The sequence below is a fragment of the Leifsonia sp. NPDC058230 genome, from assembly GCF_042882245.1.
Classification (GTDB): Bacteria; Actinomycetota; Actinomycetes; order Actinomycetales; family Microbacteriaceae; genus Leifsonia.
In genome coordinates, this window is record NZ_JBHVWM010000002.1 from 342,003 (window position 1) to 399,673 (window position 57,671).

Sequence of the window (57,671 nt, forward strand, 5' to 3'; positions counted from 1 at the left end):
CATCACCTTTATTCTGTCTGCGAGCTTTCCCGCGCGCCCCGGATCACCCATCAACTTACTCCCCTTTCGGGCCGGGCCGCCGGCGCAACAGCCCCCGGCGACCACTCGACCTACGCGCGGGGCTTCTCCCGCATCTCGGTCGTCTCGATCTCGTCGCCGATCTGGATGTCGTTGAACTTGCCGAGGCCGATACCGGCTTCGAAGTCCGTGCGCACCTCAGTGACGTCGTCCTTGAATCGACGCAGCGACTCGATGGTGAGGTTGTCCCCCACCACGACGCCGTCGCGGATGACGCGAGCCTTCGCGTTTCGCGTGATCGTTCCCGACCGCACGATGACACCGGCGATGTTGCCGAACTTGGAGGAACGGAACACCTCGCGGATCTCGGCGACACCCGACTGGATCTCCTCGAACTCCGGCTTGAGCATTCCCTTGAGGGAGTTCTCGATGTCGTCGATCGCGTTGTAGATGACCGAGTAGAACCGCACATCCACACCCTCGCGGGCTGCGCGCTCACGGGCCTTGACGTCGGGGCGGACGTTGAAGCCGATGACGATCGCATTGTCGATGGTCGCCAGGTCGATGTCCGACTCGGTGATCGCACCGACACCGCGGTGAAGGATGCGCAACTGCACCGAGTCGTCGACCTCGATCTTCATGAGCGACTCCTCCAGCGCCTCGACGGCACCGGACACGTCGCCCTTGATGATGAGGTTGAGCGCCTCGACCTTGCCCTCTTCCAGAGCACGCGTGAAGTCCTCGAGCGAAATGCGCTTGCGGGACTTGGCCAGCATGGCGTTGCGCTCCGCAGCCTCGCGCTTCTCGGCGATCTGACGGGCCGTGCGGTCCTCCTCGGTGACGAGGAAGGTGTCGCCGGCTCGCGGGACACTCGACAGACCCTGCACCTGCACCGGGCGCGAGGGGTATGCCTCGTGCACGGTTTCGCCGTTCTCGTCGACCATCGCACGAACGCGGCCGTAGGCCGTTCCAGCGACGATCGGGTCTCCGACGCGGAGCGTTCCCGACTGGATGAGCACGGTCGCCACGGCGCCGCGTCCCTTGTCGAGCTTGGCCTCGATCGCAATACCGCGGGCGTCCTTGTTGGGGTTCGAGCGCAGGTCGAGACCGGCGTCGGCGGTGAGCAGCACTGCATCCAGAAGATCCTGGATGCCGATGTCGTTGCGCGCCGACACGTCGACGAACATGACGTCTCCACCGTATTCCTCGGCCACGAGGCCGAACTCGGTGAGCTGCTGACGCACCTTGGCGGGGTTCGCCTCCGGCTTGTCGATCTTGTTCACTGCGACCACGATCGGCACGTTGGCGGCCTGCGCGTGGTTCAGCGCCTCGATGGTCTGCGGCATGATGCCGTCATCGGCCGCGACCACGAGGATCGCGATGTCGGTGACCTGCGCGCCGCGGGCACGCATGGCGGTGAACGCCTCGTGGCCCGGGGTGTCGATGAAGGTGATGGCGCGCTCGATGTTCTCGTGCTCGGTCCACACCTGGTACGCACCGATGTGCTGGGTGATGCCACCGGCTTCGCCCTCGACCACATTGGCCTTGCGGATGGCGTCGAGCAGGCGCGTCTTACCGTGGTCGACGTGACCCATGACTGTGACCACCGGCGGGCGGATCTCCAGGTCTTCGTCGGTCTCGTCCTCGAGCTCCTGGTCGAGGTCGATGTCGAAGCCTTCGAGCAGCTCGCGGTCCTCGTCCTCCGGAGACACGATCTGGACCTTGTAGCCCAGCTCGTCGCCGAGGATTCCGAAGGTCGCCTCGTCGAGGGACTCCGTGGCCGTCGCCATCTCACCGAGGTGGAAGAGCACGGTCACGAGGTTTCCGGGGCTGGCGTCGATCTTGTCGGCGAAGTCCGAGATGGATGCGCCGCGGCGCAGCCGCACGATGGTGTTGCCATCGCCGCGGGGAACGCTCACACCGCCCAGCGACGGAGCTTCCCTCAGCTCGAATTCCTGCCTCTTGGCGCGCTTCGACTTGCGGGCCTTGCTCTTGCCGCCACCGCGGCCGAAGGCGCCAGCGGTTCCACCGCCGGGACCGCGACCACGACCGCCACCACCGGCAGGACGGGGACCGCCGAAGCCGCCACCGGGGCGCTGGAAGCCACCGCCGGCACCGGCACCTGCTCCGGCACCGCCGCCGCTACCGGGGCGCTGCTGGAAGCCGGGACGGCTGCCGCCACCCTGACCCGGACGGGCCGGGCGGTTTCCGGCGCCACCCTGACCCGGAGTGCCGGGACGCGGCGAACCGGGACGCGGCGGGGTCGGACGCGGGATGTTGCCCGGCGTGGGCCGCTGGCCCATGCCCTGCGAGCTCGCGAACGGGTTGTTGCCGGGGCGCGGGGTGCTCGGGCGCTGGCCCATACCCTGGTTCGACGCGAACGGGTTGTTACCCGGACGCGGCGCACCCGGGCGCGGGATGCTGCTGTTGGTGCCAGCCGGACGCGGCGTCGACGGCTTGACCGCGTCGGTCGCGGTCTCCGTGCCGGGCGCCGACTCTGCCGGCTTGGTCTGCGCTGACTTGGCAGCGGCGGCCTCAGCAGCCTCGGCGGCCGCCTTTTGCTCGGCGAGCGCCTGGCGCTCGGCGACGGAGAGCGGTGCCGCCGGAACGGGAGCCGACGCCTTCGCGGGCTCCGGGGTCTCGGATGCGGCCGGTGCCGGGGCAGGCGCCGCGGGGCGGGCAGCGCTCGGCGCCGCCGCCTTCGGAGCCTGGGCGGTGCTGGAAGCTGCCGCCTTGTCGGCCGTGAAGCCTTCCGCCTCGAGGGCAGCGCGAAGCTTGCGCGCCACCGGCGGTTCGATGCTGGAGGACGGTCCCTTGACGAACTCGCCCATTTCCTTCAATTTCGCAAGAGCTATCTTGCTGTCGACTCCGAGTTCGCTAGCGACCTCGTGTACGCGTGGTTTTGCAGCCACAATTCTCCTGTCTAGGGGGCCTACCCCTAGCAGGGCAGACCGTTAGTTACGGACGGGTCTCATTTCGAGCCGCTCATTAGTTGTCACTCATTTGAGTTCACTGTGCCGTTCAGCCTGTTCTCTCGTAGTGCGTCCTGGATGGCCTGGGTCGAGAGCATCCCGTCGACCCGCAACGCCCGCCCGAAGGCGTGCCTTTGCAAGGCTTTGTCGAGACACTCGCCAGTCGGATGAAGCCACGCGCCCCGCCCGGGAAGAGTGGCAGACGGGTCCACCACGATTTCCGAATTCTGGGCGACGACCCTCAGAAGCGAGGACCGGGGGGCGCGAGAACGGCATCCGACGCACGTTCTAACAGCTTCCATCTTACACCCGCGCACAAGCCGGGCTCGGCGCGCCTACTCCTTGTCGAAGGGTCACTCCTTGTCGAGGATCGAATCCGGCTGGATGTCGATCTTCGCGCCGGTCAGCTTGGCGGCCAGACGGGCGTTCTGGCCCTCTTTGCCGATGGCGAGCGAAAGCTGGTAGTCGGGGACGAGCGCCCGCACGGCCTTGAGAGACTCGTCGATCACGAACGCGCTGGTCACCTTGGCGGGCGAGAGAGCGCTGGCGACAAAGGTGGCCAGGTCGGGCGAGTAGTCGACGATGTCGATCTTCTCGTTGTTCAGCTCGGCGGTGACAGCGCGAACCCGCTGCCCGAGCTCTCCGATGCAGGCGCCCTTGGCGTTGACGCCCGGCTCGGTCGCCCGCACGGCGATCTTGGTGCGGTGCCCTGCCTCGCGGGCCAGCGACACGATCTCGACGACACCGCTCGCGATCTCGGGGACCTCGAGCGCGAACAGCTTGCGGACGAGAGCGGGGTGCGTGCGTGACACCGTGATCGACGGGCCCTTGAGTCCCTTCGACACGCTCGTGACATAGACCCGGATGCGCGACCCGTGCGTGTACTCCTCGCCCGGCACCTGCTCCTCGGGCGGGAGGATCGCCTCGACACTGCCGAGGTCGACGTGGATCATGCGCGGGTTCGGACCCTGCTGGATCACGCCGGCGACGATGTCGCCCTCGCGTCCGCGGAACTCTCCGAGCACTGCATCGTCTGCGATGTCCCGGAGCCGCTGGTTGATGACCTGTTTTGCGGCGAACGCCGCGATCCGGCCGAAATCACTCGGGCTGTCCTCGGCTTCGCCGACGACGTTGCCCTCCTCGTCCTTCTCGGGCACGTAGACGGACACGTGACCGGTCTTGCGATCGAGGTGCACGCGGGCCGCGGGCGGCTCGTCGGTGTGCCCGTGACGGTGGTCGGCCTGGTTCGTGTGCTTCAGGTAGGCGGTCAGAATCGCCTGCTCGATAATCTGCACCAGCTCGTCGAAGGGAATCTCCCGCTCACGTTCCATGAGACGTAAGACGCTGAGGTCGATGTCCATGCCGGCCTCCTCTATTCAGATCTTGCCGCCGCGAAACTGCGCGACGGACTCAGCTAACTACGGTACCCGATCCTGAGCCCGCCTGGAACGGGGTACCGTGTGCGGCATGTCCACCCCGAAGGCCGTCGCCCGAACGGCGGAGCGGAACCCGCTCGTCCGTGTCCTCGCCCGCGTCGGAACAGCGACGATCGGTCTGCTCCACATCCTCATCGGAGGCATCGCGATCGCGGTCGCCTTCGGCGCAGGCGGGGACGCCGACCAGTCCGGGGCCCTGCAAGCTCTCGTGGACGTCCCGGGTGGCCTGTTCGTCGTCTGGGCCGCGATCGTCGGACTGGTCGCCCTCACGCTCTGGCAGATCCTGCAGTCGGTGGTCGCGCGCAAGGGCGGTCAGCGCATCCTCGAGATCGCCAAAGGAGTGGTCTACGCGGTGCTGGCTGTCACGGCGATCACCATCGCCGCCGGCAGCCGTCAGGACGCCTCCTCGACGGAGAAGTCGGCGAGCGCCGGCCTCCTGGCGCAGCCCGGTGGCGTCTTCGTGCTCGGCCTGATCGGTCTCGTCGTGCTGGGCATCGGCATCGGCTTCATCGTCAGCGGGGTCAGGAAGACCTTCGAGCGCGGCCTCGCGCTCCCCGCGAACCGCCTCGCCACAGTCACGGTCACGCTCGGCCGCATCGGCTACATCGCGAAAGGCATCGCCCTCGGGATCGTCGGCGCCCTCGTCGTCGCGGGCGCCCTCACCTACGACCCGGAGCTCGCCGGCGGCCTCGACGGCGCGCTCAAGGCGCTGACCCGGGTTCCGTTCGGCGTCGTTCTGCTCGTTGCGATGGGCCTCGGCCTCATCGCCTACGGCGTCTTCTGGTGCGTCCGGTCGGTCGCCATCCGGCTTTAGGGGGCGCGCCCGTCCGCACCGTTCGCACCGAGTGCTCTCCCGAGGCGACGAAGGAACTCAGGGCGATGGACGAAGAGGTCGGCACGCGTGACCCGCATCAGCCTCCACCCGGCAGCCGTGGTCTCGTCGTGACGGCGGATGTCGCGCATCCACTGGTCGGGGTCCGTGCGGTGCCCGTCGCCCTCGTACTCGAGGATCGTCCGCTGCGGCACGAACGCGAGGTCAGGATGGATGACGCGACCGGCAGGGAGCATGATCGGCGGATTCACCGACGGCTCCGGAAAGCCCGCCGCGACGAGCGCCAGCCGGAGGAGCGACTCCGGCCGCGAGTCGGCTCCCCAGCGCACGCGGTCGGCCGCCCAGCGGAGCGCGGGCGCCCCCTTCGCTACGCTCGCCCGGGCGGCTTCGCGGAGGTGGTCGACGCTCGCTAGCGGTCCGCGGCGGCGCGCACCGACGATATGGTCGCCGATGGCGACCAGTTCCCCCCGCGCGCTCGTCACCGCGAGCTGCTGCCACACCTGCACCGGCGAGCACACCGGCACGCCAGCGACCTCGTAGATGTCGAGGGCCGCGAGACTGTGCCCGGCGATACCCGGGGTCCGTGGCGGCGTGCGAGGGAACACCATGCTCACGTGAAGAGGGACGGTCGCTGGGACCGCGCGCGCGTCGACCCCGTGAAACGGATGGACGATGTCACGTGCGCGCAACCTCCGCGCCGCCACTCCGTTCGCCCGTGCCCACCCCGTCGAGAACGGTGCATCGCCGACCTGATCCGGAAGCTCTTTCGCACATACCATCGCCCCAGATTCGTGCCTGCACGCCACGCGCACGGGCACGTCCGCTCACCTGTGGACAACGCATCCTGTGTGCTCGTGCGAAAAGTGCGGTCGGGACGCGCCCGACCGCACTTTAGGCACGAGTCGAGGTCAGGCGAGCGCGGCGAGCGCTTCGGCGATGGTGAGCGAGCTGCGTTCGCCGGTGCGGCGGTCCCAGAGCTCGACGACGCCGTCGGCGGCACCGCGGCCGACGATGACGATCTTCGGAACGCCGATCAGCTCGGCGTCGCCGAACTTCACGCCGGGCGAGACCTTGGGTCGGTCGTCGATCAGCACGTCGAGACCCGCGTCCTCGAGGGACTCCGTCACCTGCTCTGCGACGTCGAACGCGACCTGGTCGCGTCCGGCTGCCACGACGTGCACGTCGAACGGTGCGACGGCCTCCGGCCAGATGAGGCCTTTGTCGTCGTTGTTGAGTTCGGCGATGATCGCGAGGATGCGCGTCACGCCGATCCCGTACGAGCCCATCGTCACCGTGACGAGCTTGCCGTTCTCGTCGAGCACCTTGAGGCCGAGCGCGTCGGCGTACTTGCGGCCGAGCTGGAAGACGTGGCCGATCTCCATGCCACGGGCGAGCTCCACCGGACCGGAGCCGTCGGGGGCGGGGTCGCCGTCGACGACGGAGGCCACCTCGACAGTGCCGTCCCAGCTGAAGTCGCGGCCTCCGACCAGGCCGAAGACGTGCTTGCCCTCGATGTTGGAGCCGGTGATCCATCCGGAGCCGTCGACGATGCGGGGGTCGACCACGTACCGGAGGTGCGTCGTGCCGTCTTCGCCGAGCACCTGGCCGTCGGGAGACCATGGTCCGATGTACCCCTTGACGAGGCCGGGGTTGCGCTGGAAGTCGGCGTCGGTGGCGGGTTCGACCTCGGCGGGCGCGAAGGCCACCTCGGCACGCTTGGTGTCGACCTCGCGGTCGCCCGGCAGTCCGACGACGACGATCTCGCGGGTGCCGTCGAGGTGGGTGAGGGCGAGCACGACGTTCTTGAGCGTGTCCGCCGCCGTCCACAGCCGGCCGTCGGGACGGGGGTGCTTCTCGTTCGCGACGTCGACCAGGGTCTGGATGGTCGGCGCATCCGGCGTGTCGAGCACCTCGGCGGGGGTCAGCTTCTCGTACGAGCGGGTGGGGGGCGCGAGCGTGGTGAACGCCTCGACATTGGCCGCGTATCCCCCGGCCGATCGCACGAACGTGTCTTCGCCGATCGGGGTGGGGTGCAGGAACTCTTCACTGCGGGACCCGCCCATGGCTCCGGCGTCCGCTTTCACGATCACGTACTCGAGCCCGAGGCGGGTGAAGATGCGCTCGTAGGCGTCGCGCTGCGACTGGTAGCTCCGATCGAGGCCTTCGTCGGTGTAGTCGAACGTGTACGCGTCTTTCATCGTGAACTCGCGGCCGCGCAGAAGGCCGGCGCGGGGGCGCGCTTCGTCGCGGTACTTGTCCTGGATCTGGTAGATCGCCAGCGGAAGATCCTTGTAGCTGGAGTACAGGTCTTTCACCAGCAGCGTGAACGCTTCCTCGTGCGTCGGCGCGAGCAGCATGTCGGCGCCCTTGCGGTCTTTCAGGCGGAACAGCCCGTCGCCGTACTCCTCCCAGCGACCCGTGACCTCGTAGGCGTCGCGGGGCAGCAGGGCGGGAAAGTGCACCTCGTGGGCGCCCGCGGCCGTCATTTCGTCCCGGATGATCGCCTCGATCTTGCCCTTCACACGCAATCCCAGCGGCAGCCAGGCGAAGATGCCCGGCGCCTGGCGCCGGATGTAGCCGGCGCGCACGAGCAGCCGGTGGCTGGTGACCTCGGCATCGGAGGGATCTTCGCGAAGAGTGCGGAGGAAGTAGTTCGTCAGGCGTGTAGGCACCGTTCCATGTTAGAGGGCACGGCACACTTGGTTCATGCGCACCAAGGACTCCACCCGCCTCCACCTCGCCCTCATGCTCGGGCTCACCTTCACGACCGGGATCATCGACGCCGTCGGCTACCTCGGTCTCGACAAGGTGTTCACCGCGAACATGACCGGCAACGTCGTCATCCTCGGCATGGCCATCACCGGCGCCGAGGGGCTTCCCGTACTCGGCCCGACCCTCGCCCTCGGCGGCTTCCTGCTCGGCGCCGCGATCGGCGGTCGGTCCCTGTCCAGGTCGCGCACCGGATGGGGACGGGCCACCACCGCGGCCCTCACCGTCTCCGCGGCGACAACGCTCTCGCTCGGGGTGATCAGCATCTTCGTTCCGCCGGTGCACGGCACGGTCTGGACGTACATCCTGACCACCATCCTCGCCGTGACCATGGGACTGCAGGCCGCGACCGCCAGGCGCCTGGCCGTCGCCGACATCACCACGGTCGTCGTCACGTCGACCCTGACCGGGTTCGCGGCCGACTCGCGGATCGCCGGAGGCACGGGAGCTCGGTGGCGGCGTCGAGCGCTCGCTGTGATCCTCGTGCTCGCCGGCGCCCTGGTCGGCGCCCTCCTCGTGCGGGTCGGCGTGCCCCTCGGTCTCTGCGTCGCCGGCGGGATCGCGCTCGTCCTGGCACTCGTCGGGCACTTGCTTCGCGAGACGCGGCACGTCGATGCTGAGGCGGCCGCGGATTAGGCTGACCGCATGCCGGATCGCCGTACCCACGTCACCGCATCCGCCGCCCAGAGTGAGCTCGCCGCCGCTCTCGCAGCACTGCGCACCGGCCTCGACCTGCCCGACGGATTCCCCGAGCCGGTCGAGCGCGAGGCAGGAGCTGCCGCGGCGGGACTCGTCCTGCCCGATGCGGATCTCACCGCCGTCGAGTTCCTGACGATCGACCCCGAGGGTTCGACCGACCTCGACCAGGCCATGCACATCGAGAGGGCCGGAGACGGCTTCCGCGTGCGTTACGCGATCGCCGACGTCCCCGCGCTCGTGCGGCCGGACGGCGCCGTCGACGCCGAGGCCCGCAGGCGCGGCCAGACGGTCTACGCGGTCGACGGCCGCATCCCGTTGCATCCGGCCGCCATCGGCGAGCACGCCGGCTCGTTGCTGGCGGGTGTCGTCCGAGGGGCGTATGTCTGGGACCTGGTATTGGATGCGCAGGGGCGCGAGACGTCCGTCTCCGTCGCGCGGGCGCGCATCCGATCCCGCCGGCAGTGGACCTACCAGGAGGCGCAGTCCGCGATCGACGACGGGAGCGCACCCGGGACACTGCTGCTCCTGGCGACGGTCGGCCTCGCACGGATCGAGCTCGAGCGCGAGCGCGGCGGCGCGAGCCTCGACGCGCCCGACGAGGAGGTCGTGCTGCGGGAGGGCGGCTACACCCTCGAACGACGCGCTCCGCTGCCGGTCGAGGGCTGGAACGCTCAGCTCTCACTGCTGACCGGGATGGCCGCTGCCCGCCTCATGCTCGATGCACGCGTGGGGATCCTGCGCACCATGCCGCCGCCCACCGACGAGGCCGTGGCGGCGTTTCGCGCCCAGTCGACGGCGTTGGGCCTCCCCTGGCCCGAGGATGTGCCGTACGGCGAGTATCTGCGCTGTCTCGACCACTCGGATCCCCGCGCCCTCGCCGTGATGCAGGCGGCCACGGGGCTCTTCCGCGGAGCGGGCTACGTCGTGATGCGCGGCGAGGCGCCGGCCGACCCGTTGCAGTCCGCCGTCGCCGCGCCGTATGCGCACACGACCGCGCCGCTGCGCCGATTGGTCGACCGCTGGGTGCTCGTGATCTGCGAGGCGCTCTCGGCGGGTGCGGAGGTTCCCGGATGGGCGCTCGAGTCGCTGGGCGAGCTCCCCTCGATCATGGGCGCGTCCTCACGCCTCGCCTCACGGCTGAACGCCGCATCCGTCGACCGGGTGGAGGCCGCCCTGCTGGTCGACCGGGTTGGCGACGAGTTCGACGCGACCGTGCTGTCGGTGCGCGGCGACAGGATGACGGTTCAGCTGGCGGAGCCGTCGGTCGTCGCTTCCTGCCCCCGAACCGATTGGGAGCTCCCCGGCGCCGTCGTGCACCTCACCCTCACCGCAGCCGACATCGCCTCGGGCAGGCTCACGTTCACGACGGCCCGCGATCGCACCGCCGAGTAGTCGGGCTAGTGGGCGCCGACCGTGACGGTGGGTTCGCCGGAGGTGACGTCGGGCATCTCGGCGGCGAGGCGGTTGGCCTCGGCGATGAGCGTCTCCACGATCTCGGACTCGGGGACCGTCTTGATGACCTCGCCCTTGACGAAGATCTGGCCCTTGCCGTTTCCGGATGCGACACCCAGGTCGGCCTCGCGGGCCTCGCCCGGACCGTTCACGACACACCCCATGACCGCGACGCGAAGCGGAACGCTCATGCCCTCGAGCCCGCTGGTCACATCGTTGGCGAGCTTGTAGACATCGACCTGCGCGCGGCCGCAGCTCGGGCACGAGACGATCTCGAGCTTGCGCTCGCGGAGGTTGAGCGACTGCAGGATCTGCAGGCCGACCTTGACCTCCTGCGCGGGCGGGGCCGAGAGGGAGACGCGGATCGTGTCGCCGATTCCCTCGGCGAGCAGGATGCCGAAGGCCGTGGCCGACTTGATCGTGCCCTGGAACTCGGGGCCGGCCTCCGTCACACCGAGATGCAGGGGCCAGTCGCCGCGCTCGGCCAGCAGCCGGTAGGCCTTCACCATCACGATGGGATCGTTGTGCTTCACCGAGATCTTGAAGTCGTGGAAGTCGTGCTCCTCGAACAGGCTCGCCTCCCACACAGCGCTCTCGACGAGCGCCTCGGGTGTCGCCTTGCCGTACTTCTGGAGCAGACTCGGCTCGAGGGACCCGGCGTTGACGCCGATGCGCAGCGAGACTCCTGCGGCTTTCGCGGCCGCGGCGATCTTGCCGACCTGGTCGTCGAACTTGCGGATGTTGCCGGGATTCACGCGAACGGCCGCGCAACCTGCGTCGATGGCCGCGAAGACGTAGTTCGGCTGGAAGTGGATGTCGGCGATCACCGGGATCTGGCTCTTCTTGGCGATGATCGGCAACGCCTCGGCGTCGTCACGGCTCGGCACCGCGACACGAACGATGTCGCATCCGGAGGCCGTCAGCTCGGCGATCTGCTGGAGCGTCGCGTTGATGTTGGTGGTGGGCGTCGTGGTCATCGACTGCACACTGATCGGGGCGTCGCCGCCGACCAGGACCTTGCCCACTTTGATTTGCCGGGACTTGCGTCGGGGGGCGAGTGTTTCGGGGACTTTGGGCATCCCCAAGTTGATTGCTGCCACGAACCCAATCCTACGCGGCTGTTTGAGAGCCGGCTGGGCGTGGGATGTGCGGATCAGCCGATCGCGACAGGCTTCACGATGTCCGCGTAGACGAGCAGCAGGCTCATGCCGCCGAGCACGACGACGACGGCCATCGTCAGCGGCATGAGCTTCGCCATGTCGACGGGTCCGGGATCGCGCCGCTTGAACAGCTTCGCGAACGTGCGACGGATGCCCTCCCACAGAGCGCCCGCGATGTGGCCGCCATCGAGAGGCAGCAGCGGGATGAGGTTGAAGACGAAGAGGGCGATGTTCAGCGAGGCGAGCAGTCCGAGGATCGAGTACACCTTGTCGACGACGGGGACGCCGTTGAGCGCCGTGACCTCGCCGGCCACCCGGCCGACTCCGACGATGCTCATCGGTCCGTTCGGATCGCGCTCCCCCGGACCGAAGGCTGCGTTCCACACGTCGACCAGACGCTGGGGCAGGTTGATGATGACTCCGGTGACCGCTCCGACCTGTGCGCCGACGGCGGGCAGAACCGACGTGACCGGCTGGGGCACCAGCTGCTGCTCGGTGCCGATCCCGAGGAAGCCGACGCTCTGCGTCTGGACGGTGCCGTCGGCATCTTTCAGCACCACCCCGTTGGCGTCGGTCTTCGCCACGGTGTTCGTCTTCGGTGTCACCGCGACGGTGCGCTTGACGCCGTCGCGCTCGATCACGATCGACAGCGTGCGATCGGCGGAGGTGCGGATGATCGAGGTCGACTGGTTCCAGCTGGCGATCGTCGTTCCGTCGATGCTGACGATCTTGTCGCCGGGCTGGATGCCCGCACCGGCGGCCGGACCGGAGGGGTCGCCCGGCTCGCACGTCTGCCGCGCACTGGTCGACGGCAGCACGCACTGGCTGACCGAGCCGACCGTGGTCGATGCCTGCGGCGTTCCGAACCCCATCAGGAGCACTCCGAACAGCAGCACACCGATCAGCAGGTTCATGAACGGCCCGCCGAACATGACGATGATGCGTTTCCAGACCGCGAGCTTGTAGAAGGAGCGCTGCTCCTCGCCGACCGCGACGGTCTCCATGCTGGCGACCCGCGCATCCTGAGCCATCGACTGCATGAACCCGGTGGTGGCGTTGCGGCCGTGCTCGTCGCCCTTGGCCGGGGGGAACATCCCGATCATCGAGATGTAGCCGCCGAGCGGGAGAGCCTTGACGCCGTACTGGGTCTCACCGCGGCGGAACGAGAAAAGTGTCTTGCCGAAGCCGATCATGTACTGCGTCACCTTGACGCCGAACAGCTTCGCCGGAACCAGGTGCCCGATCTCGTGCAAACCGATGGACAGGGCGAGACCCACCAGCACGATGAGCACGCCGAGAATGAAGAGGAGCACGGTTTCCACGGGTCAACAGTAGCTTCGCCCACCTTGGAGTGGGCCGCACGAATGCTATGCGGAGGCGCGGTCAGCGGGCGATCAGACGGTTCGCCTCGGCGCGTGCCCAGCGCTCGGCTTCGGCGAGCGTCTCGAGGCTCAGGTCGCCCGAGGGCTGATGCGCTTCCACGACCAGCTCGATCGTGTCGACGATGTCGAGATAGCCGATCTCCCCCGCGTGGAACGCCTCGACGGCCTGCTCGTTCGCGGCGTTGAAGACAGCCGGATAGGTGCCTCCGTCCATACCGACGCGCTTGGCCAGCGCGACCGCCGGGAACGCTTCGTCGTCCAGCGGCTCGAAGGTCCAACTGTGCGCCGCCGTCCAGTCGAGCGGGACGCCGACGCCGGCGACCCGGTTCGGCCAGTCCAGCCCGAGCGAGATGGGAAGGCGCATGTCGGGCGGCGATGCCTGGGCGATCGTCGAGCCGTCGACGAATTCGACCATGGAGTGCACGACCGACTGGGGATGCACGGTGACCTCGATGCGCTCGTACGGCACGTCGAACAGCAGGCTCGCCTCGATGATCTCGAGGCCCTTGTTGACGAGCGTCGCCGAGTTGGTGGTGACTACGAGGCCCATGTCCCAGGTGGGATGCGCGAGCGCCTCCTGAGGGGTCACATCCTGCAGCGATGCGCGGTTGCGGCCACGGAACGGGCCCCCGGATGCGGTCAGCACGAGCCTGCGGACCTCGCCGGCCGTCCCCGACCGCAGCGCCTGGGCGAGCGCCGAATGCTCGGAGTCGACCGGGACGATCTGGCCCGGCGCGGCCGCTCGCTTCACGAGCTCGCCGCCGACGATCAACGACTCCTTGTTCGCCAATGCGAGCGTTGTGCCCGTTTCCAGCACGGCGAGGGTCGGGCCGAGACCGACGGAGCCGGTGATGCCGTTGAGCACCACATCCGCCTCCACCGAGCGGACCAGCCGCACGGCGTCGTCGGCGCCCAGCGCCGTGTCGGCGACCCCGAACCTCTCGGCCTGCGCCGCCAACTCGTCGCTGTTTCTTCCCGCCGCCAACCCGACGACCTCGAACCGGTCGCGGTTCGCCGCGATCACGTCGAGCGCCTGGGTGCCGATCGAACCGGTGGAGCCGAGGATGACTACTCTGCGCATCCCCTCATCGTATGGGGCTTGCCGCGCAGCGTCAGCGTGTGGTCTTCAGGATGTCGATGACGAAGACCATGGTGTCGGTCGCCTTGACGTCGCCATTGCCCTTGCTTCCGTAGCCGTCGGCGGGCGGGACGATCGCGATCACCTGCGAGCCGACCTTCTGGCCTTCGAGCGCCTTCTTGAAGCCGGGGACGACGCCCGTGGTCTGGAAGCTGGCAGGAGCTCCGCTCGCCCAGCTCGAGTCGAAGGCCTTGCCGTTGCGCCACAGGACTCCCGTGTACTGCACGGTCACGGTGTCACCGGGCTGGACGACCTCGCCGTCGCCCTGCTTGAGCAGGGCGATCTTGGTCTCCGTGGGCGGGTCGGCCTTCGGGATGGTGATGGTCGGCGCGCCGTCCGATGCCAGCTTGACCGTCGGGAAGCCCGCGGTCGGAGCGACCGAGACGCCGTTCGCCTTCGTGATGGCCTTGCTCACGGTGTCCATGACGAACACGACGGTGTCGGTGTCCTTCAGCTTGAACTGGGTGAGGTCGACGTTGCCGAACATGTCCTTGGCCGGTCCCGCGATCGCGATGCGCGACTTGAGCGGGAGGCACTCGACGCCGCGCACGATGCCGGGGACGAAGGCGTTGGCGTCGACCTTGACCGTCTGAGCAGGCTGACCGTCGAACCCGGCCGAGGCAGCGATGGACTCGCCCGTCGTGCCGTTGTACGCGGCGAGAGCGATGTCGATCGAGTCGCCGCCCTTCACCTCTTCGCCGTCGCCCTTCGAGATCACGGTGCGCTCGAGTTTCGTCGACTTGAGCGGAGCGGTGAAGGTGGCCTTCGGGTCGGCGCCGAACGAGCTGGCGACCTTGACCGAGTCGGAGACCGAGCCGGGCTTGACGTTCTCGCACTTGAGCGACGCGGCAGACGTCGTCGGTGTCGGAGTGGCCGTCGGAGCGCCCGAACTGCAGGCGGCAAGCGCGGCGACGACGAGGCCGGCAGCGAGGACGGAGAGGGTTTTGCGCACAGTGGACACCTTCAGATTGCGGGCACGGGCTCACCAGTCTGCCTCATCCGCCTTTGTCCAACCTGACAGCGGCGCGGCCGGCGACCGCTACTCCCTCATCCGGGGTTTCGGGCCGGGCGCGCAGAACCCAACGTCGGAAGAAATGGACGACACTCCGACAGACCTTCCGTTGTGACGGAGATCTCACCCGCATCGGGCGAATCTTCCTTCATTGCGCGGGCTGGGCTTCGCGGCGGTATCTTCGCGGCGCGAGCGGACAGCCGGGCGACCGAACCTGACAGCCGGGCAACCTACGATGGAGGCATGACTCGCGAATTCTCCGTGCCGCAGACCCGCCAGCTCGTCACCGCCCTCCCCGGCCCCCGCTCAGTGGAACTGCAGCAGCGTCGTGTCGCATCCGTCAGCCGCGGCGCCGGAACGCTCGCGAACATCTACATGGAGCACGGATCGGGCGCCATCCTGGTCGACGTCGACGGCAACCGGCTGATCGACCTCGGCTGCGGCATCGGCGTCACCACGATCGGGCACGCGCATCCGGCGGTCGCCGCAGCCGCAGCCGAGCAGGCCTCCAAGCTGACGCACACCCTCTTCACCGTCACGCCGTACGAGAACTACGTCCGCGTCGCCGAGAAGCTGGCCGAGATCACCCCCGGCGACTTCGAGAAGCGCAGCATCCTCGTGAACTCGGGCGCCGAGGCGGTCGAGAACGCCGTGAAGATCGCCCGCAAGTACACCGGCCGTCGAGCGATCGCAGCCCTCGACCACGCCTTCCACGGCCGCACGAACCTCACCATGGCGATGACCTACCGCCCGTGGCCGGAGCGCGCCGGAATGGGACCGTTCCCCGGCGAGATCTACAGTGTGCCGATCAGCTACCCGTTCCGCGACCCCGAGGGCATGACCGGTGAAGAGGCCGCCGAGCGCACCATCGACTACATCAACACCCACATCGGCGCGACCGAGCTCGCCGCCCTGTTCGTCGAGCCGATCCAGGGCGACGGCGGCATCGTCATCCCAGCGCCCGGCTACTTCAAGCGCCTGTCGGAGTTCTGCACCGAGAACGGCATCGTGTTCGTCGCCGACGAGATCCAGGCCGGCATGGGACGCACCGGCACCTGGTACTCGATCGAGCACCACGGCGTCGTGCCCGACCTGGTCACCAGCGCCAAAGGCATCGCGGGCGGCTTCCCGCTCGCTGCCGTCACCGGGCGCGCGGAGATCATGGATGCGGTCCAGCCCGGCGGAATCGGCGGCACCTTCGGCGGAAACCCGGTCTCGACCGCGGCCGCCCTCGCCACCTTCGAGGTGATCGAGAGCGAGAACCTGCTCGCCGAGGCGCAGCGCGTCGAGAAGGCCCTCTGGGCGCGGATCGGCGACTGGGCGGAGAAGTTCGCGATCGTCGGGGAGGTGCGCGGAAAGGGCGCGATGTTCGGCGTCGAGCTCGTGCATCCGGGAACGAAGAAGCCCCACCCCGAGGCGCTCAAGGCCGTGCTCGCGCACGCGACGGCCAACGGGGTCATCCCGCTCGACGCCGGAAGCTGGGACAGCGTGCTCCGTCTCCTCCCGTCCGTGGTGATCAGCGAGGAACTGATCGACGACGCCGCCACGGTGCTCGAAGAGGCGCTCGCGCGGTTCAACTGAGCCTGAGACGTCAGCGGGATGCGGATCATGCGCTGGCGCACGCTGGCCGGGGTCGCGGCGGTCGCCGTGGCCCTGACCCTCGTGCCGGCCGTCGGTGTCGTCGCGGAGCCGAAGCAGACCTTCGACCCCGGCGACATCATCAGCGATGACAGCTTCTTCAACCCGAACGCGATGACCGCTGCGGACATCCAGGAGTTCCTGGACGACCGCACGTGCAAGCCCAAAGACGATTCGCCCTGCCTCGCGCGGTACCGCGTCGACACTCCCTCCGTCGCAGCCTCGAAAGGGCGGTGCACCGCGATGCGCGGCCAACGGGACGAATCGGCGAGCAGCATCATCGCGCGGGTGGCACAGGCGTGCACGATCAGCCCGCGGGTGCTGCTCGTGCTGCTGCAGAAGGAGCAGTCCCTGCTGACCGCGCCGAGCGCATCCGGATACCAGAAGGCGACCGGATATGCGTGCCCGGACACCGCCGCGTGCGACAGCAAGTTCTTCGGCTTCTTCAATCAGGTCTATCGCGCGGCCTGGCAGTTCCGGGAGTACACGGTGCATCCGGACGACTGGCGCTACCAGATCGGTGCGAACGACATCCAGTTCCACCCGAACATCGCCTGTGGCACCAGCAGGGTGCACATCGTGAACCAGGCGACCGCCAACCTCTACAACTACACGCCCTATCAGCCGAACGACGAGACGCTGGCGAACCCCAAGGGGCCGGCGGGCTCGTGCTCCACTTTCGGCAACCTGAACTTCTCCCGCCTGTACAACCAATGGTTCGGGTCACCCCTCACTGTGCGGTTCGTCGGCTGGATCCCCCAGTGCCTCAACTACGCCGGCGGGTTCGGCTGCGCGCCGATCCGTCCCTTCGACGGAATGTGAGCGCGCACATACGCGCCACGGAATACAGACGCGACTACGCTCATCTAAGTGACGACGACCGTGCCCGATGACGGGACAGACACTGACGGCCCCGACGCAGTGAAGCGTCCCGGGGCTCTCTACCTGTTCGGTCGCCTGGTCATGGTCCCCATCGCACGGCTGCTCTACCGGCCGAAGGTCGTCGGGCGCAAGAACGTTCCGCGCACCGGCGCGATCATCCTCGCCAGCAACCACCTGTCGTTCATCGACAGCATCGTCATCCCGCTGATGGCGCCGCGCCGCGTGCAGTTCCTGGCCAAGTCGCACTATTTCGAGGGCAAGGGCTTCAAGGGCGCACTGTCGCGGTCGTTCTTCACCTCGATCGGCGCGGTCGGGGTGAAACGCGGGGCGGGACAGGCCGCACAGGATGCGCTCGACCAGTCCAAGCGCATCCTGGACACCGGCGCCGCCTTCGCCATCTATCCCGAGGGCACGCGTTCGCTCGACGGCCGGCTCTACAAGGGCCGCACGGGCGTGGGCTGGCTCGCGCTCACCACAGGAGCCAAAGTGGTTCCGGTCGGGTTGATCGGCACCGACAAGCTGCAACCGATCGGCACCAAGATCCCCCGCATCAAGCGCATCACGATCGCATTCGGCGAGCCGCTCGACCTCAGCCACTACGGCAGTGCCGACTCGGGACGCGCCAGGCGCCAGGCGACGGACGAGATCATGGCGGCGATCCACGGCCTCACCGGGCAGGAGCTCGCCGACAAGTACAACGAGGCTCCCCCGGCCGGCGCTGTCGAGCGGGTCAAGCGCGCGCTACGCCCCGAGCGCCTCTAGTCCTCGCTGTCGCCCTGCTTCGCGCGGTAGGTGCGTGCCTTCTGCCGGTTGCCGCAGACGCCCATGCTGCACCAGGTACGCGAACCGTTGCGTGACTGGTCGTAGAAGGCCCAGCGGCAGTCGTCGGCGGAGCAGAGCTTCACGCGTTCGAACTTGCCCTGGATGCTCAGGATCACCGACGAGGCGACCGCGGCCTCCGAGGCCGTCCGGGCGGTCAGGCCGACGCTGCGGTCGCCGCACGCGGTGACGAGTTCGACCGACGGCAGGGATGCGCCCTCCCCGTCGACGACGGACCGCAGCGCATCCCGAACCCGCTTGGCCTCCGCCGGATCCCCCTCGGCGACGCCGTGACGGCTCGCCCAGGCACCGAACTCGCCCGGATCGTCGATGGCATCCGTGCCCTCTTCGACATCCAGCGTGTTGAGGAAGTCGACGAGCAGCTCGGCTCCCAGATCGGGTGCATTCGTACGCATGTAACCATTGTAACCCTATAGTGGGTTACGGTAGGCTCTAACCAGTGAAACCGATTAGCAGGTTATCGTCCGAGGGAGGACACCATGCATCCGCTGACACTCTGGTTGACGAGCATCGCCGAACTGGGTGAGAAGGAGAGGGAGCGCACGCTTCTGCGCCAGCAGCGCGAGGCGCGCGGCGAAGAGTCGCCGCTGCAGCGCGACGGCCGCTGGGCCGCGACAATGCACCGCTTGGCCGACCAGTCCCGCCGCGCGGCTGCCGCACCCACGACTGCGACGCCGACCCCATCGTCCGCCCCGTCGGCCGCTCCCGCGACGGCCCGCACGGCCGCCCTCGGCTGCGCCTAGCCGCAACGCAATCGAGTACAGCCGAAATCCCCCTCTCACCAGCGTGAGAGGGGGATTTCGGCTGTACTCGATTGCGTTTACGGGTCGTGGGGCTCAGGCGAGGGTGTAGATCTCGGGGGCGTGCTCGACCGGGAAGTTCATCGAGGCGGCGATGAAGCATTTGGCGGCCGCCGGGGCGTGCAGGGAGGCGGCGAGCTCGGCCTGGGCGGGATCGGCCAGCGTCACCCGCGGCCGCAGCATGGCGCTGGTGAAATGTCCGCCGCCGTTCGAAGTCTGCTCCATGACGCCGGTGGCCGCATCCGTGTAGCCGACGACGACCACGCCCGCCTGGGCCGCCTCGGCGAGATAGCTGAGCATGTGGCACTGGCTGAGGGCGGCGAGCAGCAGCTCCTCGGGGTTCCAGCGGTCCCGGTCGCCGAAGAACACCCTGTCGGCAGAGCCCTCGATCGGCGCCTTGCCCGGGGCCGACACGACGTGGTCGCGTCCGTAGCTCTTGTAGCCGGATGTGCCCTCACCCCGATTGCCGGTCCACTCCAGGTCGATCGCGTAGCTGTGCTCGAGGTTCATGGTTCGATTCTCGCACCGCAGCTAAACTCGTTTCATCATGACTGACACTTTGCCCACGGACGCATCCGTCCACACCGTGGCCCAAGAACGCCGCATCGTCACCGCCATCCCCGGACCGAAGTCGCAGGAACTGCACCAGCGCCGGCTCGCCGTCGTGCCGACCGGAGTGTCCTCGACGCTCCCCGTCTACATCGCGAAGGCCAATGGTGCGATCCTCGTCGACGTCGACGGCAACCAGTTCGTGGACTTCGGCGCCGGCATCGGCGTGACCACCATCGGACACACCGAGACGGCCGTCGTCGAGGCCGCTGCCGCCCAGCTTCAGGACGTCATCCACACCCTTTTCACCATCACCCCGTATGAGGAGTACGTCCGCGTCGCCGAGCTGCTCGCGGAGCACACCCCCGGCGACCACGCCAAGAAGACGGTGCTCGTCAACTCCGGCGCCGAGGCCGTCGAGAACGGCGTGAAGATCGCCCGCAAGCACACCGGGCGCCGTGCCGTCGCCGTGCTCGACCACGCCTACCACGGCCGCACCAACCTCACGATGGCCATGAACTTCAAGGCGATGCCCTACGGCACCGGATTCGGTCCGTTCGCAGGCGACGTGTACCACGCACCCAGCTCGTACCCGTACCACGACGGACTCAGCGGCGCCGAGGCGGCCGCGCGTACGATCGGCTACCTCGAGAAGATCGTCGGCGCATCCGACCTGGCCTGCCTAGTCGTCGAGCCGATCCAGGGCGAGGGCGGATTCATGGTGCCGGCCGAGGGCTACCTCGTCGCGCTCCAGGAGTGGTGCACCGCCAACGGCGTCGTCTTCATCGCCGATGAGATCCAGAGCGGCATGGCCCGCACCGGCGCCTACTACGCCAGCGAGCACTTCGGCCTGGTTCCCGACCTCGTGCTGAGTGCGAAAGGCATCGCGGGCGGCCTGCCGCTCGCCGCCGTCACCGGTCGCTCGGAAATCATGGACTCGGCTCAGCCGGGCGGGCTCGGCGGAACCTTCGGCGGCAACCCGGTCGCCGCGGCCGCCGCGATCGCGGTGTTCGAGCAGATCGAGAAGAACGACCTGCTCGCCGAGGGCAAGCGCATCGAGCTCGCGCTCAAGCCTGCCCTGTTCGAGCTCCAGAAGAAGTACGACATCATCGGGGATGTGCGGGGCATCGGCGCGATGCTGGCGATCGAACTCGTGATGCCGGGCACCGCATCCACCACCAAAGAGCCGAACGCGGCGGCCGTATCGGCGATCGCCGCCTACGCGGCCGAGCACGGCGTTCTCGTGCTCACCGCAGGAACCTACGGCAACGTGCTGCGCTTTCTGCCGAGTCTGGCCGTCTCCGACGAGCTGATCGCCGACGCCGTCTCGGTGCTCGACGACGCCTTCGCAGCCCTGTGACCCCCGCGGTCTTCACCGGCGCCGAAGCCGTCGAGCTCGCCCTCGTCGAGCGCAGCGGCTTCGTCGAGTCGCGGCATCTCGGCTCGGCCGTCGTGCTCGGCCCCGACGGAACGGTCGTGCGCTCGCTCGGCGAGCCGACCGCGCCGATCTTCCCCCGTTCGAGCATGAAGCCCTTCCAGGCCATCGCGATCATGGGTGCCGGCGTTCCTCTCGAAGGCGCCGCCGCCGCGCTGGCGACGGCCAGCCACGGGGGCACTCCCGCACATCTCTCGGTCGTGCGCGGCCTGCTCGCGCAGGCCCAGCTCTCCGAGGATGCTCTGCAGTGCCCTGCCGATTGGCCACTCGACTCATCCGCGCGGGACGACCTCATCCGAGGCGGTGCCACCAAGAAGCCCCTGTTCATGAACTGCTCGGGAAAGCACGCGGCCATGCTGCTCGCCTGCACGGTGAACGGCTGGTCGACCGAGCACTACCTGGACCCGCAGCATCCCCTGCAGCTGCTGATCCGCGACACCATCGAACGGCTCACGGGCGAGAAGGTCGTGACCACCGGGGTCGACGGATGCGGTGCTCCCGTTCACGCGATGGCCCTCACCACGCTCGCCCGCGGCATCCAGCGCATCGCGACCGCCTCGGACGGCTCTCCGTTCGCCCTGTACCGCAATGCGGCCACGCTGAAGAACGCCGTGCTCGCCAACGGCTGGGCGATCGATGGCCCGGGACGAGCGAACACCGTCGTCATCGACCGTCTTGGCGTATTCACCAAGGGCGGTGCCGAGGGCGTGATGGTCATGGCCGCTCCCGACGGCACCACCGTGACCCTCAAGGTGCTCGACGGCAGCCTGCGCGCCGCGACGATCGTGGCTCTCTCGCTGCTCGCCGACGCGGGCGCGGTCGAACGCTCTGCCGTCGAGGCGCTGGTGCCGGAGCTCGACCTGGCCGTGCTGGGCCGCGGCCTCCCGGTCGGCGAGATCCGCGCCTCCTATCCGGCCTGACCGGTACAGCCGGCGCCGGTCATCCGGAAGGTCGGCAACCGCCATACCGTAGCGGCCCGGCACCTGGGTGGTGTCGGGCCGTACGGTTTTTGGGGGTCTGGAGCGCCGGCGAGCCGGCGGGAGGGCGGTGCTACGACATCCGGGCCAGCCGTTTGGCTCGTGCCGCGGCGGTGACCTGCGAGATCAGCACCACGAGGATCGTGATGATGAACACCGCGGAGGCGATGACGTTGGCCTGGGCGGGGATGCCGCGTGAGGCCGCGATGTAGATGTACATCGGGAACGTCGTCACTGCACCGGCGTTGAAGTTGGTGATGATGAAGTCGTCGAAGCTGAGCGAGAACGACAGCAGAGCAGCCGACAGGATGCCCGGCAGCAGCAGCGGGAACGTGATACGCCAGAAGACCGCGATCGGCGACCCGTAGAGGTCGCGTCCCGCTTCCTCGAGTGCCGGATCGAGGCTCGCCACACGAGCCTTCACCGTTACGACGACGAAGCTGATGCAGAACATGACGTGAGCGATGATGATCGTTCCGAAGCCCTTGTTGACGCTGAGGCTGAGGAACTGAGCGGCGAGGCCGGCGCCGAGCACGACCTCGGGGCTCGCCATCGGCAGGAACAGCAGCAGGCTCGTCTGCGAGCGGAAGCGGAACCGGTAGCGCATGAGCGCGATGGCGATCATCGTGCCGAGCACGGTCGCGATCACGGTCGAGATCAGGCCGATGATGATGCTGGCCATGAACGCGTCGCAGATGCCGGCCGCATCGCAGACGTTCGTCCAGTTGTGCAGGGTGAAGCCGCGCCAGGCGATGTTGTTCTTGAGTGCGTCGTTGAACGAGTAGATGAACGTGTAGACGATGGGGATGAGCAGGAACGCCAACGCGAGAAAGGCGTAGACGCCGAGTCCGAGGCCTTTGAACCGGAACTTCACAGCAGGTCCTCCGTTCCGCTCCGCTTCACGTAGACGCCGACGATGACGAGGATGACCGCCATCAGCACCACGGACATCGCTGCCGCCGTCGGATAGTTCTGCAGCACCAGGAAGTTGCTCTCGATGACGTTTCCGATCATCGAGGTGTCGGCCCCGCCGAGGAAGTCCTGGGAGGCGTTGATGTAGTCACCGGCCGCGGGGATGAAGGTCAGCAGCGTTCCGGAGACGATGCCCGGCAGCGACAGCGGCAGCGTGATCTTGCGGAAGGTCGTGAAGGCGTTCGCGTACAGGTCGCTTCCCGCTTCCAGATAGCGCACATCCAGGCGCTCGAGGGTGGCGTAGAGCGGCAGGGTCATGAACGGGATGAAGTTGTAGGTGAGGCCGAACACGACCGAGAACGCCGTTCCCGTGACATGGGCGTCCGGTGGCAGGATCGACAGCGCCTTCAGCGAGGTCGTGAACCAGGAGTCGTCCGAGAGCAGCTGCTTCCAGGCGAGCGTGCGCAGCAGGAAGCTGATGAAGAACGGCGCGATGACGAGGGTCATCAGCAGGTTCTGCACCAGTGGGTACTTCCGCACCTTCACGCCGATGAAGTATGCCAGCGGGTAGCTGATGAGCAGAGCGGCCGCCGTCGCCAGGAGCGCGTAGATGAACGACCGGATGATCTGCGGCCAGTACTCGGCGATCGACTCCGTGTAGTTCTCCCAGCGGAAGGCCGCCTGGTATTGACCGATGTCGCCGTCGGGCACCGGTGCCTGGAACGAGGTGATGATCAGCGAAACCAGCGGCGTCAGGAAGAACAGCACGAGGTAGAGCACCCCGGGAAGCAGGAGCACCAACGCGATGCCGCTGCGACGGCGCTGCGCCGGCTCCTGATCCTGTTGCTGAGGCGGCGCGGCCGTGGAGAAGGCGGCGAGGGCCATTACGCCTCCTCGAGCTCCGTGAGCAGGCTCGACTTCGCCTGGGCCGCGATCATCTGCGTGTCGGTGTCGTCGTCGAAGCGGCCCGCAGCGGGCAGGTCGTCCGCGAGCACGAAGGTGTGCGCCGCGTCCCATGCCGCCCAGACCTCGTCGCCGAGCGTGATGGCGGGGCCCGCACTGAGGTTCTGGGCGAACACGATCACGGTGCCGACGCCGGGGACGTCGACCAGGTACTGCGTGCTCACCCCGCTGAACGAGACGTCGAAGACGCGGCCGGGGCCGAGCACGTTGCGGCCGGCCGGGATGGCATCCGGCGACGAGTGCAGCGTCAGCTTCTCCGGCCGTACGCCGACGGTGACGGTTCCGCTCTGACGCTGCGCGCGCGACTTCGGCACGATGAGCCGCTGACCGGCGACCTCGACGCCGAGGGTGTCGCCGCCGGCATCCTGCACCGGTCCGACGAAGAGGTTCGACTGGCCGAGGAAGTTGGCGACGAACACGGTCGAAGGCAGTTCGTAGAGCACCTCGGGAGCGCCCATCTGCTCGATCGCACCCTTGTTCATCACGGCGACGGTGTCGGCCATCGTCATGGCCTCCTCCTGGTCGTGGGTGACGTGCACGAACGTGAGTCCGACCTCGGTCTGGATCGACTTGAGCTCGAGCTGCATCTGACGGCGCAGCTTGAGGTCGAGGGCACCGAGCGGCTCATCGAGCAGCAGGAGGGCCGGTCGATTGACGATGGCCCTGGCGAGCGCGACCCGCTGCTGCTGACCACCGGAGAGGGATGCGGGGCGTCGGGCCGCGAGATGATCGAGCTCCACCAGCCGAAGCGCCTCGTGGGCTCTGCTCACCGCGTCACTGATCCGCCGCCGCCGGAGACCGAACGCGACGTTCTCGAGGATGGTCATGTGCGGGAACAGCGCATAGCTCTGGAACACGGTGTTCACCGGACGCTGGAACGGCTTGGTCGTGGTCACGTCCTTGCCGCCGATGAGGATCTGCCCCTCGGTCGGTTCCTCCAGGCCCGCGACCAGGCGCAGGGTCGTGGTCTTGCCGCATCCGGAGGGCCCGAGCAGGGCGAAGAACGACCCGGCTGGAATGGTGAGGTCCAGCTGCTCGATGGCGGTGAACCCGGGAAAGCGCTTCTTGATCCCGACCAGTTGCAGGTCGGCGCCCGACTCGGCGAAAGTCCCCTTCGGCATCAGGCGCCCAGGATGACCTTCTGGAAGGCGGCCTGATACTTCTGCTCTTCGGCCGGCGTGAGCGTGCGGAAGATCTTCGCCTTCGCCAGTGTGTCGTCGTCGGGGAAGATCAACTGGTTGTCCGCGAGCTCGGGATCGATCTTCACGGCTTCCTCCTTGGCGCCGACGACCGGGGTGATGTAGTTCACCCAGGCCGCCACCTCCGCGGCGACCTCCGGCTGGTAGTAGTAGTCGATGAGCTTCTCGGCGTTCGCCTTGCGGGGCGATCCGATCGGGATGACGAAGTTGTCGCTCCAGAGGGTTCCGCCGGCCTCGGGAAGGATGAACTCCCAGTTGTCGCCCGCCTCGGCGTTCAGCTGGGTGATGTCACCCGACCAGCAGATGGCAGCGAGGGTGTCGCCGCTCTTCAGGTCGTTGAGGTACGAGTTGCCCTTGATGTTGCGGATCTGGCCGTCGCTCACCTCCTTGGTGATCTTGTCGATGGCCTTGTTGTAGTCGTCGTCGCTGAAGTCTTTCGAGATGTCGACGCCCTGCTGCAGCATGATCAGGCCCATGGTGTCGCGCATCTCGCTGAGCACGCCGACCTTGCCCTTGAGCTCCGGCTTCCAGAGGTCGTCGACCGACTTGAGTCCACCGGGAACCTTCGACTTGTTCCAGCAGATTCCCGCGAATCCGCTCTGCCAGGGCAGCGACTTCTTGCGGCCGGGGTCGAAGTCGGCGTTCTCGAGAGCAGGCGACACGTTCTTCTTGTTCGGGATGTTCGCCTCATCGAAGCTCTGCACGTAACCGAAGCGGATGAGGCGGGCGACCATCCAGTCGGTCAGACAGACCGTGTCGGCACCGATGTCCTTGCCGAGCGCCAGCTGGTCCTTGACCTTCGCGTAGTAGGTGTTGTTGTCGTCGACGGCGACGTCGTACTTGACCTTGATGCCGCTCTGCTTCTCGAACGCCTCGAGGGTCGGATAGTTGCCGTCGTCGTCCTGGTCGAGGTAGGCCTGCCAGTTCGCCCAGGTGAGCGTCTTGTCGGTGGCCGACACGTCCTTGGCGGGAGTCGGCTTGCCGGACGCCCCGCCGGTGGAGCAGGCGGCCAATGCCAGAGCCGCCGCGCTGGCGCCGACGCCCGCGAGCACACCCCGTCTCGTCATCTGAGCCTGCCTGGAGGCCTGGATCAGCTTCTGGATCATCGGGTCTTGCGGAAGCTGTCTCGAATTCACGGGTGCTCCTTCAGGGTCATACAGGCCTACTAGGTCGCTCAACGTAGCCGCGTCTTTGCGGTGGGATGATACTGGCATAAGCCGGAGCGATGCGCACCAATTGAAGGGCAAATCGGCAATCTGGTAACACAATCTTTACGAAATCCGTTTCGATTCGGCCGATCGACGCCGGAAACCGTCGGTGCGGGGTCGACAGGTCGTTCCGCTCGAAAACGACCATTCGCATCCGCTGGCGAAATCGACCATTCCGTCACACAGAATTTACGAAATCAGCACGAATGCGATCTGAATCCGGTCGAAATCATCCGTGCTTGCGACTAGGGTGAGGGTGCTGAACCGCTCATCGCCGACGTGTTAGGAGCCTCATGAAGGTCGCGATCCCCCGCGAGATCAAGAACAACGAGTTCCGGGTGGCGATCACCCCCTCCGGCGTGCACGATCTGGTGACGAACGGTCACGAGGTCTTCGTCGAGACGGACGCGGGGACGGGGTCGTCGATTCCCGACGAGTACTACGTGTCGGCGGGCGCGACGATCATGCCCGACGCGGCCAGCACCTGGCGCATCGCGGACCTCGTGCTGAAGGTCAAGGAGCCGGTCGAGAGCGAGTACGGATACTTCCGGTCGGGTCTCGTGCTCTTCGCCTACCTGCATCTCGCCGCGGAGGAGAAGCTCACGAAGGCGCTGATCGACGCTCAGGTCACCGCGATCGCCTACGAGACCGTACAGCTGCCGAACCGTGCGCTCCCCCTCCTCGCGCCGATGAGCGAAGTCGCCGGGCGGCTCGCGCCGATCGTCGGCGCCAACACCATGCTCAAGCCGAACGGCGGACCGGGCCTGCTCATCCCCGGCGTTCCGGGAACGCATCCCGCAGTCGTCACCGTCCTGGGCGGCGGCGTGGCCGGCACCAATGCGATCGGCGTCGCCGTCGGACTGGGCGCCGAGGTCACCGTGCTCGACACGAACATCGCGCGCTTGCGCGAACTCGACGCGCTCTACGCCGGACGCATCAAGACCATCGCCTCGAACAGCTTCGAGATCGACAAGGCCGTCGTCGCGTCCGACCTCGTGATCGGTTCCGTGCTCGTTCCGGGTGCCAAGGCCCCCAAGCTGGTCAGCAACGAACTGGTCTCCCGGATGCGCCCGGGCAGCGTGCTCGTCGACATCGCTGTCGACCAGGGCGGCTGCTTCGAGGATTCGCATCCGACGACCCATGCGGACCCCACCTTCACCGTGCACCAGTCGCTGTTCTACTGTGTCGCGAACATGCCGGGCGCGGTGCCGCACACCTCGACGTACGCGCTGACGAACGCGACCCTCCCCTACGCGCGGGCCATCGCCAACCGCGGCTGGCGGGATGCGCTCCAAGCGGACCCTTCGCTGGCCCTCGGCCTCAACGTGCACGGCGGCAGCGTCACGAACTCCGCGGTCGCCGCCGCCCACGGCCTCACCGCGGTCGGCATCGATGCGGCGCTCGCCTGATCAGCTCACGTCGAACCACTGGTCGCCGATCTCGACGCGCGTTCCGGCGGTGACGCGGTAGCGACGCCCCGCCTCGCACTGCCGGGGCACGCCGCCGAGTGGATGGGCGACGGTTCCGTTGCCGGAGTAGCGGTCGCAGATCCACAGTTCGCCGGCCTCGAGGCCGAACTCGAGATGCGTCTTCGACACCGAGCGCGCGGGATCCTGGATCGCCACCAGCTGGTCGACCTGCTCCCCGGGCTGGGTGATGGGGCGGCGGCCGATGAGGCCCGAGCCGGCGACGATCACCGTCTCCCCCGTCGAGAAGCTCAGCGTGTAGCGAACGACCGGGGTCTCGACCAGTGGAGCGGCCTCGATCGGTTCGACGACCATCGCCTGGGTCTCTGCCGGGTCGTCGCCCGGAAACCGGCCGGCGACGGCGGGCTTCGGGAGGCGCTCGACGACAGTCGTGTCTGATGGTCGCACATCCGCGACCGCCGGCGGCCGAACACGGGTGGCCGTCACCGAACTCCCGCACGACCCGCAGAACAGCGTCCCGTCGGACAACTCGCTGCCACACACCCGACAGTTCATTGCCTGCTCCTCTTTCTGTTGCTTCCCCACCCACGGTAGCCGAGCGAGCGAAGCGAGATCGCCGCGACGAAGCGCCGCCAGCGTGTCTCCCGTCGGGAGAGCGCTCGGCGCAGGTCGTCGACCGCTTTCCAGACCGAGTCCGCCTCGTCCGGCGTCGGCGCGGTCGGGCTGAACACCGCCCGGTCGGCGACCGACGCGAGCGCAGCAGCCCGCGCACCACCGATGGTGGTCGCCACCTCCTTGCGGGTCGATGACGGCGCCGGCTCGTAGCCGTGGTCGATGGCTGCATCGGCGAACTCGCGCCAGCCTCCCTCGATGCGCTCCACCGAAGTGGCCGCGCTCCTGCGCAGGGCACGACGGCGCCACTTCGCGCCGACGACGGCGAGGAACGGGGCGGCGATGATCGCCAGCACGAGCAGCACCCAGCCGATCAGCGCAATGATGCCGAGGATCGCATCCAGCACCGGATTCGGCTGCGGCTGATCGGCGGTGTCGACCTGTGCCTGCGGCGGCTCGACCCGCTGCTGCTGGTTCTCGTCGACGGGCGGCTGCACATTGGTCTGCGGCCGTGAGATCTGAGTGGGCTCGTCCGGTTGCTTCGGCGGCACGGGTCGCACGGGCGGGGTGGGGTCGACGGTCACCCACCCGGCGTCGGCCGTCTGAATCTCGATCCATGCGGAGATGTCGGAGCCGGTGAGCGTGACCGCCTGCTCGCGGTTCGCGTCGTCGGGGGCGACGAATCCCACCACCACGCGCGCGGGGAAGCCCAGCTGCCCGGCCATGAGCGCCGCGGTCACCGCATACTGCTCCTGGTCGCCGAGCATCGGGATGTCGGTGAGCAGTTCTGTGATCCTGTCGGCACCGTGCCCGGAACGGCTGGCCGGCTCGTCCGGGCCGACCCCGTGGCTGATGTAGCCGTTCTCGGCGAGACCGCGGAGGGCGGCGGCGAGTTTGGCGCCCGCGCCGCTCACGCCGGCGGTGTACTTCTGCAGGGTCAGGGCCAGCTCGTCGGGGATGACGGTCGGCTTGGGAACCGGAGCGCTCCCCGGTTGCAGCCGCTCGAGCGCCGCGGCCGACACGAGCGGCTTGACCACCGAGTCCTGCGTGTAGCTGTCGCCGCTGCGGAGACCATCGGTGACGGCAGCCGTGCCGGTCACGTCGTTGTAGAAGAACGATGCGGTGAGCGCGGCGGCTTCGTCGCCTCCGAACGAGATCTCCTGCAGCTGGCCGCTTCCCGGCACCCAGGGGCCGCGGTAGCCGCGGATCGTCACGGACAGCGTCTCGCGCTGACCGGCGACACCGGTCTGGTCGAGGCGGTACGGCATCCGGGTGAAGGATCCGGAGGCGCTGGTCACCGTGTCGGTGCCAACCGAGTATGTGACTCCATCGTAGGTGTCGAGGGTGGCGATCCGGATGCGGTGGTCCGCGGGCAGTCCGGTGACCGTGAGCATCGCCTCGTCAGCGCGCGGCGGTTGCAGGTAGGAGCGGAAGCCGCTGAGCGGGCTCGGGTACGCGCGCGGGTCGAAGGGCTGCTCCACCGCTGTGCGGATCACTTGGCGTTCGGAACGGGCGGGCAGAATGACGCTGGCGGCCGTTCCTGCGACGCCCGCCACCAGCAGGATGACGGCGGCGCCCGCCACCGTGCGCACCCCGAGGAAGCGGCGTTCGCGCGGAGTCTCGACGACCATCCCGCTCTGCTCGGCCAGACCGCGGAGCGCGGCGGATCGGCGCTGCCAGCGGAAGCAGATCATCCACCCGAGCAGCACGGCCAGCAGGGTGAGAGGCAGCCACAGGGGAACGGCGGACACTCCTGAGCCGAGAAGGATGCCGGAGACCAGCAACAGCACCGGCGGCAGGGCGGCGAGCTCCCCACGCTTGGCCCGAAGCGCGATCGACAGCGCCACGACGATCGTGAGCAGCGTCAGGATGAACGCCGGAACGAGCAGCGCCTGGTACGAGCCGACCGGAAGGGAGATCGTCACGAGCTGCTTCCAGCTCAACCAGGTGGACTGGACCAGCTCCCAGAATCCTGTGGCGGTCGGAAGCAGTCCCCCGGCCGTCGCCTCGCCGGGGATGGCCAGCTGCACGCCCAGTCCGAGGAAGACGACCACGACGAGCGCCGCGATCACGATGCTCGGCCAGCGGAAGAGTGCTCCGAGGATGGCCACTGCCGCGCCGACGACGAGCGTGACCGACACCATCACGACGAAGGCGGCCGATTGGTACACGCCCCAGAAAGACCACGCTGCGAGCCCCGTCGCCGCGAGGGCGAACAGGGTGTTGAGGATGGCGAAGCCGCCGCGTCTCGTGGTCATCTCACGCGGCCATCCGCTTGGCGAGGCTCTTCTGGAGGTCTTCGAGGAAGCCGATCGTCAGAACGCTCAGGTCGGTCACCCGACGCAGCGACGGCACGGCGCCCGCGTCGCAGACGATGGCGACCACATCCACCCCCAGCGGGAAGTGCGCCGCGGCGGACCGCAGCTGAGCCGCGCCGAGCGTGGAGCCGCAGATGAGGAAGGCGATCGAGGTGCCGGCCGCCCCCTCGGACGCGATCCGGGCGAGCTCCGGCATCCGCAGTGCGGTCTCCGCGGTCTCGACACCCGAGAGGTCGTCGAGCAGCCGGCCGCGGTTGACCGTGCTGATGCGGCGCACGCTGTGAACGGCGCGCTTCGCGAAGTCGGGGGTGAGAGCGCTCGCGACGACGGCGACCGTGCGCGAGTCCTGCATCGCCCGAACGCCGAGCGAGCCGGTCGCGCTCACGGCGAGCTCGAACTCCTCGCCATTCGCGTAGTCGGCGGCTGAGAGGCTCAGAGCCACCAGGAGGTGGCTGCGCCGGGTCTGCTCGAACTGGCGCACCATGTAGCTGCCGGTCTTCGCCGTGCTCTTCCAGTGGATGTTGCGCCGCTCATCCCCCGGCACATACTCGCGCAGCGCGTGGAAGGCGACGTCGCTGGACGTCAGGTCGCGGGTCGGGGCGCCCTCGAGGTCGCGCACGAATCCGGTGCTCATGCTCGGGATGGCGATGGTGCGCGGATGCACGAACAGGTCGAGCGACTCCGCCCAGACGATCTCGCGCCGCAGCAACCCGACCGGATCGGCCCGGACGGTGCGTACGGGCCCGATCGGCACGATTCCGCGCCGGGCGGTCGGCACCACGAACACGTCGGAATGACTCTCCCCGCCCGCCAGCGACGGCGACGCGAACTCGGCGAGCCCCTGACCGACCGGAACCTCGACACGAACGCCCGCGAGCCTGCGCCGGGTGGGGTTGGTCGTCTGCACTTCGCCGGGAGCCTTGTCGCCGACGACCACCCGGTTCGCCGGCAGCGACAGGTGCACCTGGTACGCATTGCGCCCGGCCAGGTACGCGGTGGCGACGAGCAGCATCGCGAGCGCGGTCCAGCCGATGACGACCGCCTCGGTCCAGCCGAAGACGTACCCGCCGACCAGGGCGAGCGAGGCGACGGCGATCATCGACCAGCCGAGGGGCGTGATGACCGCGGTCAGCCAGCGCCAGGCGACGGCGACGGCCGACCAGACGACCCTGGTCGACCGGACGAGCCAGACGATCGCATCCGCCAGTACGCCGTCGCGGCTGCCGACGAGCTTGGCTCTGGCGTTGGTGAGCTCTACTTGGGTTCGGCTGACTGTGGTGGTCACACGGCGGGCCGATCGATCGGCGGCGGCGTCTCGATGAGGAGCTGCGCGATGACGCTCGAGGTGGTGACCCCCTCGAACTCCGCTTCGGGGTCGAGCACCAGCCGGTGGGCGAGCACGGGCTCGGCGAGGGCTTTCACATCGTCGGGCGTCACGTAGTAGCGGCCGACGGAAGCTGCGAGCGTCTTCGACGCACGCAGCAGGGCGAGGGCGCCTCGCACGCTCACTCCGAGGCGGACCTCGTCTGCGTTGCGGGTGGCGTCGACGAGCCGTGAGACGTAGTCGTTGATGGCCGCATCCACGTGCACGCTGCGCGCCATCGTGCCCATCTCGACGACGGTCGCGGCGGAGATGACCTCGGGAACGACCACCTCGTGCGCCTTGCGCTCCGAGCCCTCGAGGATGCGCAGCGTCGCCTCATGGTCGGGGTACCCGATCGAGGCCTTCATCAGGAATCGGTCGAGCTGGGCCTCGGGCAGGCGGTATGTGCCCGCCTGCTCGATCGGGTTCTGGGTCGCGATCACCATGAACGGGGTGCCGACCGGATGCCGCACACCGTCGACGGTGACCTGCACCTCCTCCATCACCTCGAGCAGGGCGGACTGGGTCTTCGGGCTCGCGCGGTTGATCTCGTCGGCGAGCACGATGTTCGCGAAGATCGGGCCGCGGTGGAACTCGAACGCGCCGCTGCGCTGGTCGAAGATGTTGACGCCGGTGATGTCCCCCGGCAGAAGGTCGGGAGTGAACTGCACCCGGTTGCTCGTGCCCCGCACGCTCTCTGCGATCGCCCGCGCCAGCGAGGTCTTCCCGGTGCCGGGATAGTCCTCGAGCAGCAGATGACCTTCGCTGAACAGCGCCGTCAGCGCCAGCCGGATGATGTGAGCCTTGCCGAGCAGCACGCTGTCGATGTTGGACACGATGCGCTCGAAGACGCCCGAGAACCAGCTCGCTTGCTCGGGGGTCATCGTCATGCTCTGGCCTCTCTGGGGCGTCGGGGTCATGGGTTCAGCCGCGGCACCGCCGAATGCGGTGCCGCCATTCAGTATGGCGTTCCCCGGGCTATCCAAAGTCGCCACTCGCATAGTTGCGGACATATGTCGTCCCGTTGGCGACGACGGTGACCCGGAGCACCGGCGAGGCCTGTGTCGCCACACAGCTGGCTGTCTGGCCGAGAGCGGGCATCGGGATCTGCGTCACTCCGTCGCAGCTGTAGGTGACGGAGGTGTATGAACCCGTCGGCCAGCTGGTCCAGGTGAAGGTGTTGCTGGGGGCGTCGTAGTGCGTGCCGCCGAGCTGCGTGCTCACCGCGACGCCGCCGATCCGTTTGCTGAACAGCGGATCGCTCGCGCTGTTGCAGATCTGAGTTCCACCCCCGTACTGCTCGCAGATGCTGAGCACGGTGAACGTCAAGCCGGTTCCGTAGTGGTTGCCCCCTGCGCCCACGAGCACGCCCGTCGTGCCGTTCAGCTGCCCGGTCTCCGACACCCCGTTGTCCCCGTCGATCCGGTAGGTGAGGACGGTGCTGCCCCCGCCGCTGCCCGGCGTGTACGCCAGGTCGGTCAGCGCGAAGTCCCACAGGCCGTTCCCGCCGTCGACGGGACCGTTGCTGAAGCTCGCACCCGTCGGGGTGCTGGGCGCCTGCCGTGGGGTGGCGGTCACGACGCCGCTGGGAGTGCATCCCTGCCCGTTGTACGCGTAGACCATGAACGAATAGTCGCGGCCCGGCGTCAGGCCGCCGAACGACACCTGGCCGTTCGCGGTCTGCCTGAACCGCGAGCTCCGGGGGTCGACGTTCAGCACCGGATTGCCGTTCTCGACGCCGGTCACGGTACAGCTCGGCGGCGTGCCGCCCTCGAATACGGCCGCGAAGTACGAGCTGATCCCCTGCCCGTTGTCGCCGAAGACGCCCGACCAGCTGAGCGTCGCCGACCGGCCGTCGGTGACGCTCGGGGTCACGATGGGAGCTGTGCCGGTCAGGATCGGCCCTCCGGCAGGCACGGCGCTCCCCTGGGTCTGGTTCCACGTCGTACGGCCGGCGTAGAAGTCGTTGCGCGACGCGATCGCGAAGCCGACCGGTGCACCGTTCGGGATGCTCCCGTCGGCCACGTTCAGCGAGTACGACGTGCCGACCGGGTCACTGCGCTGAGGGACCAGCGATGCCGTCGCGCCGCCGACGCTGACCAGGTAGGAGGTGATGGGGCTGGATCCGGCGACATCGGCCGGCTTCGTCCACGTCAGGCGCAGGCCGTGGTCGAGCGGTGTCCACGAGACGTTCGAGGGGGCGTTCGGCACCACATCCGACCACACCGGCTCGGAGTACGCGGTCGCATCGGAGAGCCCGAGTGCATTGCGCGCGGCGACCGCGACGGTGACAGCGTTCGACGGCCCGTTGCCCGGAGTCGGAACAGTGCACGAGGTCGTCGCGCAGGTCGTCGTCGAGACCACCTGTCCGTTGTCGGCGCGGTTCACGGTCACCTGGAACCCGGTGATCGGCGAATTGTTGAATGCCCCGGGAATCCAGGAGAATCCGAGAGTGCGGTCGGCGAAGGACGTGACCTGCACGTTCGAGACCGGTTCCGGTCGGTCCTGCACCGAGACCGTGACCGTTCCCCAGGTGTAGCGGTCGCTGTCGCCGGTCGCGTCCGCCACCTCGTATTGCAGGGTCGTGTCCGCGGCGGCCGCAGTATCCGAGACCTGGATGCTCAGCGTCGACTTGTCCGCGCTGGGAGTGATGAACACACCCTCGGGCAGATTGGCCGAATCCAGACCGCGCACCCCGACGACCTTCAGCGGTTTGCCGGGGAACGGGTTGGTCGCCGCGTCGTTGGCGAGCACGTCGTACGTCGTGGTCTTGCCGCGCGGGGCGATGACGCTGTCGGCCTGCGGCGAGGCGAGCGGCCGGGTCGACGGGACGACGTTGAGGTCGATGCGGCCCGCCTGACCGGTGTTCACCGCATCCTTCACCCCGATCGCGATCGACGGCTGCGCACCCTTGGGCGTTCCCTCCGCGACGTCGATCGTCAGTTTCTGCCCCTTGAGCGACAGGCCGACCCCCTGCGGTCTCGGATCCTGGATGGAGTACTCGAGTTCGCCCTGGTCTTTCGCGTACGGGTAGCTCGTGAGCTTGGTGAGGTCGACGGTCTTCGACTGCCCCGGCTCGAAGTCGATCAGCGCACCGTTGAAGGACGGCGGCTGGTTCGTGCGCGGGGTGACCGTGATCGGCAGCACGATCGTGGCCACGTTGCCCTTCGGGTCGGTCGCGGAGCTCCCATCCGTCACCTGGAACGAGATCGACGCCGGGCCGAAATAACGCGAGCTGCTGGTGAACTCCAGGGTGTCGTTGCTGACCACCAGGTCGTCGCCGTTCGCGTGGGTCGCGCGCACCGTGGCTGCGTCGGTGAGCCGGACCTTGCGGTTGCCGACGGCGACGATGTAGTCGTTCAGTTTGATCGTCAGCGTCTTCTCGCTCGACACAGAGAGTTTCGGGGCGCCGCGCTTGAGTTGCGGCAGCGCGTCGTCGTAGCCCGGCACACGCACGAAGGCGTACCCGGAGAGCGACTCGTCGTCGGGGTTGGTGACCTTGAACGGGATGATCTGGCTGTGCGGACCCACCGCGACCCGGATGCGCTTGCCCGGCGTCACCTGCGCGGTGCTCGAGTATCCGGGGACCACCTGCACGGTGAGATTCGACACCGGGCCGTCGGCGAAGAACACGTTGGCGAGCACGTTCACGTTCACGTGCTGACGTCCGAGGATGTCGGAGAGGCCGAGCACGGTGTCGTCGGCGATCGGTCGCGCGAGCGGCGCCTTGCTGGACACGGTGACCCGCACGAAGTTCTCGCTCGTTCCGCCACGATCGTTCTGGATCGTGTAGAGGAACGTGTACACGCCCTCCTGCTTCGGCACCGTCACGACGACGAGGTCGTCCTGGATCTTCGCCTTCGCTTTGCCGTCGAGCGAGCTGATCTTCGCGACGCTCAGCGGGCTCCCGTCGGGATCGCTGTCGTTGGCGAGCACCTGGATGAACAGGGTCTTGCCCGGCCGCACGGTCACGTCGTCCTCGATCGCGACCGGGTTGCGAGCGCCGTCCACCCGGGCGGCGATGCCGATCCGGACGGTTCCGGTGGCCCGTGCGCCGAGCGCATCCACCACCGCGTACGTGAAGGTGTCGGTGCCCGCCGCGTATTCGCCGGCCTGGAAGTCCATCCAATCGGGTCCGGATGCGACGACCGCGCCCTTCTGCGGGTTCGTCTCCTGCCCGATGAACTGCACCGAGTCCCCATCGGGGTCGATCCCGGAGAGCGGGATCGTGATGCGGACCGTATCGCCCGCCAGCACGCGGGCGGTCACGGTCTTCGGCACGGGCGGGTTGTTGGTCGCCTCGTCGCGCTCACGGACCGAGATCGTCACGTCCGCCGTCGCCCACTGGCCGTCCTCCCCCGCGACGCGGTACGCCGCAGTGAAGTTGCCCGGTTTCGACGGTGCCAGGTAGCGAAGGCTGTCCCCGCTCGCGAAGAGCAGACCCGCCCCCGCGGGCAGCGGCGTCGCGAGCGCGGGATCGAGCGTGAGCTTGTCGCCGTCGGGCTGGATGTCGTTGGCCAGCACCGGGATGTCCACCACGTCGCCGACACGCACGGAGATGGAGTCGGGAGCCGCGATCGGCGGCTGGTGCACGGTCAGCGACGGCAACTGCACGACGGTCACCGTGCCCTCGGTCTCGGCGAGGCCGTTGCTGAGGGTGTAGTGGAAGTCGATCGGCCCGTCGAGCGGACGGCCGAGCGTCACGCGCAGGGTGCGCTGCCCGAGGATCTCCACCCGCAAGCCGGTCGACGCAGGCGGAGCAGTCGCACCGGTGACGAGCAGAACTCCGCCGGAGGGGTCGATGTCGGTCGAGAGCACGTCCACGTCCTGCGTGCTCTGCTCCCGGATGAACGCGGTGTGCGGCACGGCGATCGGGCTGGTCTTCGCGCCGGGCGGTGCCTTCACGTCGATCCGCACGGTTCCGGTGGTCGTGATGACCCCGTCGGTGACCGTGTACTCGATGTTGTGCGTGCCGACCTGCTCGCTCTCGAACCGGAAGGTGCCGCCCTGGTAGTCGGGTGTCAGGGTCGCATCGGCCTTCGCAGGGACATTGCTCAGCCGTACCGTTCCCGAGCCTCCCCGCACGTGGTCGAGCGGCTGGATCGTGATCTCCTGATCCTGGTAGGCGAGCACCGCGAACGGATCGGCGATGATCGGCACCTGGCCGGGCGCGCGCACGGTGACGGCCAATGTTCCGGTGCCCTGCGCCCGCGCGTCGGAGACGACGAGGGAGACATCCTTGAGGTCGCCGCCTGCGGCGTGGTCGGAGAACGCGACCTTGCCCTGCGGGGTGTACGTCACAGTGTCAGGCGCGACGGCCGCTGCACTCGCGAGGAAGAACGAGTCGCCGTCAGGGTCGTAGCAGTCGCCGAGCACCTGTGCGGTCACCCGTCCGCCGGTCTGCACCACGGCCTTCGCCGTGCGGGTGCACACCGGAGGAGAATTCTCGGTCGGCTGCCGTACCGAGACGACCACGTGGGCGCTGGCCGTGCCACCGCGTCCGTCGGAGATGGTGTAGTCGAAGGCGATCGATCCGCTCGCGCTCTGCGGCAGGGTGATCTGCAGCTGCTGGTTGCTGTTGGTGAGCTCGAGCGTGCCCTGGGTGTCGGCGATGCTCGTGAACGAGTCGATCACGAGAACGTCGCCATTCGGGTCGTAGTCGTTGAGCAGAACGGGCAGCGGGGTAACGCGACCCGGCCGGGCCCCGAACGTGTCGTCGACCGCCACCGGTTGCTGCTGCTGCTTCTCGTACTGCGGCGGGGTGTCCTGCTTGTTCTGGTCGACCTGCTCCTGGGTGTCCTTCTTCGACACGAGCTCGTCCCAGTTGTCGATGCGAGCGTTTCCGCTCTGGACCGCCCACGAGACGCCCGACTTGGTGTCGTTCAGCACGACGCGGTCGCCGTTCGCACGGAAGGCGAGCGCGGCACCGGAGGGGACATCGCCCAGCGTCCCGCGCTGCACTCCCCCGCCGTCCGGGCAATCCCGCCAGGTGGTGCCTCCGCTCCACGCTGCGTACGTGCATCCGTCGACCGTGATCGGAGCGGCCGGTGCGCCGGACTGACCGGTGACCGGCTGGGTCGCCCCGCCGTCGACCAGCGGTACCCGGATCAGTCCGGATGCGGTAGCGATCGACACCGAATCCCCGGTGGCGCTCGGCTGCTGCAGCACGGGATCGGAGCCCGCCGTGAGCTCGCCGGAGAGATCGATGGTGCGGGTCGCGGTGTACAGCTTGCGCTCATCCGGATCGAAGAGCGCCCAGGTGCCACCGACGACGGTCATCACGGCGTTCCGGCCCTCGCCGGTCGTGGCCACCTTCTGCGAACTGGTCGCCGGCTCGGCGCCGCTGATGTCGATACGGGTGACCATGCGCGTGTCGGGCAGGTACGCGTAGAGGACGCCCGACGGGTCGAGCGAGGCGACAGCCCGGCCGCCGAGGTCGATGGTGGGCGCCGAACCGGCGTTGAAGTCCTCCAGCTGCGAGACGGTGGTGAGCCAGAGCTGGCCGGTCGTCTGCGACAGCAGCGAGACCTGGTCGCCGGCCAGTTGCACGGCGGGGTCGCGCGGCGGCAGGGCGACCGTCTTGCCGGCTTCCGACGTGGCGGGGTCGACGAGCGCCAGGGTGTTCGCCTCTTTGTCGATGAGGAGCACATTCGCTCCGTCCTGCACGACGTCCAGCGCCTCGCCCGTACCCGAGACGACCGAGTTCAGCTTGTCGATCTCGGTGTTCGCCCGGCCGAGGGCCTTCTTCGTGTCGCTGGCGACCCAGACGGCGGCGTCACCGAGCTCCATCCGCTGGGCGCTGTAGCCTCCCGAGACCACCGCGAGGGTGGTCACCAGAGCGATCACGGCCGTACCGCTCGTCGCCGTGGCGACGAGCGACTTGTGGGCAGCGAGCCACCGGCCGATCACGAGCCGTTCGTCCTCTCCACGCACTTCTGACCGCTCGGCTGCCCCGTCTTGCCGTCTCGGTTCACGGTGACCGTCACACACACGGTCTCGCCGGCCTTCGCATCCACCCGGAACTCGGTGGCGTGCTGGATGCTCGGCGGCTGATCGCCCACCGCCACCTGATAGGTGTCGTCCGGCTGCAGGCCGGGATCGCTCCAGGTGAAGACGATCGTGCTGTTCGAGACGCGGCCCGAGAGATCGCGCACCGCCGGGATCTCACTGCTGGTGGAGACCTTCACGAGAACGAGCGACGCGGTGACCACCAGCGCCGCGACCAGCACGGCGCACGCGGAGACTGCGAGCACGAGCGGACGAGACCATCGGGGACGAGCAGCGCTGGGTGCACTCGGCTGACTTCCGACGCTCTCCCGCACGACCGTGCTCGTGTGCGCCCGCGGCCCTGTCTGCGCGACCGCTTGACGCCGTCGTCGCCGTGCACCGGAGGGATCGATGGAGACGACACCCTTGATTCGAGTGCGATCTTCGGGGTCGTCGGCGGTGGCGAGGGCCCAATCGTCCATCGCCACCTCGATCGGGGTCTGGGGCAGCCCGAGCTCGGTCTCGACCGCCTGCAGCTCGCGGATGAACTCGAGCACGCTTCGCTGCCGGTTGGACGGCTTCTTCGACATGGCCCGCAACAGCACCTGCTCGAGCCGCGGCGGCACATCCGGGCGGCCGATCGGCTGCGGTCGTCCCTTCGTGATGCGCTGGATCAGCTCCGAAGACGTATTCTCGCGCCCGGGGAGCTCGAAGGGCGAGCGTCCGGCGAGCATCGAGTACAGCGTCGCTCCCAGCGCCCACACCTCGCTCGCGATCGTTCCGCTCGTCTCATCGAGCAGCACCTCGGGCGCCGACCACGGGATCGACAGGCCGATCGCCTCGGTGACGTCGGCCTCGCCCAGTGTCGCGGCGATCCCGAAGTCGCTGAGCACCGGATGCCCGTATGCGGTGGTCAGGATGTTCGACGGCTTGATGTCGCGGTGCAGCACTCCCGCGCGGTGCGCCGTCTCGACGGCGCTCGCGATCCGTACCCCGATGCTGAGCACGTCGGCGACGGGGAGCGGCTCCACGCGGTAGCGCTGTCCGATCGCGGCCGAGCAGAGCTCCATGACCAGATACGGGCGGCCGTCCGCGGACACACTCGCCTGATACACCGTGAGGATCGACGGGTGCGTGCTCAGCTGCGCCATGAGGTTGGCCTCGGCCTGGAACATCTGCTTGACCTGGCTCGTGACGACCTCTGCCAGCATCACTTTCACGGCGACCTGACGGCGCGGAAGGTTCTGCTCATACAGGAAGACGTCGGCGAAACCACCCGACCCGAGCACTCGAACGTACGAGAACCCGGGGAGGTTCGGTGGCTGTGACGGCAAGCGCCGGGCCATATCCCCTCCCGGTTGGACTGGTGCACCGATCGATGCTGATGGACGTGGGTCTCAACTACGCCGCGCACGCCGCACGGGCCTCCGGCAATCGTTCCACCATTGTAGGCAGCGCCAGATCGGCTGCCGAGGCCCTGAGCCCGGACTGGGGGCATCGCAAGCACCCCCAACTCGGGGGACAGCTTGTACCCCACTCGGCGAATTTCGGGGGCAGCTCAGTGGCGGCGTGCTGCCCGGCGGGCGACTCCCTCGCGGTGCAGCCCGCTCTCCGGCGTGGCCAGCACGTCGACGACCACGACGGTGACGTTGTCGCGGCCTCCGTTGCCGAGCGCCGCATCCATCAGCTGCTGGGCGGCGTCGAGCGGGGAGCTGCCCTCGCCGAGGAAGTGACGGATGCCGTGCTCGGTCAGCTCCTTCGTCAGACCGTCCGAGCAGACCAGCAGCCGCGACCCCGCGACGATCGGGAAGAGGAAGAAGTCGGGGACCGGATCTTCGTTGAACCCCACAGCGCGCGTGATCACGTTGCTGTGCGGATGCACTTCCGCCTCGGCGGGCGTGATCGCCCCGGCGTCGAGCAGCTCCTGCACGATGGAGTGGTCGACGGTGAGCTGTTCCAGGGTTCCGTCGCGGTAGTTGTAGACCCGCGAGTCGCCGATGTTGAAGACGAGCCAGTACGGGGCGTCGTCGACCAGCGTCAAGGCGATCCCCGTCACGGTCGTGCCGGTTCCGAGGTCGGTGTGTCCGACGCCGCGGCCCATGTCGTCGACCGCCGAGCGCAGGGCCGCGGTGAGAGCGTCTTCGCCCACGAAGTCGACGGCCACCTGTTCGGCGAGCCGGGTGACGACCGCGGTGCTGGCGAAGTCGCCTGCGGTGTGGCCTCCCATGCCGTCGGCGACGGCGAAGATCGGGGATCGTGCCAGGAGGCTGTCCTCGTTGACCGATCTCCGGTACCCCTTGTCGCTGAGCGCTGCCCAGGACAGGCTGATGCGCGCGTCTGAGTCACCAGGCACGACCACGGTGTGGCGTCTGTTGCTGCGACCGATCTGGGTCACTCGCGTCCTCTTCTAGTCGTGACAGACGAATCGGTTCTCACGATTCCTCCGGAGCGGCAGTGATCTCGATGATATTACCGTCGCCGATCTCCACGATGGCACCTGGCAGCACCGCCATCGACTGTCCCGGTCGCAGCCGGGAGCTTCGGCCGCCGAGCGGACTCACCACGGTGCCGTTCGTGGATCGGAGATCGGTCACGACGACGGCGTCCCCCACCTGCTCGATCTGCAGGTGGGTCGACGACACCTGCTGGTCGGGTGAGGAGACCGCGATCAGCCTCGGCTGCGGGCCGGATGCGACCCGGAGCGGCGCGGGCCGCCGGCCGATCAGCACGGGCACGTCCAAGGCGAACGCGTCCCCCGAGCCGAGCCGGATCGCGAAGCGGCGAGCTGCCGGGACGATCGCCACGGGCTGCGTCGGCGGAAAGCCGTCGGAGTCGGCGGCTCCACCGGTCGGCTTCGGCGTGTCGGCGGGCGGCTCGATGTCGACGGCGCCGGGGAGCTCGTGTGCGGCAGGCTGACCGCCCTGAGGAACAGGATCGGATTCCGGGTCGGTCTCGGGCTCGGCTCCGGGATGCGCGAAGAGGCTCGCTCCGCCCCTCGGCCGGATGATCGTCTCGTCGGTATTCTCCGCCGGAGAGCCGTGGCTCTCGTTCTGCGAAGCGTCGGGAGCATCGCGAGGGAGGCGTTTGAGCGCCGCGGACGACCAGACCAGCACCTCCCCGTCGACGATGCCGGTGCCGAGCGGGAGGGAGCCGACGGTCGCCTGCGCCACCGGCCCGGTCGCGAGATCGTCGCCGCCGATCACCAGCCCCGTCACGGAGCGGAATTCGGCGAGCACCCACGGCTGCACACCACCGGCCGAGAAGCGCCGGGAACCGCCCACCGAGAAGACGTCGACGACGGCGGTCCCCCGTACGACGGCGGTGACCACCACTTCGCCCGCCGCGTTGGGTTCACCCAGCTCGGCAACCGCGAACGACCGCACCGCATCCGTGCCGGTGAGAGGGAAGGCGCCGACGACGGATTCGATGGTCGCCAACTCCGACTCGGCCAGCCACCAGACGGTGTCGAGGATCTCGTCGGAGACCGTGCTCTCGAAAGCGGCGACGAACCGCCTGCCGGCGACGAGGAGCCAGTCGCGCGCACCGCTCGCCGGTGCGTACCTGGTGAAGCCGGGAGTCACCTCTCGATCCTCCCGCTTTCCTGTCGGCGTCGGCGCCCTGATCGGCCTGTGAGCCTCGATTCGGCCTAGGAGCCGATGTAACTCATGACGTGCTTGATCCGAGTGTAATCTTCGAAGCCGTACGCCGAGAGATCCTTGCCGTAGCCGGAGTGTTTGAATCCGCCGTGCGGCATCTCCGCGACGAGAGGGATGTGCGTGTTGATCCACACGCAGCCGAAGTCGAGATTCTTGGCCATCCGCATCGCAGTGGAGTGGTTCTGCGTCCACACCGACGAGGCGAGACCGTACTCCACACCGTTCGCGAAGCGGAGCGCCTCGGACTCGTCGCCGAACTTCTGCGCCGTGATGACCGGCCCGAAGATCTCGTTCTGCACGGCCTCGTCGTCCTGCACGAGATCGGCGACGATCGTCGCCTCGTGGAAGTATCCGCGGTCGCCCTGCCGGTGACCGCCGAGCGCGAGCGTCGCGTGGTCCGGCAGACGGTCGATGAAGCCCTCCACCCGGGAGAGCTGGGCTGCGCTGGAGAGGGCGCCGAAGAGGATGCCGTCCTCCGTCGGAGCTCCCGTCCTGGCGTTGTCACGGGCGTACTCGGCGAGCGCGGCCACGAACTCGTCGTGCACACCCTCCTGCACGAGCACCCGCGTCGCGGCGGTGCAGTCCTGGCCGGCATTGTAGAAGCCGGCATTGGCGATGCCCTCGGCCGCTGCCGCGATGTCCGCGTCGTTGAAGACGACGACGGGCGCCTTGCCGCCGAGCTCGAGGTGCACACGCTTGAGGTCGAGCGCCGCGGAGCCGGCCACCTCCATGCCCGCACGCACCGATCCCGTGATCGACACCATCTGCGGGATGCGGTCGGCGACCAGCGCCCGACCGGTGTCCCGGTTGCCGGTGACGACGTTGAACGCCCCCGGCGGGAAGAACTCGGAGGCGATCTCCGCCATCAGCAGCGACGACGACGGCGTCGAATCACTCGGCTTGAGGACCACCGTGTTGCCGGCGGCGAGAGCGGGGGCGATCTTCCAGATGGCCATCATCATCGGGTAGTTCCAGGGTGTCACCTGGCCGATCACGCCGATCGGCTCGCGACGCACGAACGACGTGTGGTCCTTCATGTACTCGCCCGCCGACTTGCCTTCGAGGTTGCGCGCAGCTCCCGCGAAGAACCGCACCTGGTCGACCATCACGTCGACCTCGTCGGGCACGACGCCCGCGCGCGGCTTGCCCGTGTTGCTGACCTCCACATCCGCCAGCTCCTCCGCCCGCTCTTCGAGTGCGTCGGCGAACCGGAGGAGCGCGAGCTGGCGCTCTCCGGGCGTGGTGTCCTTCCACGTCGCGAACGCGCCCGCTGCCGCGCGGTACGCATCCGCCACATCCGCTTCCGTCGAGACGGGTGTGGTGGCGATCACGTCCTCGGTCGCCGGGTCGATGATCTCCAGCCGCTCCGTCGCGGCCGACTCAACGTAGTCCCCGCCGACGAAGTTCTTCAGTTCCCGGATGCTCATGGCAGTCCCTTCCAGCTCTCGCGGTCTCCTGCAGTCTGTTGCGGGAGAAGCTACCCGATGTAGCTCATCACATGCTTGATACGGGTGTAGTCCTCGAACCCGTACATCGACAGATCCTTGCCGTATCCCGAGTGCTTGAAGCCGCCGTGCGGCATCTCGGCGACGATGGGGATGTGCGTGTTGATCCACACGCAGCCGAAGTCGAGGCCTTTGGCGAAGCGCATCGCCCGGCCGTGGTCCCTGGTCCACACCGACGAGGCCAGCCCGTACTGAACGTCGTTCGCCCAGCGCAGCGCTTCGGCCTCGTCGGTGAACTTCTGAACGGTCTGCACCGGTCCGAAGATCTCGTTCTGCACGGCCTCGTCGGTCTGGGTCAGCCCCGACACGATCGTCGCCTCGTAGAAGTAGCCACGATCGCCCTGGCGGTGACCGCCCAGTTCGACGGTGGCGTGGTCGGGGAGCCGGTCGACGAATCCGCTCACCTGGGCCAGCTGGCCGGCATTGTTCACCGGACCGAACAGGATGCCGTCCTCCCGCGGTCCGCCGGTGCGGGCGTTCGCCCGTGCGTACTCGGTCAGAGCCGCGACGAACTCGTCGTGCACCCCTTCCTGCACGAGCAGCCGGGTGGCGGCGGTGCAGTCCTGGCCGGCGTTGAAGTATCCGGCGGCGACGATGCCCTCGACGGCCGTCTCGATGTCGGCGTCGTCGAACACGATCACCGGCGCCTTTCCGCCGAGCTCGAGGTGCACGCGCTTGAGGTCGAGGGATGCTGCGCGAGCGACCTCCATCCCGGCCCGCACCGATCCCGTGATCGAGATCAGCTGCGGGATGGGGTCCTGGGTCATCGCCGCGCCGGTGGAACGGTCGCCGGTGATGACGTTGAGCACTCCCCGCGGCAGGAACTCGGCGGCGACCTCGGCGAGGAGCAACGTCGAGAGCGGGGTCGTGTCCGAGGGCTTGAGCACCGTGGTGTTCCCCGCGGCGAGCGCCGGGGCGAACTTCCACACGGCCATGTTGAGGGGGTAGTTCCACGGCGTCACCTGCCCGACCACGCCGATCGGCTCGCGACGGACGAACGAGGTGTGGTCTTTCAGGTACTCGCCCGCGGAGCGGCCTTCGAGGCTGCGGGCGGCTCCGGCGAAGAAGCGGATCTGGTCGACCGAGAGCAGGATCTCGTCGTCGACGAGTCTCGCGCGCGGCTTTCCGGTGTCTTGCGACTCGGCGTCGGCGAACTCCTCCGCACGCTTCTCCATGGCGTCGGCGATGCGGAACAGCGCGAGCTGACGTTCGGCGGGGGTGGTCTCGCCCCACACCTCGAAGGCGTTCCGGGCCGCGGTGTACGCCTCCGACACGTCCTCGCTCGTGGAGACCGGCGAGGTCGCATAGACCTCCTCCGTGGTCGGATCGACGAGCTGGAGGCGATCGGTCGCGCGCGAGTCGGAGAAGGCGCCGTCGACGAAATTGCGGAGTTCGCGCGTGGTCATGGCGGGAGTCTACTGATTTCGTCAGCAAAATGAACAGAAATGTGCGGATTCGCTTGCAGGAGGCCGTCTGCGCTGACACAATCGCTCCATGAGCACCCCTCGGGCCACGACCCCGGCCAAGCACGGGCAGATCGACGATGTGTCGAAGGCGATCATCGAGCAGCTCCAGGTCGACGGCCGCCGTTCGTACGCCGAGATCGGCAAGGCGGTCGGTCTGAGCGAAGCGGCCGTGCGGCAGCGCGTGCAGAAGCTGACCGAGTCCGGGGTGATGCAGATCGTCGCCGTCACCGACCCGATGCAGCTGGGCTTCTACCGTCAGGCCATGATCGGCGTGCGCGTGACAGGCGACACGCGAGCTGTGGCCGACAAGCTCGCCGCCATGTCGGCGGTCGACTACGTGGTCCTCACGGCGGGAAGCTTCGACATCCTCGCCGAGGTCGTCTGCGAGAACGACCTCGATCTGATCAACATGCTCAACTCCGAGATCCGGACGCTCGACGGCGTGCTGTCGACCGAGACGTTCGTGTACCTCAAACTCCACAAGCAGTTCTACAACTGGGGAACACGGTAGAAGATGACAACCACCACAGAAACGCCAGCAGTCGACGCCTCGGCGGCAGAAGCCGCCCTCCAGGCCAAAGCGAAGGACCATCTGTGGATGCACTTCGCGCGACAGTCCGTCATGGAAGACGGCCACGGCGTCCCCATCATCACCAAGGGCGTCGGTCACCACATCTGGGATTCTCAGGGCCGCAAGTACATCGACGGGCTGTCCGGGCTCTTCGTGGTCAACGCCGGCCACGGACGCAAGCGCCTCGCCGAGACGGCGGCCAAGCAGGCGGAGGAGCTGGCGTTCTTTCCGATCTGGTCGTACGCGCATCCGAATGCCATCGAACTCGCCGACCGCCTCGCCCACTATGCGCCGGGCGACCTGAACCGCGTCTTCTTCTCGACCGGCGGCGGTGAGGCGGTCGAGACCGCGTTCAAGCTCGCCAAGTACTACTGGAAGCTTCAGGGTCGTCCCACCAAGCACAAGGTGCTCTCCCGCGCCGTCGCCTACCACGGCACCCCGCAGGGCGCCCTGGCGATCACGGGCATCCCCGCCATGAAGGAGATGTTCGAGCCGCTGACCCCGGGTGGTTTCCGCGTACCGAACACCAACTTCTACCGCGCAGGAGAGATGGGCGCACCGGCGGACGACATCGAGGCCTTCGGCGTCTGGGCGGCCAACCGCATCGAGGAGATGATCCAGTTCGAAGGTCCCGAGACCGTCGCGGCGATCTTCCTCGAGCCCGTGCAGAACTCGGGCGGCTGCTTCCCGCCGCCTCCCGGATACTTCCAGCGCGTGCGCGAGATCTGCGACAAGTACGACGTGCTCATGGTGAGCGACGAGGTGATCTGCGCCTTCGGCCGCATCGGTCACATGTTCGCGTGCGACGAGTACGGCTACGTCCCCGACATGATCACCTGTGCCAAGGGCATGACCAGCGGGTACTCGCCCATCGGCGCCACGATCATCAGCGACAAGCTCTACGAACCGTTCAAGCACGGGAACACGTCGTTCTACCACGGCTACACCTTCGGCGGGCATCCCGTCTCAGCCGCGGTCGCGCTCGACAACCTCGACATCTTCGAGGAGGAGAAGCTGAACGAACGCGTTCGCGAGAACTCTCCCCTGTTCCGGGCCGAGCTGGAGAAGCTGCTGGCGCTTCCGATCGTCGGCGACGTGCGCGGCGACGGCTACTTCTTCGGCATCGAGCTGGTCAAGGACAAGGCCACCAAGGAGACGTTCGACGACGACGAGTCCGAGCGCCTGCTGCGCGGCTTCCTCTCGAAGGCTCTGTTCGAGGCCGGCCTGTACTGCCGCGCCGACGACCGCGGCGACCCCGTCGTGCAGCTCGCTCCTCCGCTCACCGTCGGCCCCGCGGAGTTCACGGAGATCCGCCAGATCCTCGAATCCGTGCTCACCGAGGCGTCCAATCACCTCTGACGACCGTCGACTTCACCGTGAGTGACACACAGACCGGGTTCTGGTTCGACTCGATCCGAGCGGCGGAGCACGGGTTCCCCCTGCGCCCCGGTCTCGACGGCGACCTCCACGTCGACGTCGCGATCGTCGGCGCGGGGCTCACCGGCCTGTGGACCGCGTACTACCTGCAGGAGCGCGACCCCGCCCTGCGCATCGCCCTGCTCGAGAAGGAGGTGGCCGGTTTCGGCGCCTCCGGTCGCAACGGCGGGTGGTGCTCGGCCCTGTTCCCGAAATCGGGTCGCGCCCTCGAGGCCCGCTACGGCTTCGACGCTGCGGTCGCCCAGCGCCGGGCCATGGTGGACACGGTCGGCGAGGTCGGCAGGGTCACCGCGGCCGAGGGCATCGACTGCGACTTCGTGCGCGGCGGAACGGTTACCTTCGCCCGCACCCGGGTGCAACTCGGCGCCGCGCGCGACGAGTTCGCCGAGTCCGAGCGCTACGGCGTCGACGATGTCTCCCTACTGGGAACCGAGACCGTGCACTCGCGGTTCGGGGTTCCGGATGCGGTCGCCGCCACATTCACGCCGGCCTGCGCCCGCGTGCATCCGGCCAAGCTGGTGCGCGGTCTCGCGCGTGTGGTCGAGCGCCGTGGAGCCACGATCTACGAGGACACGGAGGTGCTGTCCTGGCGCGACGGCACAGTGTCCGCCGTGTCCGGCGGTACCGCGCGAACCGTGCACGCCGGCACCGTCGTGAACGCGACCGAGGGGTACGGCTCGGCCATCGGCCAGGTCGGCCGGCGCATCCTGCCGATCTACTCGCTCATGATCGCCACGGAGCCCCTCAGCGACGAGACCTGGGAGGGCATCGGCATCGAGCACGGCCAGACGTTCGCCGACTTCCGCCATCTGATCATCTACGGGCAGCGCACCGCCGACAACCGGATCGCATTCGGCGGCCGCGGAGCCTTCTACCACCTGAACAGTGCCATCCGGCCCGGCTACGAGAACGACGCCCGGGTGAGCGAGCACCTGCGGCACGCCCTCGTCGATCTCTTCCCGGCGGCGGCAGGCGCCCGGATCACCCACCACTGGGGAGGGCCGCTGGGAATCCCGCGCGACTGGCACGCGAGCGTCGGCGTCGACACCGCGCGCCGCGAGGCCTGGGCGGGCGGCTACGTCGGCGACGGGCTGAGCACGACCAACCTCGCCGGCCGCACGCTCGCCGACCTGCTCACCGGGACGAGCACACCGCTCACCCGGCTCCCGTGGGTCGGCCACCGTTCACCGCGCTGGGAGCCGGAGCCGCTGCGCTTCGCCGGCGCGAATGCGGGACTCGTCGGCATGCAGTTCGCCGACGTCGAGGAGCGCGTGACCGGACGCCCGTCGGTCATCGCCCGCCTGCTCGGCCCGCTCACCGGCCACTGACACCCGGCACAAGGCACGCGACGAGGGGTCGGAACACGCCGTCTCGCCATCGGGCGGGACGGCGCGTTGCGACCCCTCGTGCGGTCGCGAGGGGCGCTACGACTCGTCGGCGACCGGCGCAGCGAACTGGGCGTTGTACAGCGTGTAGTACGCACCGCCGGCGGCGAGCAGTTCGGCATGGGTGCCCTGTTCGACGATCCGGCCCGACTCCATGACCAGGATGAGGTCCGCATCCCGAATCGTCGAGAGACGGTGCGCGATCACGAAACTCGTGCGATCCGTGCGCAGCGCCGCCATCGCCTTCTGCACCAGCACCTCGGTGCGGGTGTCGACCGAGCTCGTCGCCTCGTCGAGGATGAGCACGCTCGGCCGGGCGAGGAAGGCCCGCGCGATCGTCAGCAGTTGCTTCTCGCCGGCGGAGACGTTGCCGCCTTCGTCGTCGAGCACCGTGTCGTAGCCGTCGGGCAGCGAGTGCACGAACCGGTCGACGTAGGTGGCGCGAGCAGCGTCGAGGATCTCCTCCTCGGTCGCATCCGGCCGCCCGTAGGCGATGTTCTCGCGGATCGTCCCGTTGAACAGCCAGGTGTCCTGCAGCACCATGCCCATCCGGCCGCGCAGATCGCGGCGGGTCATCGAGGCGATGTCGACACCGTCGAGCGTGATGCGGCCGGAATCGAGTTCGTAGAAGCGCATCATCAGATTGACGAGAGTGGTCTTGCCCGCACCGGTCGGCCCCACGATCGCGACCGTCTGACCCGGCTGAGCCACCAGCGAGAGGTCCTCGATCAGGGGCTTGTCCTCGACGTACCGGAACGACACGTCCTCGAACTCCAGGCGACCCATGGTTCCCTGCGGGCTGTGCGGCTGCGCCGGATCCGGTGACTGCTCGTCCGCATCCAGCAGCTCGAACACCCGCTCCGACGAGGCGACTCCCGACTGCAGCAGGTTGGCCATCGAGCCCAGCTGAGTGAGCGGCTGGGTGAACTGACGCGAGTACTGGATGAACGCGGTCACGTCACCGAGCTGCATCGCACCGCTCGCCACCTGCAGGCCACCGGCCACGGCGATCACGACGTACATGAGGTTTCCGACGAACATCATCGCGGGCATGATGATCCCGGAGATGAACTGAGCCCCGAAGCTCGCCTCGTACATCTCGTCGTTCTTCCGCCGGAACTGCTCCTCGACCTCGCGGTGACGGCCGAACACCTTCACCAGAGCGTGACCGGTGAACGCCTCCTCGATCTGACCATTGAGCTCGCCGGTGTTCTTCCACTGCGCGACGAACAGCTTCTGCGAGCGTTTCGCGATGATCATGGTGATCAGCAGCGTCAACGGAATGGTGACCAGCGCGATCACTGCGAGCAGCGGCGAGATGACGAACATCAGCACGACCACGCCGATGACCGTGAGCAGCGACGTGAGCAGCTGGCTCATCGTCTGCTGAAGGGTCTGCGAGATGTTGTCGATGTCGTTCGTCACGCGGCTGAGCAGCTCGCCGCGCTGCATCCCGTCGAAGTACTTGAGGGGCAGTCGGTTGATCTTCGCCTCGACCTCCTCGCGCAGGCGGTAGACCGTGCGCTGGGTGATGCCGTTGAGCACGTAGGCCTGCAGATAGCTGAACACCGACGAGAGCACGTACAGGACGAGCACCCACATGAGCACCATCCCGACCGCGGTGAAGTCGATTCCGGCACCCGGCGTGAAGGTCGTTCCGCTCAGCAGGTCGGCGAACTGGGTCTGGTTCGCCGCCCGCAAACCAGCGATGACCTGTTCCTGCGTCATGCCCTTCGGAAACTGCAGCGAGAGCGCCCCGGCGAAGACCAGGTTGATCGCGTTGCCGAGCAGCTTCGGCCCCAGCACGGCGAACAGCACGCTCACCACGGCGAGCAGCGTAACGAACACCATGCCCCAGGCTTCGGGACGCAGCCGGCCGGCCAGCCGCTTCGCCGACGGACCGAAGTTCATCGACTTCTCGACCGGTCCCTGCATGCCGCCGAACGGACCTCCTCCTCCCCCGGGGCCACGCCTCGCGGGCGGACGGACGGGCGTTTCCTGCTCGGTCTCGGTGTCGCTCATGCTGCTTCCTCTGCGGTGAGCTGGGACGAGACGATCTCTGCGTACGTCTCGTTCGTCTGAAGGAGTTCATCGTGCGTGCCCCGGCCGACCACCCGGCCGTCGTCGAGCACGATGATCTGGTCGGCGTCGACGATGGTCGACACGCGCTGGGCGACGACGATCATCGTGGCGTCGGAGACGTCGCGGGCGAGGGCGGCGCGCAGACGCGCATCCGTCGCGGTGTCCAGCGCCGAGAACGAGTCGTCGAACACATAGATCTCGGGACGCTTGACCAGCGCTCTGGCGATCGCCAGCCGCTGACGCTGACCGCCGGAGACGTTCGTGCCGCCCTGCGCGATCGGAGCGTCGAGCTGCTCGGCCATCTGCTCGACGAAGTCTTTCGCCTGAGCGACCTCGAGCGCATGCCAGAGCTCATCGTCCGTGGCGTCGGGCTTGCCGTAGCGCAGGTTGCTGGCCACGGTTCCCGAGAACAGGTACGGCTTCTGCGGCACGAGCCCGATGCGCGACCAGAGGAGGTCGGGGTCGAGTTCGGCGACGTCGACGCCGTCCACCAGCACGATGCCGCTCGTGGCGTCGAAGAGTCGTGGGATGAGGTTCACGAGGGTCGTCTTGCCGGCACCCGTGCTCCCGATGATCGCCGTCGTCTTGCCGGTCTCGGCCAGCAGGGTCACGTCGCTCAGCACCGGCTGCTCGGCTCCCGGATACGAGAAGCCGACATCCACGAACTCGAGGGTTCCCCGGCCTTCGAGGGTCGTGATGGGGTTCTCGACCGCTCGCACCGACGATTCGGTGCCGAGGACCTCGGAGATGCGGTCGGCGCACACAGCGGCGCGTGGGACCAGGACCGCCATGAACGTGGCCATCATGACCGCCATCAGGATCTGCATGAGGTACTGCAGGAACGCGGTGAGGGTTCCGATCTGCATCGAGCCGTCCTGGATGCGGAACCCGCCGAACCAGATCACCGCGACGCTCGACACGTTGAGCACGAGCATGACGATCGGGAACATCAGCGCGAACAGGCGCCCCGCCATCAGCGCGGTCTCGGTCACGGCCTCGTTGGCGCCCTTGAACCGGTCGGTCTCGATGTCCTCGCGCACGAACGCACGAACCACGCGGATGCCGGTGAGCTGCTCGCGAAGAACCCGGTTGACCCGGTCGATGCGCTCCTGCATCTTGCGGAACAGCGGAACCATCCGGGAGATGATCAGGCCGACCGCCACGAGCAGGATGGGAACGCTGACCGCGATCAGCCACGAGAGCTGGATGTCCTGCTGAATCGCCAGGATGATGCCGCCGACCGCGAGGATGGGCGCCGACACGAGCAGCGTGCAGGTCATCAGCACGAGCATCTGCACCTGCTGCACGTCGTTCGTGTTGCGCGTGATCAGCGAGGGAGCGCCGAACTTCGACACCTCTCGCTCGGAGAACTCTCCGACCTTGTGGAAGATCGCGCCGCGCAGGTCACGGCCGACGCGCATGGCGACCTTGGCCCCGAAATAGACGGCTGTGATCGAGCACGCCACCTGCAGCAGCGTCACCCCGAGCATCTCGGCGCCGACCATGATGATGTAGGCGGTGTCGCCCTTCGCGATGCCGTTGTCGGTGATGTCGGCGTTCAGCGTCGGCAGCCACAGCGAGAGCAGCGATTGCGCGAGCTGGAAGATGATCACCCCCGTCAGGAGCGGCCAGTGCGGCCGCAAGAACTGGCCGAGCAATTTGAGCAGCATGGGGTCTCCTAGAGTGCGGTGGTCGGGGATGCCGGGGTCGGGCGTGCCGTGGGCCGGGACGCTGTGGCCGCCGGCGGCGTGAGGTCGAGATCGTCGGGGGTGTCTCCGGCGATCCCGAAGAGGACGATCCGGGTCAGCTCGTCGATGCTGAACTCGACCCCCTCGTTGAGAGCGGGGAACGCGCTGGCAAAACTGATCAGGCGCAGAATGTAGCCGATCCGTTCGGCCGACCAGTTGAGCCGTTGCATGTCCGGCTCCAGGATGCGCGCGATGATCTCCACGAACTGCTGGCGTTCCTGCGGGATCGGCGGCCGCTGGGGGCCGATGGTCGCCATCAGGCGCATGACGAGCAGGAAGCGCTCGCGAAGCAGGTACATGATCGCGCGTACCTTGTGCTCGATCGGCAACCCGGGGTCGATCGAGCGAAGAGCGTTGCGGAGAGGCTCGGGATCGAGGTACTTCTCGATCGCCGCCTGCAGGAGGGTCTCTTTGTCGCCGAAGGCGCGGAAGATCGTGCCCTCGGCGATGCAGGCGGCCTCGGCGATCTGTTTCGACGTCACAGCCCGACCGTGCTCGATGAGCAGCGGGATGACGGCGTCGATGATCATCGCCTGTCGTTCCTCGACCGAGAGCGCCTGGGCTCTCCGGCCGGGCGCTGGTCTGTCCTGGCTCTCCACGTCGGCGAGCCTAGCCGGAGTGAGCGCTCACTCACAAGCACGGGCCCGTTCGCCGACAGCGAACGGGCCCGGTCGTCTTCCGCCGGTCAGGCGGCGGGTTCCTCCGTGAACAGGGCGGTGATCACGGCGATGTCCTCCGGCGTCGCACGCCAGGCGGTCGCGGCCGCTGTGTTCTGCACAATCTGCTCGGGTTTCGTCGCTCCGGCGATCACACTGGTGAGTCCCGGCTGGGCGAGCAGCCACGCGAAGGTCGCCTCCAGCATCGTGACTCCGCGCTCATCGCAGAACGCCTGGTACTTCTCGATGACGTCCCACGGCGCGTTGTCGACGAGGTGCTTGCGGATCATCATGATGCGGCTGTCGGCCGGTCCGCCCTGGCGGGTGAACTTGCCGGTGAAGAGACCGTTGTAGAGCGGGAAGAACGGGAGGAAGCCGAGTCCGTACTGGTTGACGGCGGGCAGCACCTCCTTCTCGGCATCGCGCACGAGCAGGCTGTACTCGTTCTGCGACGAGATGAACTTGGGGTGGCCGTTCAGTTGAGCCGTGAACTCCGCCTCGGCGATCTGCCAGCCGGCCAGGTTCGAGTGGCCGATGTACCGGATCTTGCCCTCGGTGATCAGGTCGTCGAGAGTCTCGAGGGTCTCCTCGATCGGCGTGATCGGGTCGGGCCGGTGCAGCTGGTAGAGGTCGATCCAGTCGGTCTGCAGCCGACGCAGCGACGATTCGACGGCGAGCCGGATGTAGCGGCGAGAAGCGCGAACGCCCCAGTCGGGCCCGTTGGCGCCGGCCATGTCCATGCCGAACTTCGTGGCGAGCACGATCTTCTCGCGCTTGCCGCCGCGGAGCGAGTTGCCCATCAGCGTCTCGGAGAGGCCGCGCTCGGCGCCGTAGATGTCGGCCGTGTCGAAGAAGGTCACGCCGGCTTCGATGGCCGCATCGATCACCGCATCCGTTCCTTCCTGGCTCTCGGATGCGGTGCCCTCGCGTCCGAAGTTGTTGCAGCCGAGTCCGATGGTCGAGACGATGAGGCCCGAGTTTCCGAGTGTGCGATAGTCGATTTCTGCCATGCGTCGAGTCTATTTGCACTGGTTCACGCTCCTCCCCAACCGAGGGTCCGGAGGGGTTGTCCCCAATGTCCGATTTCCGCGAGTGGCCGTCGGTGGCAGCCCCTAGAGTCGAGTCATGAGCACTTCCTTTGCCTATCTCACACGCATGAGCAGCCCGATCGGGCGGCTCGAAATCACCAGCGACGGCCAGGCCATCACTTCTCTCTCGATCGAGCGCGGCGGCCACCTCCCGCTCGAAGAACATCCCGAGCGCAGCACCGCGGTGCTCGACCTCGCGGTCCAGCAGCTCACCGAGTACTTCGCCGGGGACCGCGAGAACTTCGAGGTGCCGGTCAACCCGACCGGTACGGAGTTCCAGCGCGCCGTCTGGCAGCGCCTGTCCGAACTCGAATACGGCCAGTTCCTGTCGTACGGCGAACTCGGGGCCGAGATCGGCCGCCCCGGCTCCGGTCGGGCGATCGGCGGCGCGGTCGGCGCCAATCCGATCCCGATCCTCATCGGCTGCCACCGCGTTCTGGCCTCGAACGGCAAGATCACGGGGTACAGCGGTGGCGAGGGCGTTCCCACCAAGCTGTGGCTGCTCACCCACGAGGGGATCATGCTGGCCGCATGAGCGAAGCAGTCATCGCCGGAGAAGACGGTTTGGTCCGATGCTCGTGGTCTGCAGCCGACCCCGACTATCGGCGCTACCACGACGACGAATGGGGAACCGAGCAGCGCGACCCCCGAGCCCTCTACGAGAAGCTCTGCCTCGAAGGGTTCCAAGCGGGGCTCTCCTGGATCACGATCCTGCGCCGGCGACCGGCCTTTCGCGAGGTGTTCCACAATTTCGAGGTCGCCGAGGTCGCGGCCATGCACGAGACCGACGTCGAACGCCTGCTCCAGGATGCGCGGATCATTCGCCACCGAGGCAAAATCGAGGCGACGATCTCGAACGCACGCGCCGTGCTCGCACTCGATGGCAGCCTCACCGACCTGATGTGGAGTTTCGCACCCGAGCCCGGTCAGCTCCCGCGGCCGCAGGCCTGGGGCGATGTGCCCGCCGTGACCGCCGAATCCACCGCGCTCAGCAAGGAGCTCCGCAAACGCGGTTTCAAATTCGTCGGCCCGACCACGATGTACGCGCTCATGCAGTCGACCGGCATGGTCGACGACCATTTCGTCGGCTGCTTCCGCGCGGCCTGAGAGGTGAGCGATCCGCCCTCCCGCGGGGCAGCAAGGGTCGGGCCGACGACGGCACTCGGTTCTCGCGTTCGGATTCTCGCTCGTGAGGCCTGGTCCGCACGTGCCCGACCGCAGGGCGGAATTGTGTGACCTCACGAATCCGAACGTTCGAGGTCGGCGTGAGGGGATCACGCCGGGTTACCGTAACGTCGGCCCGACAGATTCGGCGGGGAAGGGCATTCGCGACATTGCGAGCGCCAACCCACCTCGGCTGCTTGCTCCTCCTCCTGCTCGCATTGCCCGATGCGAAGCTGTGATTGAGCTTCACCTTACTATGAGTTTATCTCAGTTTCCTCAGGTCCACCACTGATTTGCGCAACAGATTGCGTAGATGCAGTAATTTCTGGGGAACCGGCTCGCCGTGGGCATCGTTCGCAGGATCCGCGCCCGCATCGCGCGACGGGCTAGCGGAGAACTGCCATCAGCTTCCCGGGCTCCCCCGCGACCTCGGGGACGACGAGCTCGAGCTCACCGCCGTCTGCAGCGACGCTGAGGTCGTAACCCTCATCACGCGCCCAGTCGAGCAGTTCGTCGGTCGTCGCGAAGTCGACCCCGGCTTCGATGATCGCCCGGGTAAAGAGACCCTTCGCCTGCTTGTTGAAGTGATTCAGTGCGCGCACATTGCCGCTCGCATCCCGGGCGAGCACGCGAATGTAGTGCACGTGATCCCGCGCCGGCGTGGGGCCGAGCGCCGCGTAGCCTTCCGACCGCAGGTCGAGGATGAGCCCAACGCGATCGGCCAGTACCTGTGCGACCGCGGGCGCCCACTGCTTCTTCAGGGTCGGCACACCCGCGGCGAGCGAGAGACGCGAGTCGAACGAGAGCCGATACGCGGGAATGTCGTCACCCGCGGCGACGAGGCCGAGCAGTGCGGAATGGACGGCGACGTTCTCGTTGGCGAACGCGCGCTGACCGGCGGAGAGCGCGGGCGCATCCAGTGCGTCGTAGAGCACACCGGTGTACCGCTCAAGCGCCGCCATCGTCGGAGCCTTCGAGATCGCACGGTTGCGGTCGACCTCGCCGGCCTGCTTCGGCCCCAGCTTGAGCGCCCGGATGCTCGCCTCCCGGTTGCGGGAGAGCGCAGCGACCGCGCGCAGCACCGATCGCCGAACCGGCGTCAACTGCCCGAAGGACAGTGTGCCGAGCGCGAGTGGGTCTCCTGCGCCGCCGTCCCGCTTGGTCTCGGAGGGCGGAAGGAGGATGAGCACGCTAGCCCTCCAGGAAGGCCAGTGCGATCTCGACGTTCTCGCCGAGCGGGGCGACGGTGTCGATGGTGACGCGCGGCATCGCCGCACACGCACCCTTCCACTCCGTGTACTCCTCGATGCTCTGCTCGACGGCATACGCGCTGAGCAGCGGGCTTCGCTTGGCCAGTCGCGCCTTGTGCAGCTCGTCATCGGAGCAGACGACCTCGATAACCCGGAGCTTGACATCGGCTCGCTCGGCGAGGTCGCGCCATTGCAGGCGCGCGGGCTCCACGGCGTTGACCGCGTCCACGATCACCGAGTGGCCCGCGAGCAGCACCTGCTCGGCCATCGTCTCGGCGACGAGGTACGCGGCCAGCCCGGTCGGCTGGTCGGACTCGATGCCAGCCCGCAGAATCGAGGCCTCGATCGGATCGACCGAAACGGTGGTCGCGCCGAGGCGTGCGCCGATGATCTCGGCGAGGGTGGACTTGCCCGACCCGGGCAGTCCGGCCATCGCGATCAGAACGGGAACACGAACATCCCCGAACTGCCGGTCGATCGGTGCCTGCTCAGCCAAACTCAGACCAGCTCCGCCTGACGGGCCACGATGGTGACCGTATTGTTCTCGACCGAGAGGAACCCGTCGTCGGCCTGGGCGCGGATGGACTCCGAGCCATTGACCGTGACGCGCACCTCGCCCGAGGCGAGGATGGCCAGCAGCGGCTCGTGGCCGGGGAGGATACCGATCTCACCCTCGACCGTCT

47 protein-coding genes (1 of these 47 only partly in view) are annotated in these 57,671 nt (G+C 67.9%); 15 read left to right on the top strand and 32 right to left on the bottom strand.

The window, feature by feature from the left end:
• Positions 1 to 110: 110 nt before the first annotated feature.
• From infB to nusA, 3 genes are all read right to left on the bottom strand, one after another.
• On the bottom strand, positions 111 to 2,930 hold the full coding sequence (infB, locus tag ACFVV0_RS07295; RefSeq protein WP_387060413.1) for a translation initiation factor IF-2: 2,820 nt from the start codon (positions 2,928 to 2,930) through the stop codon (positions 111 to 113).
• 83 nt (positions 2,931 to 3,013) lie between these two features.
• Positions 3,014 to 3,292, bottom strand: coding sequence for a YlxR family protein (locus ACFVV0_RS07300; protein ID WP_387060416.1), 279 nt, complete (start codon positions 3,290 to 3,292; stop codon positions 3,014 to 3,016).
• Between the two features lie 51 nt (positions 3,293 to 3,343).
• Positions 3,344 to 4,351, bottom strand: a complete 1,008-nt coding sequence (gene nusA / locus ACFVV0_RS07305; RefSeq protein ID WP_387060419.1) for a transcription termination factor NusA — start codon at positions 4,349 to 4,351, stop codon at positions 3,344 to 3,346.
• A 106-nt stretch (positions 4,352 to 4,457) separates the two neighbouring features.
• On the opposite strand from nusA, the gene ACFVV0_RS07310 reads away from it, so the two are divergent.
• The gene (locus tag ACFVV0_RS07310; protein ID WP_387060421.1) at positions 4,458 to 5,240 is read left to right on the top strand and encodes a DUF1206 domain-containing protein; all 783 of its coding nucleotides are present in this window, start codon (positions 4,458 to 4,460) and stop codon (positions 5,238 to 5,240) included.
• On the opposite strand, the gene ACFVV0_RS07315 is transcribed toward ACFVV0_RS07310, so the two are convergent.
• Positions 5,237 to 5,872 carry a hypothetical protein gene (locus tag ACFVV0_RS07315; protein WP_387060424.1) on the bottom strand — a complete coding sequence of 212 codons (636 nt, stop codon included), beginning with the start codon at positions 5,870 to 5,872 and terminating at the stop codon, positions 5,237 to 5,239. The genes ACFVV0_RS07310 and ACFVV0_RS07315 overlap by 4 nt on opposite strands.
• 294 nt (positions 5,873 to 6,166) lie before the next feature.
• On the bottom strand, positions 6,167 to 7,930 hold the full coding sequence (locus ACFVV0_RS07320) for a proline--tRNA ligase (RefSeq protein WP_387060427.1): 1,764 nt from the start codon (positions 7,928 to 7,930) through the stop codon (positions 6,167 to 6,169).
• Between the two features lie 34 nt (positions 7,931 to 7,964).
• On the opposite strand from ACFVV0_RS07320, the gene ACFVV0_RS07325 reads away from it, so the two are divergent.
• Entirely contained in the window at positions 7,965 to 8,663 is a 699-nt protein-coding gene (locus tag ACFVV0_RS07325) for a YoaK family protein (protein ID WP_387060431.1), read from the top strand.
• 9 nt (positions 8,664 to 8,672) lie between these two features.
• Entirely contained in the window at positions 8,673 to 10,118 is a 1,446-nt protein-coding gene (locus ACFVV0_RS07330) for an RNB domain-containing ribonuclease (RefSeq protein WP_387060434.1), read from the top strand.
• Between the two features lie 5 nt (positions 10,119 to 10,123).
• Here the strand turns inward: ACFVV0_RS07330 and ispG are convergent, their stop codons facing one another.
• The 4 genes from ispG to ACFVV0_RS07350 form a co-directional block, all read right to left on the bottom strand.
• The gene (ispG, locus tag ACFVV0_RS07335; RefSeq protein ID WP_387060437.1) at positions 10,124 to 11,278 is read right to left on the bottom strand and encodes a flavodoxin-dependent (E)-4-hydroxy-3-methylbut-2-enyl-diphosphate synthase; all 1,155 of its coding nucleotides are present in this window, start codon (positions 11,276 to 11,278) and stop codon (positions 10,124 to 10,126) included.
• A gap of 53 nt (positions 11,279 to 11,331) precedes the next feature.
• On the bottom strand, positions 11,332 to 12,660 hold the full coding sequence (locus tag ACFVV0_RS07340; RefSeq protein ID WP_387060439.1) for a M50 family metallopeptidase: 1,329 nt from the start codon (positions 12,658 to 12,660) through the stop codon (positions 11,332 to 11,334).
• Between the two features lie 61 nt (positions 12,661 to 12,721).
• Complete coding sequence (gene dxr / locus ACFVV0_RS07345; protein ID WP_387060442.1) at positions 12,722 to 13,801, bottom strand: 1-deoxy-D-xylulose-5-phosphate reductoisomerase; 1,080 nt, start codon at positions 13,799 to 13,801, stop codon at positions 12,722 to 12,724.
• Between the two features lie 31 nt (positions 13,802 to 13,832).
• The gene (locus ACFVV0_RS07350; protein WP_387060444.1) at positions 13,833 to 14,810 is read right to left on the bottom strand and encodes an FKBP-type peptidyl-prolyl cis-trans isomerase; all 978 of its coding nucleotides are present in this window, start codon (positions 14,808 to 14,810) and stop codon (positions 13,833 to 13,835) included.
• Between the two features lie 303 nt (positions 14,811 to 15,113).
• Here ACFVV0_RS07350 and ACFVV0_RS07355 point away from each other — a divergent pair, with 303 nt between their 5' ends.
• The 3 genes from ACFVV0_RS07355 (at position 15,114) to ACFVV0_RS07365 (ending at position 18,152) form a co-directional block, all read left to right on the top strand.
• The gene (locus tag ACFVV0_RS07355; protein ID WP_387060447.1) at positions 15,114 to 16,451 is read left to right on the top strand and encodes an aminotransferase class III-fold pyridoxal phosphate-dependent enzyme; all 1,338 of its coding nucleotides are present in this window, start codon (positions 15,114 to 15,116) and stop codon (positions 16,449 to 16,451) included.
• A gap of 18 nt (positions 16,452 to 16,469) precedes the next feature.
• Entirely contained in the window at positions 16,470 to 17,330 is an 861-nt protein-coding gene (locus ACFVV0_RS07360; protein WP_387060450.1) for a hypothetical protein, read from the top strand.
• Positions 17,331 to 17,471: 141 nt separating this feature from the next.
• Entirely contained in the window at positions 17,472 to 18,152 is a 681-nt protein-coding gene (locus tag ACFVV0_RS07365) for a lysophospholipid acyltransferase family protein (protein ID WP_387061758.1), read from the top strand.
• Here ACFVV0_RS07365 and ACFVV0_RS07370 read toward each other — a convergent pair.
• Complete coding sequence (locus ACFVV0_RS07370) at positions 18,149 to 18,625, bottom strand: CGNR zinc finger domain-containing protein (RefSeq protein WP_387060453.1); 477 nt, start codon at positions 18,623 to 18,625, stop codon at positions 18,149 to 18,151. The genes ACFVV0_RS07365 and ACFVV0_RS07370 overlap by 4 nt on opposite strands.
• Positions 18,626 to 18,709: 84 nt before the next feature.
• Here ACFVV0_RS07370 and ACFVV0_RS07375 point away from each other — a divergent pair, with 84 nt between their 5' ends.
• Positions 18,710 to 18,973: a hypothetical protein gene (locus ACFVV0_RS07375; RefSeq protein WP_387060455.1), complete on the top strand. Its 264-nt coding sequence runs from the start codon at positions 18,710 to 18,712 to the stop codon at positions 18,971 to 18,973.
• A 93-nt stretch (positions 18,974 to 19,066) separates the two neighbouring features.
• On the opposite strand, the gene ACFVV0_RS07380 is transcribed toward ACFVV0_RS07375, so the two are convergent.
• Positions 19,067 to 19,540 carry an OsmC family protein gene (locus tag ACFVV0_RS07380; protein ID WP_387060458.1) on the bottom strand — a complete coding sequence of 158 codons (474 nt, stop codon included), beginning with the start codon at positions 19,538 to 19,540 and terminating at the stop codon, positions 19,067 to 19,069.
• A gap of 37 nt (positions 19,541 to 19,577) precedes the next feature.
• On the opposite strand from ACFVV0_RS07380, the gene gabT reads away from it, so the two are divergent.
• The gene (gabT, locus tag ACFVV0_RS07385; protein WP_387060460.1) at positions 19,578 to 20,939 is read left to right on the top strand and encodes a 4-aminobutyrate--2-oxoglutarate transaminase; all 1,362 of its coding nucleotides are present in this window, start codon (positions 19,578 to 19,580) and stop codon (positions 20,937 to 20,939) included.
• On the top strand, positions 20,936 to 21,934 hold the full coding sequence (locus ACFVV0_RS07390; protein WP_387060463.1) for an asparaginase: 999 nt from the start codon (positions 20,936 to 20,938) through the stop codon (positions 21,932 to 21,934). Before gabT ends, ACFVV0_RS07390 begins: the two co-directional genes overlap by 4 nt.
• Positions 21,935 to 22,064: 130 nt before the next feature.
• On the opposite strand, the gene ACFVV0_RS07395 is transcribed toward ACFVV0_RS07390, so the two are convergent.
• The 4 genes from ACFVV0_RS07395 to ACFVV0_RS07410 are packed head-to-tail and all read right to left on the bottom strand — an operon-like array spanning position 22,065 to position 26,171.
• Entirely contained in the window at positions 22,065 to 22,865 is an 801-nt protein-coding gene (locus ACFVV0_RS07395) for an ABC transporter permease (RefSeq protein WP_387060466.1), read from the bottom strand.
• A complete protein-coding gene (locus tag ACFVV0_RS07400) occupies positions 22,862 to 23,788 on the bottom strand; it encodes an ABC transporter permease (RefSeq protein ID WP_387060468.1) in 927 nt (308 codons plus the stop codon). The genes ACFVV0_RS07395 and ACFVV0_RS07400 overlap by 4 nt, the downstream gene beginning before the upstream one ends.
• Entirely contained in the window at positions 23,788 to 24,987 is a 1,200-nt protein-coding gene (locus ACFVV0_RS07405) for an ABC transporter ATP-binding protein (protein ID WP_387060471.1), read from the bottom strand. The genes ACFVV0_RS07400 and ACFVV0_RS07405 overlap by 1 nt, the downstream gene beginning before the upstream one ends.
• Positions 24,987 to 26,171: a PotD/PotF family extracellular solute-binding protein gene (locus ACFVV0_RS07410; protein WP_387061760.1), complete on the bottom strand. Its 1,185-nt coding sequence runs from the start codon at positions 26,169 to 26,171 to the stop codon at positions 24,987 to 24,989. The genes ACFVV0_RS07405 and ACFVV0_RS07410 overlap by 1 nt, the downstream gene beginning before the upstream one ends.
• A 395-nt stretch (positions 26,172 to 26,566) precedes the next feature.
• Here ACFVV0_RS07410 and ald point away from each other — a divergent pair, with 395 nt between their 5' ends.
• Positions 26,567 to 27,682, top strand: coding sequence for an alanine dehydrogenase (gene ald, locus ACFVV0_RS07415; RefSeq protein WP_387060474.1), 1,116 nt, complete (start codon positions 26,567 to 26,569; stop codon positions 27,680 to 27,682).
• Here the strand turns inward: ald and ACFVV0_RS07420 are convergent, their stop codons facing one another.
• From ACFVV0_RS07420 to ACFVV0_RS07465, 10 genes are all read right to left on the bottom strand, one after another.
• Complete coding sequence (locus ACFVV0_RS07420; RefSeq protein WP_387060476.1) at positions 27,683 to 28,186, bottom strand: hypothetical protein; 504 nt, start codon at positions 28,184 to 28,186, stop codon at positions 27,683 to 27,685. It abuts the gene before it with no gap.
• Between the two features lie 65 nt (positions 28,187 to 28,251).
• Positions 28,252 to 30,570 (bottom strand): transglutaminase-like domain-containing protein, encoded by a 2,319-nt coding sequence (locus ACFVV0_RS07425; RefSeq protein WP_387060478.1) that lies wholly within the window; start codon positions 30,568 to 30,570, stop codon positions 28,252 to 28,254.
• Position 30,571: 1 nt separating this feature from the next.
• Positions 30,572 to 31,915 (bottom strand): DUF58 domain-containing protein, encoded by a 1,344-nt coding sequence (locus tag ACFVV0_RS07430; RefSeq protein WP_387060481.1) that lies wholly within the window; start codon positions 31,913 to 31,915, stop codon positions 30,572 to 30,574.
• Complete coding sequence (locus ACFVV0_RS07435) at positions 31,912 to 32,883, bottom strand: AAA family ATPase (protein WP_387060484.1); 972 nt, start codon at positions 32,881 to 32,883, stop codon at positions 31,912 to 31,914. Before ACFVV0_RS07435 ends, ACFVV0_RS07430 begins: the two co-directional genes overlap by 4 nt.
• An 88-nt stretch (positions 32,884 to 32,971) precedes the next feature.
• Entirely contained in the window at positions 32,972 to 38,926 is a 5,955-nt protein-coding gene (locus tag ACFVV0_RS07440) for an Ig-like domain-containing protein (protein ID WP_387060487.1), read from the bottom strand.
• The gene (locus ACFVV0_RS07445; RefSeq protein ID WP_387060490.1) at positions 38,899 to 40,314 is read right to left on the bottom strand and encodes a serine/threonine-protein kinase; all 1,416 of its coding nucleotides are present in this window, start codon (positions 40,312 to 40,314) and stop codon (positions 38,899 to 38,901) included. Before ACFVV0_RS07445 ends, ACFVV0_RS07440 begins: the two co-directional genes overlap by 28 nt.
• Positions 40,315 to 40,538: 224 nt before the next feature.
• Entirely contained in the window at positions 40,539 to 41,375 is an 837-nt protein-coding gene (locus ACFVV0_RS07450; RefSeq protein WP_387060492.1) for a PP2C family protein-serine/threonine phosphatase, read from the bottom strand.
• Positions 41,376 to 41,412: 37 nt separating this feature from the next.
• Complete coding sequence (locus ACFVV0_RS07455) at positions 41,413 to 42,561, bottom strand: FHA domain-containing protein (protein ID WP_387060495.1); 1,149 nt, start codon at positions 42,559 to 42,561, stop codon at positions 41,413 to 41,415.
• Positions 42,562 to 42,626: 65 nt separating this feature from the next.
• A complete protein-coding gene (locus ACFVV0_RS07460) occupies positions 42,627 to 44,063 on the bottom strand; it encodes a gamma-aminobutyraldehyde dehydrogenase (RefSeq protein WP_387060499.1) in 1,437 nt (478 codons plus the stop codon).
• 50 nt (positions 44,064 to 44,113) lie between these two features.
• A complete protein-coding gene (locus ACFVV0_RS07465) occupies positions 44,114 to 45,547 on the bottom strand; it encodes a gamma-aminobutyraldehyde dehydrogenase (RefSeq protein WP_387060502.1) in 1,434 nt (477 codons plus the stop codon).
• 88 nt (positions 45,548 to 45,635) lie between these two features.
• Here ACFVV0_RS07465 and ACFVV0_RS07470 point away from each other — a divergent pair, with 88 nt between their 5' ends.
• The 3 genes from ACFVV0_RS07470 to ACFVV0_RS07480 are packed head-to-tail and all read left to right on the top strand — an operon-like array spanning position 45,636 to position 48,943.
• Positions 45,636 to 46,118, top strand: coding sequence for an Lrp/AsnC family transcriptional regulator (locus tag ACFVV0_RS07470; RefSeq protein WP_387060505.1), 483 nt, complete (start codon positions 45,636 to 45,638; stop codon positions 46,116 to 46,118).
• A 3-nt stretch (positions 46,119 to 46,121) separates the two neighbouring features.
• On the top strand, positions 46,122 to 47,537 hold the full coding sequence (locus tag ACFVV0_RS07475; protein ID WP_387060507.1) for an aspartate aminotransferase family protein: 1,416 nt from the start codon (positions 46,122 to 46,124) through the stop codon (positions 47,535 to 47,537).
• A 17-nt stretch (positions 47,538 to 47,554) separates the two neighbouring features.
• The gene (locus tag ACFVV0_RS07480) at positions 47,555 to 48,943 is read left to right on the top strand and encodes an NAD(P)/FAD-dependent oxidoreductase (protein WP_387060510.1); all 1,389 of its coding nucleotides are present in this window, start codon (positions 47,555 to 47,557) and stop codon (positions 48,941 to 48,943) included.
• A gap of 96 nt (positions 48,944 to 49,039) precedes the next feature.
• Here the strand turns inward: ACFVV0_RS07480 and ACFVV0_RS07485 are convergent, their stop codons facing one another.
• From ACFVV0_RS07485 to ACFVV0_RS07500, 4 genes are all read right to left on the bottom strand, one after another.
• Complete coding sequence (locus ACFVV0_RS07485; protein ID WP_387060513.1) at positions 49,040 to 51,022, bottom strand: ABC transporter ATP-binding protein; 1,983 nt, start codon at positions 51,020 to 51,022, stop codon at positions 49,040 to 49,042.
• Positions 51,019 to 52,752: an ABC transporter ATP-binding protein gene (locus ACFVV0_RS07490; protein WP_387060516.1), complete on the bottom strand. Its 1,734-nt coding sequence runs from the start codon at positions 52,750 to 52,752 to the stop codon at positions 51,019 to 51,021. The genes ACFVV0_RS07485 and ACFVV0_RS07490 overlap by 4 nt, the downstream gene beginning before the upstream one ends.
• Before the next feature lie 8 nt (positions 52,753 to 52,760).
• Positions 52,761 to 53,429, bottom strand: coding sequence for a TetR/AcrR family transcriptional regulator (locus tag ACFVV0_RS07495; protein WP_387060519.1), 669 nt, complete (start codon positions 53,427 to 53,429; stop codon positions 52,761 to 52,763).
• 86 nt (positions 53,430 to 53,515) lie between these two features.
• Positions 53,516 to 54,496: an aldo/keto reductase gene (locus ACFVV0_RS07500; protein ID WP_387060521.1), complete on the bottom strand. Its 981-nt coding sequence runs from the start codon at positions 54,494 to 54,496 to the stop codon at positions 53,516 to 53,518.
• A 115-nt stretch (positions 54,497 to 54,611) separates the two neighbouring features.
• Between ACFVV0_RS07500 and ACFVV0_RS07505 the strand changes: the two genes are divergently transcribed.
• The gene (locus ACFVV0_RS07505; RefSeq protein ID WP_387060522.1) at positions 54,612 to 55,109 is read left to right on the top strand and encodes a methylated-DNA--[protein]-cysteine S-methyltransferase; all 498 of its coding nucleotides are present in this window, start codon (positions 54,612 to 54,614) and stop codon (positions 55,107 to 55,109) included.
• Positions 55,106 to 55,681 (top strand): DNA-3-methyladenine glycosylase I, encoded by a 576-nt coding sequence (locus ACFVV0_RS07510; RefSeq protein WP_387060525.1) that lies wholly within the window; start codon positions 55,106 to 55,108, stop codon positions 55,679 to 55,681. Before ACFVV0_RS07505 ends, ACFVV0_RS07510 begins: the two co-directional genes overlap by 4 nt.
• A gap of 443 nt (positions 55,682 to 56,124) precedes the next feature.
• Here the strand turns inward: ACFVV0_RS07510 and ACFVV0_RS07515 are convergent, their stop codons facing one another.
• The 3 genes in view from ACFVV0_RS07515 to ACFVV0_RS07525 are tightly spaced (at most 2 nt apart) and all read right to left on the bottom strand, a layout consistent with a single transcriptional unit that may run on beyond the window.
• Positions 56,125 to 56,928 carry a YaaA family protein gene (locus ACFVV0_RS07515; RefSeq protein WP_387060527.1) on the bottom strand — a complete coding sequence of 268 codons (804 nt, stop codon included), beginning with the start codon at positions 56,926 to 56,928 and terminating at the stop codon, positions 56,125 to 56,127.
• A 1-nt stretch (position 56,929) separates the two neighbouring features.
• On the bottom strand, positions 56,930 to 57,484 hold the full coding sequence (locus ACFVV0_RS07520) for an AAA family ATPase (protein WP_387060530.1): 555 nt from the start codon (positions 57,482 to 57,484) through the stop codon (positions 56,930 to 56,932).
• Between the two features lie 2 nt (positions 57,485 to 57,486).
• A protein-coding gene (locus tag ACFVV0_RS07525; RefSeq protein ID WP_387060532.1) for a F0F1 ATP synthase subunit epsilon crosses the window boundary here: on the bottom strand, positions 57,487 to 57,671 show its 3' portion. 76 nt of this gene lie beyond the right edge of the window; the window shows 185 of its 261 coding nt (coding positions 77–261); its start codon lies off the right edge, out of view; its stop codon occupies positions 57,487 to 57,489.

Excerpts from the sequence above, each read along its gene's own strand:
- ACFVV0_RS07300 (WP_387060416.1), bottom strand. The coding sequence starts at position 3,292 with ATGGAAGCTGTTAGAACGTGCGTCGGATGCCGTTCTCGCGCCCCCCGG.
- nusA (WP_387060419.1), bottom strand. The coding sequence starts at position 4,351 with ATGGACATCGACCTCAGCGTCTTACGTCTCATGGAACGTGAGCGGGAG.
- ACFVV0_RS07310 (WP_387060421.1), top strand. The coding sequence starts at position 4,458 with ATGTCCACCCCGAAGGCCGTCGCCCGAACGGCGGAGCGGAACCCGCTC.
- ACFVV0_RS07325 (WP_387060431.1), top strand. The coding sequence starts at position 7,965 with ATGCGCACCAAGGACTCCACCCGCCTCCACCTCGCCCTCATGCTCGGG.
- ACFVV0_RS07330 (WP_387060434.1), top strand. The coding sequence starts at position 8,673 with ATGCCGGATCGCCGTACCCACGTCACCGCATCCGCCGCCCAGAGTGAG.
- dxr (WP_387060442.1), bottom strand. The coding sequence starts at position 13,801 with ATGCGCAGAGTAGTCATCCTCGGCTCCACCGGTTCGATCGGCACCCAG.
- ACFVV0_RS07355 (WP_387060447.1), top strand. The coding sequence starts at position 15,114 with ATGACTCGCGAATTCTCCGTGCCGCAGACCCGCCAGCTCGTCACCGCC.
- ACFVV0_RS07360 (WP_387060450.1), top strand. The coding sequence starts at position 16,470 with ATGCGGATCATGCGCTGGCGCACGCTGGCCGGGGTCGCGGCGGTCGCC.
- ACFVV0_RS07365 (WP_387061758.1), top strand. The coding sequence starts at position 17,472 with ATGGTCCCCATCGCACGGCTGCTCTACCGGCCGAAGGTCGTCGGGCGC.
- ACFVV0_RS07370 (WP_387060453.1), bottom strand. The coding sequence starts at position 18,625 with ATGCGTACGAATGCACCCGATCTGGGAGCCGAGCTGCTCGTCGACTTC.
- ACFVV0_RS07375 (WP_387060455.1), top strand. The coding sequence starts at position 18,710 with ATGCATCCGCTGACACTCTGGTTGACGAGCATCGCCGAACTGGGTGAG.
- ACFVV0_RS07380 (WP_387060458.1), bottom strand. The coding sequence starts at position 19,540 with ATGAACCTCGAGCACAGCTACGCGATCGACCTGGAGTGGACCGGCAAT.
- gabT (WP_387060460.1), top strand. The coding sequence starts at position 19,578 with ATGACTGACACTTTGCCCACGGACGCATCCGTCCACACCGTGGCCCAA.
- ACFVV0_RS07400 (WP_387060468.1), bottom strand. The coding sequence starts at position 23,788 with ATGGCCCTCGCCGCCTTCTCCACGGCCGCGCCGCCTCAGCAACAGGAT.
- ACFVV0_RS07405 (WP_387060471.1), bottom strand. The coding sequence starts at position 24,987 with ATGCCGAAGGGGACTTTCGCCGAGTCGGGCGCCGACCTGCAACTGGTC.
- ACFVV0_RS07410 (WP_387061760.1), bottom strand. The coding sequence starts at position 26,171 with ATGATCCAGAAGCTGATCCAGGCCTCCAGGCAGGCTCAGATGACGAGA.
- ald (WP_387060474.1), top strand. The coding sequence starts at position 26,567 with ATGAAGGTCGCGATCCCCCGCGAGATCAAGAACAACGAGTTCCGGGTG.
- ACFVV0_RS07425 (WP_387060478.1), bottom strand. The coding sequence starts at position 30,570 with ATGACCACGAGACGCGGCGGCTTCGCCATCCTCAACACCCTGTTCGCC.
- ACFVV0_RS07435 (WP_387060484.1), bottom strand. The coding sequence starts at position 32,883 with ATGACGATGACCCCCGAGCAAGCGAGCTGGTTCTCGGGCGTCTTCGAG.
- ACFVV0_RS07460 (WP_387060499.1), bottom strand. The coding sequence starts at position 44,063 with ATGAGCATCCGGGAACTGAAGAACTTCGTCGGCGGGGACTACGTTGAG.
- ACFVV0_RS07465 (WP_387060502.1), bottom strand. The coding sequence starts at position 45,547 with ATGACCACGCGCGAACTCCGCAATTTCGTCGACGGCGCCTTCTCCGAC.
- ACFVV0_RS07470 (WP_387060505.1), top strand. The coding sequence starts at position 45,636 with ATGAGCACCCCTCGGGCCACGACCCCGGCCAAGCACGGGCAGATCGAC.
- ACFVV0_RS07475 (WP_387060507.1), top strand. The coding sequence starts at position 46,122 with ATGACAACCACCACAGAAACGCCAGCAGTCGACGCCTCGGCGGCAGAA.
- ACFVV0_RS07485 (WP_387060513.1), bottom strand. The coding sequence starts at position 51,022 with ATGAGCGACACCGAGACCGAGCAGGAAACGCCCGTCCGTCCGCCCGCG.
- ACFVV0_RS07490 (WP_387060516.1), bottom strand. The coding sequence starts at position 52,752 with ATGCTGCTCAAATTGCTCGGCCAGTTCTTGCGGCCGCACTGGCCGCTC.
- ACFVV0_RS07500 (WP_387060521.1), bottom strand. The coding sequence starts at position 54,496 with ATGGCAGAAATCGACTATCGCACACTCGGAAACTCGGGCCTCATCGTC.
- ACFVV0_RS07505 (WP_387060522.1), top strand. The coding sequence starts at position 54,612 with ATGAGCACTTCCTTTGCCTATCTCACACGCATGAGCAGCCCGATCGGG.
- ACFVV0_RS07510 (WP_387060525.1), top strand. The coding sequence starts at position 55,106 with ATGAGCGAAGCAGTCATCGCCGGAGAAGACGGTTTGGTCCGATGCTCG.